Below are 53088 nucleotides of genomic sequence, written 5' to 3' on the forward strand. Positions count from 1 at the left end.
GGGGTGAAGGTGTGTTTGGGCGCAGGTTGGGGGCCTGAGCGCCCAATCGCGCCACGATATTTATCGCAATACTTCTTTTGCGCCCCTTCAGTTGGTGCGATACAGCCAGCGTTCTACCTAAATTGGCAGCTTTCCATCATTGAAAATTTAACTTGTCGCGTTAATTTTTCAATATTCATTGGAACGGCATCGTGGACGGGTGGTCCTCACTTGCAACGGTTCGACTTGAACGTTCTTGCAACATTTGGCTGCCGGTCAGCGTCTGAAAAATTGATTTAGCTCAACTATAAATAGAGTAGCTGATACCGCTTGTTTTATAAGGGCTAGAAGCACTTTCCATCTATAAAATGTCAACACAAGGGCAGGCCCGCATGGTTGCGGGACAACGTAGCGGCATCAAGCACGCGACAAGAACAATGTCATTCAGGGGGTAATTTGACATGGCGACTTTCATTTCTTCCATCAGCGCCAAGCTTGGCGTGCAGCACATCGGCAAGGTGCAGCCATGAACCAAGTCGCCCCTGAATCTGCCAACAGCCTGCACGCCGAACTGCGCACCCTGATTGCCAGCAGCTTGACCAAAGGAAAGAAGGCCCTGTGAGCGTCTTCCAACCAAAGACATTAATGCGCCCGCCGGTCATGACAATGGCAAGCAGCATGAGTCACATGGTGGCGTTTGCCGATGCGATCCCAATTTTGTCGACACTGTCGGCAAAAAGCTTGCGGCACAAGGTGCAGCTTGTACTGCCACTTACCCAGTTTGTCGCGACAGTGTCACGACATTTGAGTTGGAGCCACTTTGTCAACTTATTGCCCCTCAAATGGCTGTACAAGCACGAGCGCCATGCGGGCGAAGAGGCCCCCATCGGCCTCATCCTGAGCGTCCGCACCCTGGCGCAACGCAAGCTGCCGGTAGAGAACCGGCTGGGCTCTGGCGACTTTGACCCCATCAGCAACAAGATCAAGGTGATGACCATGAAGGTCAGCAAGGGCCTGGAGTTCCCCGTGGTGGCGCTACCCGGCGTGGGGCATATGCCTGCGGCAGGGGAGGATGAGAAGGAAGCGGCGCCGGTGTTTTATGTGGCGGCTACGCAGCAGTTGGTTGTTACGGTCGCTAGAGATTCCAAATGCGCAAAAAACTAACCCCATGATGTAACTCCGATGTCATCCACTTAGAACAGGTTTACAAGGACGACCATGAGCATAGATACAACGAAGTTTCTCGCTAACACATCAAAACTACTAGATGCTCTGCACGTCTTCCAATTTAAGCCAGCCCTTGAACCTAAAAAGGAGCACTATGGTTCTCACATCGCACTCACGGACTTTCAGTTTAATAACGCACGCATCATTCAAGGCCTCAGAGATTCGATAATCGACTGGGTCTTTTCAAAACCTGACGCAAAGAGAATATTTGATGAGGCTTACGGACCAACGTGTGACCTATCAGCTGCTTCTGCGACGTTATACAACTCTGCACGGGAAACAATTCGAATTGCACAACCTCAAGGTCAATTCGGTGAACTACTCCTTAGCTTTTTTTTGCAGCATCTCTTTCATGCAGCCCCACTGCTAAGAAAACAACCCGTTCGCACAAGTGACAATCACGAAAGATTTGGGGCTGACGCAATTCATTACAAAGGAACAGGCGGCAATGAGGTTTATGTTGGCGAATCAAAATGCTACAAAAGCTCATATCAATTTCCTAGCGCCTTCGAGGAGTCAATTACCTCGATGGAGAAAACACTCAGCAGCTTTCATATCGAAATTCGCAAGTTTGTCGCTGGTGGGTTCATAGAGCCTGGACTCAAGCAGGTCGCCGAGCAGCTGCTGTCAAACAAACTGCAACAGGTAAAACTGAACCCTGTCTCAATCATCATATATAACGAGACTGCGAAATTTACCAGCACAGGTCCAGAAATAAAAGAACAGATAAAAAATGCCGTCCTTCATCAATGCTCAAAAATTATGCCTGCAGTTTATAACGATCTGGAGCAATTAGCCCTCAGTCGCTTCACGTATATCATTATTCCTGTTTGGAAGCTCGATGCACTCTTAGATGAATTTGTGAATTCAATATGAAAGAAGCTATAGACATTCTTTTGAAAATCGAACTGCGCGCCGCAGTGGAGTCGATCGGACTGAAATCAACATCCCAAAAAGATCTTATTACTGAGGTCAACCTTTACAAGGTCATCAACGCTATCGAATGCGCAATTCTAAAAAATGAAGAAAGTAAAAAAATCGCGGCAATGTGCGCTCTTTTGTGGACGCACTTTCATAAGCATTTTAACTTGCTTGGGGAATACATAAATTCAGCAATGACGAGGATTGGATTTTCTCCAGTTTCTAAAATGCTGCAGGGAGAAGATGGAAAGATTGTCAATTCATCTTTGGCTTCAACTCTTGAAGAGTACCTTCAAAGCCAGAAATACACGATTGAAACCCTAGGCAAGAAGCTCATCGTTACTGAGTTTCAAAAACGTCTTTGGGACGAACTTGAGCGATCTCCACGTGTTGCAGTATCTGCTCCGACTTCGGCTGGAAAGTCTTACCTCCTCTGCTTGCGTGCTGTACATAATGCGGCGCAGCACGGTGGAGTTTCTTTCTACATTGTCCCCACTGTTACGCTAATGAATCAGGTCGCCACGGACCTGTTCGCGATATCACGCGAAAGCGGTGTCAAAATAAGAATACTGACCACGGTTGATGAAAATATCACCGCTCAGAATGGTGCAATATTTTTTGTGCTAACGCAAGAACGCATCACAGAACGGCTAGACTTCTTAAATAACGGTAACTTCAGCCTTACGCAGCTAATTATCGACGAGGTTCAGAATATTGAGCGAGCCTTTGATATTGGCGACAGCAATTCACGCGCGAAAATGTTGATTGATGTCATTATTGATTTGCATGACAGATTCAGTCCACGCCTATCCGTCGTTTCTGGGCCACGCATTTCTGACATTAGATCGATGGCTGCCTCCCTATTTAACCAACCTGTATCTGAGCAATCGACAACATCCTCACCAGTTGTCAACATTGCCTACAGTATTACCCCGACAGGAAAATGTATTGAAGTTAAGCAATTCTCCGAATTGTCTTCAAACCACCTCAGTGAAATATTGGACAACACAATTGGAGCAACAGGTTTCTCTAAGAAAACATATAGCGACAGTTTTCACGAATATCTTTTCAACGTAGTAGTTGCCAACAAGGGTGGACTTATATTCTCCCCGACATCCGGACAATGCAGAAAGACCGCTCTATCAATTGCAAGGCGTCTTCATAAATCAAAAAACCAAAAGATACACAGCCTTGCTGAGTACATTAAAACGACCGTTTCCCCTTCTTATGATTTAGCTGAATGCATTGAGTCAAAAGTTGCTTTTCATCATGGAAAACTTCCTCCCCATATACGAAATGCGCTCGAGTTCGCCATTGGTCAATCCATAATTGATCATGTCGTTTGCACGACGACACTGATGCAAGGTGTAAATATTCCAGCTAAGACCGTGGTACTCCGAAATCCCAACCTTTTTATTAGGGATATGACTGGAGTGAAACCAACGTTAAGCAATTATGAAATTGCAAACCTTCGCGGTCGAGCGGGAAGATTATTGAGAGATTTTGTAGGTCGGACATTTATCCTCGACGGTACATCCTTCGAAGAGGTAGAAGTTCAATCCAGCTTATTTAAACCAGAAGATATAAAGATAGACGGCAGCTATGCGAAGGTTTTCGAGGAAAACAGGGGAGAGATAGTTCATGCGCTCACATCAAGATTTGATAACTTCCCGCTAAATTCAGTTGCCTCTTACATAGCTAGCGCTATTTATACTGAGAAATTCGCTCAACCGTGGCTAGCACGCAAGGGCATTACCCTGAGTATGACAGAGATCAATGAGATCAAGGGGCGCATGAAGAAACTAGTCGTTAGCGAAGCGGTGTGTAAAAGATTTCGTTATTGGAACCCTTTTGAACTCAATCTCATTGCACAGTCTGCCGATGACTTACGCCTCCCGATATCAATATTTTCTACCGGACTTGGCGAGCAACTAGAAGAACTTATCAATAAAATTAATCAAATTATTCCAGAGCGAACAAAAAAATATGTAGGAGGAAAGAACCTAACTGGTCAAGTTATACCAATTTTTAGCTCAAATGCAGCAAGGTGGGCGAAGGAAATACCATTATTTGAAATTCTCTCAAATAGTTACTCTCGAAAAAGCGCGGATAATACCGAAAGCACAATTAATATGTTGCAGAAGGATATTGCATTTGGATTGCCTTCTCTTCTCGGTCCCGCGTACGCAATCAAAGAAGCCGATTCAAGCTTGCTTTCATTTATGGAGCGAGGTGCATATTCAAAAGAGGTTCGCTTGTTAATTAATGCGAACATACCTCGAGAGATAGCCATTTCGACAAATGCCAAAATGAAGCAGGCAAAGAGACCCCTAAATGATATTTCCGACGCGATTCGCTTCATTGAGGCTTCAAAACTTCCATATTGGGAAGCTGTTCACTTCAAGCATTTGGTTGATTTAAATTCAATTATTGCTGGTTAGCGCGTCGTTGATGCGGTGATTTTTGAATCAGGACTCCGCAGAATTTATAACGGTCAAACCCGTGCGGCCCCTGAAGGTGATGCCCTGGGGCCAGGCCGTTGCCTATGTGGCCGACATCAACGGCTATTTTTTTGGTAGAGCTGTGCTCGCTCATGGGCTGAGCACACTGCAGAATTGCGACGTTTTTAATAGCTTATCGCGCAAATTCCACGGGTGCTATCAGCCTATGCAAACAACAGCTACTCAGTACTCCCCCCCTGTTCAGCCCGCAGCAAGCGGGCCCAAAACCAGTCCAACCAACAAGAAAAGGCCTAGTCCCCATGCATGAAATCATCTGCCCCCACTGCAGCAAAGCCTTCAAGATCGACGAAGCGGGGTACGCCGACATCCTCAAGCAGGTGCGCGATGGCGAGTTTGAGCAAGCTTTGCACGAGCGGCTCGAGCTGGCCGAGCGGGAAAAGCGCGACGCGATTGCCTTGGCCGAGGCCAAGGTCACCAATGCGCTGCAAAAAGCTGCGGCTGCCAAAGACACCGAGATTCAGGCGCTGAAGGCCCAGCTGGATGCGGGCGAGGTGGCGCGCAAGCTGGCGGTCACAGAAGCCCTGGGCACCGTAAGCAAAGAGCGCGATGCGCTGGCCAACGAGCTGGCCCAGGCGCGTACCGCTCAGCAAGCCGCAGCCCAGTTGGCTGAGGCCAAGCTGGCGGCCAGCGACGTGGCGCGCCAGTTGGCCGTGACGGAGGCCGTCAACGAAGCCGTGGGCGTGGTCGCCCAAGAGCGCGACGCATTGAAGAGCGAGCTCAACGTCATCACCGTCAAAAACCAGCTGGAAGAGAAAGCCATCAAGGAGCAATTCGCCGTGCAGCTGCGCGACCGCGAAGGCGAGATTGAGCGCCTGCGAGACATGAAGGCGCGGCTATCGACCAAGATGGTGGGCGAGACGCTGGAGCAGCACTGCGAGATTGAGTTCAACCGCATTCGTGCGGCGGCCTTTCAGCGAGCGCATTTTGAAAAAGACAACGACGCCCGCACCGGCAGCAAGGGCGACTACATCTTTCGCGAGGCGGACGAGCACGGCACCGAGATCGTCTCCATCATGTTTGAGATGAAGAACGAGAGCGACGAGACGGCCACCAAAAAGCGGAACGAGGATTTTCTGAAAGAGCTGGACAAAGACCGCACTGAAAAGGCGTGCGAGTACGCGGTGTTGGTGTCCTTGCTTGAGCCGGAGAGCGAGTTGTACAACAGCGGTATCGTTGATGTGTCGCACCGCTATCCGAAGATGTATGTGGTGCGGCCGCAGTTCTTTGTGCCGCTGATCACGCTCTTGCGCAATGCCGCGTTGAATTCGCTGAAATACAAGTCAGAGCTGGCGCTGGTGCGCTCGCAAAACGTGGACATCACCAAGTTTGAAACCCAGCTCGACGAGTTCAAAATGGCGTTTGGCCGCAACTGGCGCCTGGCCTCCGAAGGCTTTGAAGAAGCTATTCGGCGCATCGACGAAGCAATCAAGGACCTGGAAAAAACCAAGGAAGCGCTGCACAAGTCAGCGAACAACTTGCGGCTCGCCAACGACAAAGCCGACGATCTGACGATCAAGAAGCTCACACGCGGCAACCCCACGATGGCGGCCAAGTTTGCTGAGTTGAACAATAGTTAAGACACCCCATACCGGAGCCCCCATGCAACTCGGCTACACCATCCTCTACGTGCCAGACGTGCCCGCCACGCTCAAGTTCTACGAAGCGGCCTTTGGGCTGACAACGCGGTTTTTGCACGAGGGCGGCGACTATGGCGAGCTGGACACCGGCAGCACCACGCTGGCGTTTTCAGCCCACCGCCTGATGCAGCAGCTGGGCAAGAACCCGCAGCCGGCCAATGCACACGCCCCCTGCTTCGAGATTGCTCTGTGCACCCCCGATGTACCCCAGGCGCTGGCGCAGGCCATTGCCGCCGGTGCCCAGCCCATGCGCCCGGTTGAGGTCATGCCCTGGGGCCAGACCATCGCCTATGTGGCCGACATCAATGGTTTTCTGGTGGAGTTGTGCACGCCCATGGGCTGAGCAATGTCGCCAGGGTGGTGATTCAAGTTTGATAGCTGTTGACCCTTATTCAACAAGGGATGGCGGTCATTTTTAACCCTAATGTCAGTCAAACACCATCCCCGGACCACTCAGCCAGCTTCTGCTGCAGCTCTTCTTTACTGGGCAGGTAAAGCTGGTATTCCCGGGCGTGGATGTTGGCGTCTTTGGGTAGGGTGATTTCCACCAACGCCTCGTGTTTCTTTTTGCACAGCACGATGCCAATGGTGGCGGCTTCGGCATCTGTTTTGACGTGGCGGTCAAAGTAATTGACGTACATCTGCATCTGGCCCAAGTCCTGGTGCGTGAGCTTGCCGAGCTTGAGGTCGATCAGCACATAGCAGCGCAGCAAGCGGTTGTAAAACACCAGATCCACAAAGAAATGGTCGTCATCAAAAGTGAAGCGCTTTTGGCGAGCCTCAAACAAAAAGCCCTTGCCCAGTTCCAGCAAAAAGTGCTCGATCTGATTGATGATGGCCGCTTCCAGGTCCGACTCAGAAAACCGGGCTTGTTCTGACAGGCCCAAAAACTCCAGCACCAGGGGTTCTTTGAGCAGGTCTTTGGGTTGGCTGACGATTTGTCCTTGTTGGGCCAGTTGGCGAATGCCGTCTTGGTCGCGGCTCAGGGCCAGGCGCTCATACAGGCCGCTTTGAAACTGGCGGCGCAGTTCACGCAAGGTCCAGTTTTGGCTGGTGGCTTCGATCTCGTAAAAACTGCGCTCATCGGTTTTTTTGATGCCCAGCAGGAAGACATAGTGGGACCAGCTGAGGGTGAAGGGGCGCTTGCCATTGCCTGCCACCAATAGGTCAGACAGTGTCTGACCTATTGGGCGCGATGTCTGTCCACCCGTAAAGTCAGACGCTGTCTGACCAATTCGAGCGACATACAGCACATAGAACTGCCGCATGAGTTTGAGGTTGGTAAGCGAGAAACCGTTTCCAAACTCGGCGCTCAGACGTTCTGCCAATTGCTTGAGCAATTGCTGGCCGTACTCCGCACGTTCATCGCCCTGCTGTTCAAACTCAACAATATGCCTCCCAATTTCGAAGTTGGTGTGCACCTGTACCAGATCAACACCACGAGCAACCGTGCTGCGGGCGGACTCGATCAGCGCGCGAATGTTGGCAAAAAGCGTTGACTCTGAGTCATTGGTTGGGGGAAATGCGAGGCATCTTCTTCATGGCAGCTCCTCAGACAGCGCCTGTGTATGCATAAAAGCTGTATTTTTGCACAGTATTTTACAGCGTGCCAATGTTGCAATTTGCTCTATTTAAAAGAGCATTTAGTCCTTACTTATAAAGGGCTACCGGCCTAGTTGGTACATAACTCATACCCCGTACTCCGCCCCCCACCCTCCAGCCTGCTCAGCACGCCACGCGCCAGCAGGTCGTTGATGTCGCGCAGTGCCGTGTCTGCGGAGCATTTGCCAATGGCTGCCCATTTGGCGTTGGTGAGCTTGCCCTCCATGCCGTCCAGCACACGGTTCAGCACCAGCGTTTGCCGCGCGTTCATGGGGGTGCCTGCCCAGCGTTGCCAGAACTGCGACTTCATCAGCACACCAGCCAGCATGCCATCAGCACCCTGCACGGCGCGCAGCAGGCAGGCCAAAAACCAGCTCAGCCACGGCGTGACGTCCAGCGTGCCGCGCTGGGTGGCTTCTAGCTGGTCGTAGTACTGTTTGCGCTCGCGCTGTACTTGGGCGCTGAGGCTGTAGAACCTTTGGGCCGTGCCCTCTGCTCGAGCCAGCGCCATGTCACCCACGGCGCGGCTGATGCGGCCGTTGCCGTCGTCAAACGGGTGCAGGGTCACCAGCCACAGGTGGGCCAGACCGGCGTGGATGAGGGCGTCGCCCGCAGGGGCGGCGTTAAACCATTGCAGAAAAGCAGCAGTCTCTGCGGGTAGTGCGGTGGCGGGCGGCGCCTCAAAGTGCACTTTTTCTCTGCCCACGGGGCCAGACACTACTTGCATGGGGCCTGCGGCGTCGTTGCGCCAGGTGCCCACCTGTATGCGCACCCGGCCGCTGTAGCCGGTGGGGAACAGGGCCGCGTGCCAGCCAAACAGGCGCTCTGCGGTGAGCGGCTGGGCGTGGTGCTGGGTAGCGTCTAGCACCATGTCGACCACGCCGTCCACGTTCCGGTCGGCTGGGGCCAGCGCGCCAATGTCCACGCCCAGCCTGCGGGCGATGGAGGAGCGCACGGCGTCCAAGTTGAGCGCCTCGCCTTCAATGGCGCTGGTGGTGATGACTTCTTGCGTAAGGGCTTGCAGCGTGGCCTGGTCGCGCTGCGCCAGCCCCAACTCGGCCATGCGGCCCGCCAGATGGCCCTGCGCGCGGTGCACCTGCGCCAGCGGCGCGGCCAGCGCAGCCGCGTCAAACCGCCACTGCGGCCAGTCGGGGCGCTGCCAAAGGTAGGTGCGCCGGGGTTGGGGTTTGTCGGTCAACATGCGGTGATTATGCGGGTTATTCACCGCTTTATGTGCGGCAAATAAATGTGACATTCGCCGCGCTGGGTGCAGTGCATGCACGGTGCAAGCATCAGAGCCCACATAAATACTCTATTTTTAATAGCTGCCTTCGTATATTCAACGAGGGCTAGAGGCCGATTTGGCATAAAACCCTGCGGCAATGACTCGTTCAGCAAACCGGGGTTTCAACCTTACAGCGCAGGTGCGCGCAGCTACCGGGTACATTGCCCAGCGATGCCACAGCGGCACGGCGGAGCCCGCCCTTTCTCCCTCCCCAACACTTACAGGAACACTCTATGACCAGCGCTATGTACACCCACTCGGTTCCCGTCTTCAAGCAGATGCTGACGGCTTTGAAAACCATTCTTGCGCAGGCAAGCGAATATGCTGGCGCCAGGTCAATCGAGCCCGACGCCTTGTTGCAGGCGCGGCTGGCGCCCGACATGTTTCCGCTGGTCAAGCAGGTGCAGATTGCCGCCGATTTCGCGCGTGGTATCTCGGCACGACTGGCGGGGGTGGAGGTGCCAAAGTTGGAGGGGCAAGAGAAGAGCTTTGCCGATCTGGGTGCGCTTTTGACGCAGACCCTGGCCTTTTTGGACAGCGTGAACGCTGCGCAGTTTGAAGGCAAGGAAGGCGCCGAGATCGTCTTGCGCCCCGGCACGCCGAAGGAGAAAAAACTCAATGGGCAGGCCTACCTGGCGAACTATGGTTTGCCGCAGTTTTTCTTCCACGTGACGACCGCCTACGACATCCTGCGCCACAACGGCTTGGCCATCGGCAAGCGCGATTTCATGGGCGTGTATTAAAGGCAGCCGGGGAAGGTTCCGGCGGCAGGCTCACGGTTCTTTTTTGATAGCTGCTTGCGCTTATTCAACGAGGGCTAGAGACCAATTTGGCGTATAAATACGTGCATTGTTCAACCCACCACCAAAAGGCCACGCCATGCAACTCGGCTACACCATCCTCTACGTGCCAGATGTGCCCGCCACGCTCAGGTTCTATGAAGCGGCCTTTGGGCTGACGACGCGGTTTTTGCACGAGAGCGGCGACTACGGCGAGCTGGACACCGGCAGCACCGCGCTGGCGTTCTCAGCCCACCGCCTGATGCAGCAGCTGGGCAAGAACCCGCAGGCGGCCAAGCCCGAAGCGCCCTGCTTTGAGATTGCGCTGTGCACGCCCGATGTGCCCGCCGCGCTGGCGCAGGCCGTTGCCGCCGGTGCCACGCCCATGCGCCCGGTCGAGGTCATGCCCTGGGGCCAGACCATCGCCTATGTGGCCGACATCAATGGTTTTCTGGTGGAGTTGTGCACGCCCGTGGGCTGATCACCTTGCGGCTGCTTTGGACTTGACTCAGCCCGCCAGCCCCGGCATCCTGAGCTTTTCTTCCAAAACCCCTCACCATGTTTTTTCCGACCCTTTTTGATGCCGGCCTCATCGACTGGACGATCTACACCTACCTTTTTTACCTGTTGTTCGTGGTCACCATGGCGGCCAAGGCGGCGTGGGACCAGCTGAGCATCATGCCCCGCGTGTTGCTGGTGCCTGCGGCGCTGGTCGCGGTGTTGATGGATGTGTTTTTCAACCTGGTCCCTGCGACCATCATTTTTCTAGACCTGCCGCGTGAACTGCTCTTCACCAAGCGGCTGGAGCGTTACAAAGCGCAGGAGGCTGGCTGGCGCTACACCGTGGCACGCTGGATTTGCCAGAACCTGCTCGACCCCTTCCAGCAAGGCGGGCACTGCAAATCGTCATAGCAGCAGGCCCTTATAAATAAAGGGCTAGCGGTCAATTTGGCACTACAAACTGGGCGCTGGCGTCTGCCCGGCGGCGGGGCTGCTGCTGGCTGCTTGCGCGGCGGGTGTGGGCGCTTGCCCGCCCTTCCAGCGCCGGACCACGCGTTGGAAGATCAGCGCATTGGGAATCTGCAGCAGGGTGCCCGGGGTGGGGCTGTCGCTGTCTTCGAGCGAGGTGTAGAGCAGGTTGATGTCAACCACGCGGCCTCGGGCGCCAGGTTTTTCGGCCACGTCCAGCAGCTCGATGCAGTCACCCAGCCGGTAGGGCCGCACGGTGAAGATCAGGAACGCGCAAAACAGGTTGGACAGCACGCTCCAGGCCGCAAAAAAGGCCACCGCACCCACGGTGGCAAAGCCGGTGAAGGCGGTCCAGAGCACGGTGGCCGACACGCCCACGCGCTCCAATACCAGCATCAGGGCCGCCAGCATGATGGTCCAGCGCAGCAGGCCTTTGAGCGGCATCGTTAACGCAACCGGCAGCTGGTAATGTCGGCCAACGCGGCTCACCGCCCGGCGCAGCAGGTACTGCAGCAACCACGCCACCAGCAGGATCAGCAGAATCTGCAGGCCCGGAACAATGATTTCAAGCCAATCGCGTGTCCAGTCGGGCAGGTAGGAGGTGAAGGGTCGAAGCATGTGGGTCGGTCAGAGCGATTGGCACAAAGCCCGCATTTTCCACACATCGGCCGCACCACCCGCCAGGCTTTAGGCAAGGCCACACGGACGCGCCACTGTGCTGCAGCGCAACGCCATCGAAACCGGCCGTCTTATGTCGGTACATCAGTCTGTATGTCAGATAGATACCGGAATTTGTTTTAAAACACTGCAACAATCCGCGCTTTGTACAAGCTACGGAGAAAGCCATGTTCAGTCATGTGATGGTTGGTGTGAAAGACCTTGAGGTCTCCAAGACGTTTTACGACGCTGTGCTCGGCACGCTCGGCATCGGCCCAGGGGTGGCCAACAAAAGCCGCTATTTCTACCGCAGCCCCACCGGCCTGTTTGGCATCACCCTGCCGATCAATGGCGAGCCCGCGACCCATGCCAATGGCAGCACCATCGGGTTTGCCATGCAGTCGCCCGAGCAAGCCGATGCTTTCCATGCAGCTGGTCTGGCCAACGGCGGCACCACGTGTGAAGACCCGCCGGGCTGGCGCGAATTTCCCACCGGGCGCATCTACCTGGCCTATCTGCGCGACCCGGACAAGCACAAGATTTGTGCGATGTATCGGCCTGCCAACTAGGCTTCGCGCCAAACCATGTTGTTACGCCCGTTCCGCTTGGGTGACACGCCCTTGTGACGCGCGGTGTTTCACGCGTCGGTGAATGGACTGGCCCGTTTTACACTGAAATTCACCCCCACCGGAGACCACCCAGATGAGCATTCAGATCCAGCGCAAACCCGGCGCCCCCCTGGCCCAGACCATCCACATGGGTGAACACCAGCTGTGCGCCGATGTGTCCGCCGCCGAGGGGGGTGGTGACGAAGGCCCGAGCCCGCACGACCTGTACGACGCCGCGCTGGGTGCCTGCAAGGCGCTCACCGTTTTGTGGTTTGCCAAAAAGAGAAACATCGCGGTGGACGATGTGCACACCGAGGTGTCGCACGACAGCAGCCAGGAGCGCAACGGTGTCTACAAGCTCAGCACCCGGCTGGTGATCAGCGGCAACTTCAGCGATGCCGAGCTGGCACAGCTGAGCGCCGTGGCCGACAAATGCCCGGTGCACAAGCTCATGACCAGTGTCACCACCGAGATCACCACCACCGTGGAGCGGGCCGCATGAGCGCGCCGCAGCTGCTGGGTGCCCATGCCCATGACCTGGGCGGTGGTTTTGTGGTGCGCCGCCTGTTGCCCGCCGCGCAACGCCAGGCGGTGGGGCCGTTTCTGTTTTTTGACCACTTTGGCCCGGTCACCGTCACACCGGCTGACAACCATGATGTGCGGCCACACCCGCACATCGGCCTGGCAACGCTGACCTATTTGTTTGACGGCGTCATCCAACACCGCGACAACCTGGGCTACGTCCAGCGCATCGAGCCCGGTGCCATCAACTGGATGACGGCGGGCAGCGGCATCGTGCACTCCGAGCGCAAGCCCGAGGCCGAGCGCCACAGCACTTACGTCAACCACGGTCTGCAGCTGTGGTTGGCGTTGCCCGAATCCAAGCAGGAGGTGAGCGCCAGTTTTGTCCACACCCCGGCCAGCGCCATCCCCGAGCTGCAGGACGGTTGCGCCCAGGTGCGGGTGTTGGTGGGGCAGGCGCTGGGTGCCCAGTCGCCGGTGGCCACCCTGTCACCCACGCTGTACCTCGACATTCGCCTGCCTGCCCATGGCCAGTGGACCTTGCCGATGCTGGCTGACGAGCAGGCGGTCTATGGGGTGCAGGGTGATCTGCAGCTGGACGGCCAGCCACTGCCGACCCACACGCTGGCTGTGCTGAGTGAAAGCACTGTGCTGAGCGCCGGGCCAGACGGCGCGCGCCTGATGCTGGTGGGCGGCCAGCCGCTGGGGCGGCGGTTCATCTGGTGGAACTTCGTGTCAACCAGCAGGGAGCGCATCGAACAAGCCTCCCGCGCCTGGGCCGCCATGGACCCCAGCCAGGGCATGGGCCAGGTGCCGGGTGAGACCGAGTACATCCCCTTGCCACAGCGCGAGCCGTCACGCACCACCGGCGGCCAACCTTAAGGAAACACATGGCCAGCCTGGTCTTTCTCAGTATCAACAAGCTCAAGGTCACTAAGAAGTTTCGCGACTCGCTCTTCGCTACGTTGTCCGTTCTGGGGTTAACCGCCTTGGGCTGCGGTGCGGCTTGTGGCATGGAACTGGCCACGTTTGGCAACACCCTTATTTTGTCGGGACCGGTCACAGGCTCAGAGCTTGTTTTGGTCAAAGACGCTTTTGCTGCCAACCCCAAAATTGACCTGGTTGTGTTGCGCAACTCGCACGGTGGCGACGCCTGGACGGGCTACCGGGTTGGCGATGTGCTGCGCGAGGCCGGGGTCACCACTGCGGTTTCGGGGTATTGCATTTCGTCGTGTTCGCGCATGTTTCTGGGCGGCAAATACCGGGTTTTTACAGATGACTATCCGGCGGAGCGCACTTATGTTGGCTTCCATGGGCACTATGACACCCAAGGCAACCTGGACCGCAATTCGGTCAACAAGAGCGGGCTGTTCAGCTGGATCGTCCAGCACTCGGACGGCAAGGCCGATCCTGATCTGGTCATGCGCTGGATTGCCATCGAAAAGAACAAAGGCGCGGCAAACTTCTTTCACCCCGATGTGGCGGCCACCCTGGGACACAGCGTGTTTTTCTGCGATGGCCTGAAGGCACAAAAACCCACAAGTTGCGAACCTGTTCCCACCAACGCGTTCGAGCGCGGTGTGGTGACAGACTTGCGCCGGGTTTCCAGCCCCGATCAGGAAACCTTGCCCGGACGGCTGCGCGCGCGCCAGTTTCCGGCCAGTGGCTTGGCTGCGCTGGAGGACATGCAGAAGCTGCCGCTCGACGCAGCTGCCGGTCAGGAGCAATACCAGCGCTACCTTCAGGCCAGCTTGCCCAGGGCCTTTGCGGTAGCACCAACGAGGCAGCATTGGGCCTGGGTCTCCAGCGCCACAGACGATGTCAACACACTGGCCCTCAAGCGCTGTGAAGAAAGGGCCAAACAGCCTTGCCTGCTGTACAGCGTGGACGACAACGTGGTTTACAAGCCCTGAGCGCTTGGTACAGGTCGCGCCACCGCTACCGAAGGCATGGCACTACCAGAGCGAATGAAGATCCGGTAACGAGGCCGTGGCTGCTACGCCAAATGTAGCAACATGCCCTTTATTTTCAAGGGCTATAGGTCGATTTGACTACTTGATGGGTGACCACCTGCGCATGAGCCACAAACCCTCTGCGCTGTAAATCACCAAGGCAGCCCAGATCATGTAGAAGCCGATGGCACGCGCTGGCTCAAAAGGTTCGCCATACAGCCACACACCCAGCAGCATCTGCAGACTGGGCGAGATGTACTGCAGCAGCCCCAAGGTGGCCAGCGGGATGCGCCGGGCACCGGCCGCAAACAGCAGCAAGGGGATGGCGGTTAGTGGCCCGGCCAGCAGCAGCCAGCCCAGGGTCACCGGGTTGGCCTGCACCAGTGCGCCTTGCCCATGCCAGGTCCACCAGCCCAGCAGCGTCACGGCCACGGGCAGCAGCAGCAAGGTCTCCAGCGTCAGGCCTTCCAGCGCACCCAGCTTGGCCACCTTGCGCAACAGGCCATAGGTGCCAAAGGTCACCGCCAGCACCAGGGCCACCCAGGGCAGTCGGCCTGACTGCACGGTGAGCCACAGCACACCACTGGCGGCCACCGCCACCGCCAGCCACTGTGCCGGGCGCGGGCGTTCGTGCAAAAAGACAAAACCCATCGCCACATTGACCAAGGGCAGGATGAAATAGCCCAAACTGGCATCGAGCATGTGGGCGTTTTGCACCGCCCACACGTACACCGACCAGTTCGCGGACAACAGCAGGGCCGACAGCCCAAACGCCAGCAGCACACGCGGTTGCCGCGACACATCGCGCAGCCAGGCCCAGCGTTTGAGCACCATCAGCACCACCATCAGGAACACAAACGACCACACCATGCGGTGCATCACCACCTCAAACGCATTGACCCCGACCAGTTGTTTGAAATAGACCGGGAACAAGCCCCAAGCCGTGTAGGCCAGTGCGGCATAGAGCAAACCAGGGTTCATAGAAAGCAGATGCCCAGGTGAGGGGCTTTCAGAAGGGGCGGGAGTCAGAGTCTAGTGCTTGCTGCAACATGTGTAGCGCACAATGCCTTTCCAAAGGACCGCTTCTATGCACCGTCGATATCTGATCTCTCTTGCTTTTTTCCTGCCCTTGGGCGGCCTGACCTCGGCCGCTGTGGCCGATACCCTGGTGCAGCCAGACGACGCGACGCAGGCGCTGCCGCAGTTCAAAGTGTCTGCTGCGCGCTTGCAGCAAGCTGTGGCGCAACGTTTCCCGCTGCGTTACCCGGTGTCGGGGCTGTTGAACCTGGATTTACAGGCGCCTCAACTGAGCCTGCTGCCAGCACACAACCGCCTGGGCGCCGAGATGGCCATCGACGCGGCAGGCCCCGCGCTGCAGGGCAGCCACCACGGCACGCTGGCGCTGGACTTTGCGCTGCGTTACGAGGCCAGCGACCTCACGGTGCGCGCCCACCAACTGCGTTTTAAACAGCTGACCATGCCCAGCCTGCAGCCTCGCGTGGCCATGCTGCTCAACACCTACGGCCCCACTTTGAGCGAGCGCGCCCTGATGGAAGTGGTGTTGCACCGCCTGCAGCCTAGTGATCTGGCGCTGCCCAACAGCATGGGCTTGCAGCCCGGCAGCATCAGCGTGACCGACACCGGGCTGGTGATTGGTTTTGTGCCCAAGCCTTTGAGCCCGCCCTGAGGGCGCCTGCACCCCAACAGTTTGGGGTTTGCCTTAAGGCTTGGGCGTCGCAGCAGCCTGCTGGGCTGCGGCTTGTAACACCGCGTCCCAATGGTGCTTGGGGATATGACCCACAAACCGCTCCACCACCAGGTCCATCACCTCGGTCGTGATCTCATGGCCCAGGTAGGGAATGACATCGGCGGTGAGGTCACCACCCAGGGCCACCAGCCGTTGTGCGGCGGTCACGCAGTGCCCGTAGTGGACCACCGGGTCTGACTTGCCGTGGAAAAAATGCAGCGTGGTTTTGTCTGGCGCGTGGTTTGGCAGCTGGGCATAACGCCCGGACAGCGCCACGATGCGCCCGGCCAGCCCGGTTTGCACCTGCGCGGCTTCCAGCGCCAGGGTGGCGCCTTGGCCAAACCCCAACACCGCCGTGGCGCTGGCCTCAACACCGCTGCTTTGCTGCCAGAAACGCAGGTTCTGAATGAAGGCCGGCACCACCGCAGCCACCCGCTCGGCATGGTTGTCGTCGGTGAGCCCCTGCTCTGAAAACCACTGGGCACCGCCGGGCTGGGTGTCGCTGGGGGATGGGGCCTGCACGCTGACGATGAACGCGTTGGGGAACTGCAGCGCCAGCCGCTGCCCCAGGGGCAGCATGTGCTGCGCGCTGGCACCCACACCATGGTGCAAGATCAGGAGCTGTTGTGCGGTCTGAGCGGGTTGCTGGAGGATGATGGCGTCGGACACGGTCAGGCCTTGTGAGGGGTGGTGTTGCAGGAGGGAGCTTGGGGCACAGTTTAAGGGGGTGCCACCGCAGGGGCTGCGATCTGCGCTACCTGCGCCAGCAACTGGCCAACATAAGCGTCCTCAATGCCCAGATGGGTCAACTGCTCGGCCAGCTGTTCGAGGTATTGCCGATTGCTGCCGATGAAGCCAGACGCTGTAGCGATGGCTCTGGCGGTCTTGTCCAGCGGTTGTCGACCCACATACTGGTTGCTGGCGGTGTTGGACACAAAAGCCAGGGCACACAGCGGGCCCTGGGGTGTGCTGAGTGGCAGCATGGCTGGCACATAACTGCCCTGGATCATCTCGCGCCGCCAGAGCATTGCCAGCTCGTCCTGCAGCTGATGGGCCGCGATGCGAAAGGTCAGGCCGGCGCAGCAGCCCGCTTGGTTTTCGAGCGACAACATCAGCGCCGGACAGTCCACCGTGCCACGACCCATGTCGACCTTGAATGAAAAACAGCGTTGGTAACCTGTCAGGTTGGCCAGGCGAACTTCCGCAAACTCAAAGCCCGGGTTCCACATCAGGGAGCCATAGGCAAACACCCACAGGTCCTGCCTTGTGTCGATGTCGGCCAGAAAGGCCTGCATCGACGTCTGCAACACCTGGTCAGACAGACGCCAGTTGTCCGGGCGGCCCTGGCTGCGTGCCAGCGCGTCCCAGGCAGCCATCACCTCGTTGGTGGCGCGCAGTGCCGATTGGCACGGTGCGGTTACCTTGCCCCAAAGATGGGGCAGGTGGGCAAAGGCGTCGGGTGTTTTTGGCATGGTCTCGTGTCAGAGGGTGTTCAGACCTTGCGTGCGTCCAGGCTGAAAGCACCTGCACCGTTGGCCGCCAGGGCCAGCAAGCCGCCCACCACCGCGATGTTCTTCCAGAACAGCAGCTGGGTGACAAAGGCCTGGTCGGCGGGCACCGCCCAATAAGCGTGGAAGAAGAACGACGCCGCCAGGGTGAAGACCCCCAGCACCAGCGCAGCGATGCGGGTGCCAAAACCGGCCAGCAGCGCCAGGCTGCCGACGATTTCGACCACCAGCGCCAGTACGGCACCCACCACCGGCAGAGGCAGCCCCACCGACGCGATGTAGCCCACGGTGCCGGAGAACCCGGCGAGCTTGCCAATACCGGCGGGCAGGAAGAAGGCGGTAAACAACAAACGCGCGGCCAGGGCCAGGCTACTTTGGATGGACTTGGTCATGATGGAGTTCTCTGGATGGTAAAAAAGTTGCATGGGCTGGGCTGCGCTTAACCGCCGTTGTGCTGGTGGAGGGTGAACTCACCCGAGCGTTGGGCCTGGGCCAGTTCAGCCAGCACTTGGTCGCGGGTTTTGCCTGCCTCAACGGCTTTGACCGGGTATTGGCTGGGGTAGAGCTCGTTGAGCTTTTTGCCGGAGTCGCCAAAAGCCTGGATGTCGCCGGTGCGTTGGGCTTCCACCAACTCGGCACGCACTTGGGCACGTGTCTTGCCGACGGTTGTGGCGGCGGAGGTGTTGTCGGCGGGGTAAGCAGCCTCGGCATTGGCATAACCAGCGGTCAGGGCAGACAGGGTGATGGCGAGAACGGCAGCGTAAGTGGTTTTCATGGTTCAAATCCTTTAACAGTTGATAAGGTGAATCCGGTGGGGCCTGTGGCCTTTTCCGGCGTCATCGCGTGGCCTTGAGGGTTGCGTCGCGTTGATGGGATGAACTGTAAAGTTTCTGATTCAATAGATAAACAGCCAAATCATCACAGGTACATTGCTGTTTTAACAACAATAAACCCTGTTTGTCACCCGCGGCGGGGTTCTTGGGGCCTGGGTCGGGCTTGGTCTGTGGGCTGGGCACAACGCCATAATCGCCGCTCCCCATGCCCAAGCCTCCTCTGCCTCATACCCTCCCCCACGCCGTCTCCCGCCTGCGCACCGAACGCTTGGCGCGTGCGGTCAAACCGTTTCGCATGCGCGGTGGCCCGGCAGAGCGTTGCCCCGGCTGCCGGGTCATGTTCAGCCACTGTTTTTGCAACTTGCGCCCGAACGTGGCCACCCAGGCGGGTGTCTGCCTGCTGATGGCCGACATCGAGCCGCTCAAACCCAGCAACACCGGCTGGCTGATTGCCGATGTGGTGCGTGACACCTTTGCATTCAGCTGGGCGCGCACCTGGGTGGACCCGCGCTTGCTGACCCTGCTGGCCGACCCGCAGTGGCAGCCTTATGTGGTGTTTCCGGGGGAGTTTGTGGCACCTGAGCGCGTGGTGCATGCGCTGGTCCCTGAGACGGCCGCGCCGGGGCAGCTGCCCAAGCGCCCGCTGTTTGTGCTGCTGGATGCGACCTGGGCCGAGGCCGGCAAGATGTTTCGCAAAAGCCCGTACCTGAACAATTTTCCGGTGCTGAGCCTGCACCCTGAGCAGGTGTCCAACTACCGGCTGCGCCGATCCAGCCGCAGCGACCACTTCTGCACCTCAGAAGTGGGTGCCCTGTGCCTGGAACTGGCCGGTGAAAACCACGCGGCCGAGGTGCTGGCCACCTACCTCGATGTGTTCACCCACCACTACCTGCAGGCCAAGAACCAGAAGCCGCTGGACCTGGAAGATGCCGCACACCTGCGCTTGCGCGATTTGAGCGGGCAGCGACAATCAGGTGTTTTAAGAGTCACCTCATGACCCCAGACCAGATTCCACCCACTGATGCCACCCACGCGGGAATGTGTGAACCCTGCACCGCTGTCCAGCAAAACTGGCGCCGTGCCCCTGGCCATGCCGAACTGGTGCAGGGTGCCAACCGCAAAGAGCTGCGTGGCGAGACAACGGTCACAGTCACCCGCTACCGTTGCGACCACTGTGGCACGGTGTGGGACTACGAAAACAACAAAGCCAACCAGCGCGCAGGCTGGTCGGTCGTGCCCCTCCGGGCCTAAAACAGCACCAGTGGCCTAATTGGCCACGGTAAAGCGCTGCTGGATGTGGCGCGGCTTTTCCAGCTCGTCGACGATGGCCACGGCCATGTCTTCCACTGAAATGGCGGCAGGTGCCTCACCCTCGCCGGGCAGCGGGTTGTCCAGACCAGTGCGGTACTGGCCGGTGCGTTCACCCGGAGCCAGGATGATCGGGGGCGACAAAAAGGTCCAGTCCAGGCTGGTTTCAAGCTTGAGCCGGTTCAGCGCCTCACGCGCGGCCAGGGCGCCTTGTTTGTACTCGGCCGGGAAACCAGCGGTGTCCACCAGTTGCACACCGGGCGCCACAAACAGGCTGCCCGCGCCACCCACCATCAGGAAACGTTTGATACCCGCGCGTTGGGTGCCGGCCACGATGGCGGCGGTGCCTTCCAGGAACAGGTCGTGGATGCGCGGCTCGGTCCAGCCCGGGTTGTAGGCGCTGACGACGGCGTCATGCCCGGCCACGGCCTGTGCCACTTGGGCCGCGTTCAGCGCGTCGGCCTGCACCACGGTCAAACCCGGCTGGGCGCTGAGTTTGGCCGGGTTACGCGCCAGCACGGTGACCTGGTGGCCGCGGCTCAACAACTCGGTCAACAAGGGGGCGCCGACAAAACCTGTGGCGCCAACGAGTGCAATTTTCATGGTGATCTCCGGTGTGTTTAAGATGCTGATAGTGTCTTTGCTTCACAAACCATTGACTAGATGGTCTATTTGACTAACACTGTGAAGTAAAACTAATGAATAGGGCGCAACACATGGCGCAGATGGACCAACTCAAACGCATGGCGGTGTTTGCCGAGGTGGTGGCGACGGGGTCGCTGTCGGCGGCGGCTCGCCAGTTGCAGATGACGCCCTCGGCGGTGAGCCAGCATCTGCGCCAGCTGGAGTCGGCCCTGGGGCTGGCGCTGTTGCACCGCTCCACCCGCAAACTCACGCTGACCGAGGCTGGTGAACGCTACATCGAGGGCTGTCGCGCCATGGTGGCCGCCGCCCGCAGCGCCGACCAGGCGCTGCTGCGCCACCGCGACGAACCCGAGGGTGAGCTGCGTGTTGCCGCGCCGATTGGCATGGGCGGCTTGCTGGCGCAGGCGCTCGCGCCCTTGCGCCAGCACCCCCGGCTGACGCTGCGCCTGCTGCTCGACGATGCGCTGATTGATCTGATTGAAGAGCGGGTCGACATCGCCCTGCGTGCGGGCAAGCTACCCGACTCCAGCCTCGTGGCGCGCAAGCTGGGCAGCATGGCCGCGCAGATGTGCGCCGCACCGGCCTACCTGGCCGAGCGCGGCTGGCCGCAGCAGCCGCAGGATCTGGCCACGCACGACTGGCTCGGCGGCAGGCCCTCAACCGGTGGTGACGAGACCTTGCTGCTGCACAACGCAGCTGGTGACGAGGTGGCGGTGCAGGTGCACAGCCGCGTCCACGCCAGCCAGGTCTCCGCCTTGCACGCCCTGTGTGTGGCGGGCTGGGGCATCAGTGTGGTGGTCAGCGACGATGACCGCCGCGCGCTGGTGGACGGACGGCTGCTGCCGGTGCTGCCGGGCTGGCAGCTGCCCGTCATGCCGATTTACGCCATCACCCCGCGCCGGGGTGAACAGCCTGCCAAGGTGCGCCATGCGCTGGCGTTGTTGGCCGCCCACTTTGACCAAGCTGCTTGAGTGCTTTTGTTTTCATAGCTGCAAGCCCTTGATGAAAGAGGGATAGAAGCCAATTTGGCACTCAAATCTTTCTGACCTGGCGAAACGTCAGGTTGATGCGCCGCCTGCCCAGCAGCGCGTGTTCCCCCTCGGCCAAGGGCGCCACACCATGAAACGCCAGCCGCGATGGACCACCCCACACCACCACGTCGCCATGCACCAGCCGGTAACGTTGCGGCCGGTCTTGGCGGCTGGGTGTGCCAAACAAAAACACCGCAGGCAGGCCCAGTGACAGCGACACAATGGGTGCGCTCAGGTCCTGCTCATCGCGGTCCTGGTGCAAGGAGAGTTTGGCGCCGGGTTGGTACTGGTTGATCAGGCAGGCGTCGGGCGCAAACTGCGGGTAACCGGCCCGCGCCGCCGCCTGTTGCGCCAACGCCAGACCAACCGCGGGCATGGCTGGCCAAGCCTGGCCTGAGAGCGGGTCGTGTGCCGCATAGCGGTAACCACGCGGGTCGGACACCCAGCCCAGTGGGCCGCAACTGCTGGTCGACACCGACATGGTGTAACCGCCGGGCGTTTGCATGTGGCGCAGCGGCGCATGCTGCAACACGGCCTCAACCGCTTGCAGCAACTCAGGCGCCTCGTTCAAGACGAAACCACGCAGCAGCAGTGCACCCGGCCCGAGGCTTGTGGGTGTCGCATCCGGCTCCGGTGGCAGGTCGTCAAAAAGGTCCATGGCACGCCCGTCGCATTCCTTTATTGATAGCTATTGGCCCTTGTTATAAAAGGGCTAGAGGCCAATTGGTTGCATAAAAATGGTCCATCAACCCGGCGCCAATTCAAACGCGCCGAGCGGCTGCGCCTGGCCGTTGAGAAGAACTTCCACCGGATGGCGACCAGGGTAGTGTTTGCGGGTCGTCATCTCGGTCAAGGAGAGTTTTTTGGACAGTTGCACGGTCTGGCCCGGCGCCAGCTCCAGTGTGGTCAGCTTGAATACCTTGGCGCGGGTCAAACCATTGGCCTTGACATAGTGCACTGCCAAATCCACCAGCACCCGTTGTGACTGGTTTTGGGTATTGGTCAGCGCAAAGCCAATCTGCACCGCACCACCCATCACCGCCTGGCCGGGGCTGATCTGAACCTGGCCCACAGCCAACTGTGCAGCCTGGCCATAACCCAGTACCTTGAGCGCACCGGCTTCGCCGCGTTTCACCGCCGAGCGCAGCGCATGGTTCACGATCCAGGCCCGCTCGGGGCTGGCATCTTGTAACCAGGCCTGGGTGGTGCGTGTCAACAGCTCGGGGTGGTCCTTGCCAATGTCGTTGAGGTTGTTGGCCACCGAGCGGCGCACATACAGCGCCGGATCGTCCTTGAGCAAGTCCAAGAGCGACAACACCGGCGTCGGGTCGGCCTGGAACTGGCGCAGACGTGGCGCCCAGGGCAGGCGCGTGCGCGAGCCCTCAGACACCAGGCGGCGCACATGCTCGCTGGGGTCGGTGGCCCAGACCCTGAACTGCGCCAGTGTGGCCTGCGTGTGCTGCTCCAGAAAAGGGCGGATGCTGAACTCGGCGCTGAAACGCTGGGTCAGTGTGTGTTGGGCGGCCATCGACGCCTCGAAGTGGTCCAGCCCGTAATTGGCCACAAACCGTGTGTGCGGCAGGTACAGAAACGAGCCCAGTGTCAGTCGGGGGTCGCGGCCATGGGGCTGCTCGATGGACGCCATCAAGATGGCCAGTGCCTCGGGGTAGTTCTCTGGCAAGAAGCGGCGCAAAGCCTGGGCGATGTGTTGGCCACGCGCCATCAGCGCCAGGGTGTCAAAACCGTCCAGCACCTCGGCCACAAAACCGGCAGAGTCAAAGGCCGGGTAGACCGCTGCAATCATGCTGGCGATGGCTTGCGGCACGTCGGCGCCGTATTGCTTGATCAGGGGTTCAGCCATGGTGGATGGGGGTGGTCATGAAAGTCCTCTGTGTCCGTTGGGGCAAGCCCCGTTTGCTGGATATACTGTATTTTTACACAGTTATTCAAAGGCTGGGCACCATGGCCATCACCCTCCACCAACTGCGTCGCTTTGCGCTGGCACGCAGCCTGTTTGCACCCACCACACTGCCTGCGGCCATCGCCAAGCTGGGTTTTGTGCAGGCCGACCCGATTCGCGCTCCGGCGCGCGCGCAAGATCTCACCTTGCGCCACCGCGTCAAAGGTTACCGCGCCGGTGATCTGGAGCGGCGTTACCCCAAGCTTGATGTTGAAGAGGACTTTTTCGTCAACTACGGCTTTGTGCCGCGCAGCACCCAGGCGCTGATGCACCCACGTGTACTGCAATCGGTGTGGACGCCGGAGCGTGCTGCGCAGGCCAAGGCGGTGCTGGACTTTGCGCGGGCCCATGGTGTGGTGCACCCGCGTGAGGTGGACACCCACTTTGCCCACGGCTCGGCGCGCAACTGGTTTGGTGGTTCGTCCAACGCCAGCACCCAGCTGCTCGACGACATGCATTACCGCGGCCTGCTGCATATTGCCGGGCGTGTGAGTGGTGTGCGCACCTATGCCGTGCGCGACGGCCTGTCAGAAACCGCGCCGGACCCGGCCCAGGCCATGGACGCGCTGGTGGATGTGATCGTGAACAAATACGCCCCCCTGCCCGAGCGCTCGCTCGGTGAGTTGATCAGCCACTTGCGTGGTGGTACACCGCAGTGGGCAGCCCAGCGCGCCGCTGCGTTCCAGCGGGCCAAACAGCGCCTGGCCAGCGCGCGGGTTGACGGTGTCACCTGGTACTGGCCTGCTGATGAAACCCCTACCAGCCGCCGCTTGACCAACGGCGACATGCTGCGGCTGCTGGCGCCTTTTGACCCGGTGGTGTGGGACCGGCGCCGGTTTGAGCTGTTCTGGGGCTGGGCCTACCGTTTTGAGGCCTACACCCCGGCGCCCAAACGGGTGCGCGGTTATTACGCGCTGCCGCTGTTGTGGCGTGAGCAGGTCATTGGCTGGGGCAATCTGGCAGTGCGTGACAACCAGCTGGACGTTGACCTGGGTTACGTGGCAGGCAGTCCACCGACGGATGCGGCGTTTGCGCAGGCGCTGGAGGAGGAACTGGCGCGGCTGCGCACATTTCTGGCGCTGCCCGAAACACCCCCAGTAGGGCTTCAGCCAGACGCACGGGGCTGATTTGTGCGCTGGGGCTGACAATCCAGCTCCCCCAGCCCCGACCCAACGCCCCATGAAACCACCTGCCCGACTGATGTCCCTGATTGAAGAGGGCCTGATCGACAGCGTGGTGCGCCAGCTCATGAGTGGCAAGGAGGCGATGGTGTTTGTGGTGCGCTGTGGTGCGGAGACCCGCTGCGCCAAGATCTACAAAGAGGCCACCCAGCGCAGCTTTCGCCAGGCGGTGGACTACACCGAAAACCGCAAGGTGAAGAACTCGCGCTCGGCGCGCGCCATGGCCAAGGGCAGCAAGTTTGGCCGGCAGGAACAAGAAGCCGCCTGGCAAAGCGCCGAGGTTGATGCCCTCTACCGCCTGGCCGCCGCCGGTGTGCGGGTGCCCCAGCCCTACAACTTTTGCGACGGCGTGTTGCTGATGGAGCTGGTGACCGACGCCCATGGCGACGCCGCCCCGCGCCTGAACGATGTGGCCTTTAGCCCTGAGCAGGCGCGCCAGCACCACGCCACCCTGATCAAAGAGGTGGTGCGTATGCTGGGCGCTGGCGTGGTACACGGCGATTTGTCCGAGTTCAACATCCTGCTGGCGCACACAACGGGTGTGGATGGGGCCGACGGGCTGGACGAGCCGGTGATCATTGACCTGCCGCAAGCTGTGGACGCAGCGGGCAACAACCACGCCCAGCGCATGCTGCTGCGCGATGTGGCGAATCTGCGCGACTTCTTTGGCCAGTTCGCCCCCGAACTGCTGGCCACTCAGTACGGCCCGGAAATCTGGAGCCTGTACCAGGCAGGGCTGCTGAGTGTGGACACACCACTCACAGGTCAGTTTGAGCGCACTCAAGCCAGTGTGGACATGCAGGCGGTGCTGCGCGAGATTGACGACGCGCGGGCCGAAGACGCGGCGCGTCGGTTGCGGATGGCCACGGCGGGGTGAGTTGATTAGGTAGCTGTGCCTTGTCACGCTTCATTCTGTCGGCGCTATTTTTTCAGCGCATAACAGTGGTAAGCCGTTGGCATGCCTCTAACTCTGACTTGCGGCTGTATTCGAGGGCAACTCATGAGATGGGACGAAGGTTGTGTCTACGTTCATGGCTCACTTCGCAAAAGCCATGGTTGCGATAAAAGCCAGATAGACCACTGCTGTCCCCCAAAAGTAAATCGTGCGCTTTATGGGACTACCTTCATTGCCGCCTTTGAGTTCAACAAATTGCGATGGCCACATCCGCTTATCGAACGCATAAGCAAAATAATTCCAAGAACAAAAGGTCCAGATAAACCATATGCCATTTGCATAGCCTGGCTTAAATTCTCTGAATAATGTGACCAAAGCAGTCAGAACAAAAGTCACACAGGTCACCCGGAGCGCTTTATTTTTTGCTGTCATCTGGCTTGACTCCAAACAGATCAATCTTGACACCATTCACAAAGACAGCGACCAGGGCCTAACGCACCGCCTCATCCGGCACCACAGCGGGTGCGGGCACAGACACCGGTGCCACCGGTCCCAGCGTAGGCACGGCGGTGGAGGCTGAAATGGGCGATACCGGCGCACTGGCAGGCAGCGTCACCGTGGACGCCACCACCTCGACCGGCTCGCTGGCGGGCACAGCGGGTTCCTCCACCACCTCCTCGTCCGGGATGGGGGCGGGCGCATGCACCGGCTGTGGCACAGGTACGGGCTTGGGTGCCATCAGGCCCTGCACCCAGTCACGCAAGCCCTTGGCCAGCTGGCTGAAAAAGCCCTCGGGCGGTGCCTCAAAGCGTTCGCGTGGGTCGATCAGTTTTGTTCGCAGCGCCTGCTTGGTGACCTCACCCACAATCGGCAAGGCGCTGTGCGCGCCCTGGCCCCAGTAGTCGCTGCGCAGGGTGATGCGGCCATCATTGAAGCCGACCCAGGCACCGGCCACCAACTGCGGGTGCATCAGGATGAACCAGCCGTCGGTGTTGTCCTGGGTGGTGCCGGTTTTGCCGGCCACATCAGCACGGATGCCATAGCGGCTGCGGATGGCCACGCCCGTGCCTTTGTCCACCACACCCCGCATGGCGTCGAGCAGCTGGTAGTTGGCTTGGGCTGACAGGGCCCGCTGGGGTTTGGCCGGTGCAAACTCGGCCAGCACCTCACCCTGGCGATTTTCGATACGGGTCACCAGCATTGGCGCCAGGTACTGACCGTCATGCGCGATGCTGCTGTAGGCGCTGACCATTTCCTTCAAGCTCACCGGGCTGGTGCCCAGGGCCAGCGCGGGCACCGCCTCCAGCGGGCTCTCGTTGACACCCATGGCACGTGCCAGCCGGGCCACCCGCTCGGGGCCCACGGACTGCATCAGTTGGGCGGTGATGGTGTTTTTGGAATAGGCCAGCGCGTCGCGCAGTCGCATGGGTTTGTCGCCGGGCGGGCCGCCGTCGCTGGGGCGCCAGACTTCACCACCGGGCAGCGGGATCTCCACCGCCTGGTCGATCAGCGTGTCGTCGGGGCTGGCGCCCTTGTCGAAGGCGGCGCCGTAGACAAAGGGTTTGAAGGTGGAGCCGGGCTGGCGGCGCGCTTGTGACACATGGTCAAACGGCTCTTGCGCAAAGTCGCGGCTGCCCACCCAGGCGCGCACCTGGCCGTTGCGCGGGTCCAGTGCCAGGAAACCGGCCTGCAGACGGGTTTTCTGGGTGCGCAGCTGGCCCATGAAGCTGCTGTCTTTCAGCAGCGCCTTCAGCACGTCGTCAGCGTTTTGGCCCGCCTCGACCGCACGGCGGAATTCCGGTGTTTCGCGCACCAGGGTCTTGACCAGGGCGCTGTCTGGCCCCCAGACACGGCGCGGTTGCCAGGCGGCATCGGCGAGGCTTTGCAGGTGGCGGCTTTGGCGTGCCAGCGCCTGGTTGGCCAGGGTCTGCAGACGTGCGTCGATGGTGGTGTGCACCACCAGGCCGTCGGCATAGAGGTTGTAGTCGTGGTCGTCGGCCCAGTCGATCAGCCATTTGCGCAGCTGCACCGCAAAGTGGGGCACCGGGCCGGTGTCTTCCACCTGTCGCTCAAAGTCAATGCGCAGCGGGCGTTTGTTCAGGCTGGTGTACTGCGCCGCCTCAAGCTGCCCACGTTTGACCATCTGCGCCAACACGGTGTTGCGCCGCTGCAAGGCGCGCTCGGGGTTGAGCACCGGGTTGTAGTAGCTGTTGCCCTTGAGCATGCCCACCAGCGTGGCGCTCTCCAGCAGGCTGAGTTGGTCGGCTGACTTGTCAAAGTAGGTGCGCGCCGCCATCTCGATGCCGTAGGCGTTGTAGAGAAAGGGCACGGTGTTGAGGTAGGTCTCCAGAATCTCGGGCTTGGTGTAGAGCGCCTCGATCTTGAATGCGGTGATGGCTTCCTTGAGCTTGCGCGTGAGCGTCGGCGCCCGGCCAATCTCTTGGGGAAACAGGTTGCGCGCGAGTTGTTGGGTCAGGGTCGAGCCGCCTTGCCGGTCACCTGAGAAGGTTTGTAGCGCGGCCGACGCAGTGCGCCGCCAGTCCAGCCCGAAGTGTTCGTAAAAACGGTGGTCTTCGGTGGCGATCAGCGCGTTCACCACCGAGGGCGACACGTCTTTGAGCGGCACCCAGACCCGGTTGGCCCATTTGAATTCGGTCAATAACTTGCCGTCGCTCGACATCACCTGGGCGGGCAAATCCAGCTTGGCCTTGCGGATGTCGCTGATGGCAGGGGTGAAGGGAATCAGCAGCAGCGTGTAGACCAGCAACAGCGTCGGCAGCGCAGCCAGTGTCCAGACCAGCTCGCGCCGGGTCGGGCGGCGCCATCGCTGCAGAAACTCAGTCAAAAAAGGGGGGAATCGAGAGGGTAAGGACACGCCGGAACCAGTGGGCATAGACTGCCGTAGAGGCGGATTATCCGCCGCATTCAACCGCCCCCGAAGGACGCATCCATGACCGACCTCTCTGCTTTTGCCATCACCCGCAAGTGGCCTGCCCAACACCCGGAGCGCCTGCAGCTGTATTCGCTGCCCACGCCCAACGGCGTCAAGGTCTCCATCATGCTGGAAGAAACCGGCTTGCCGTATGAGGCACATTTGGTCAGTTTTGAGACCAACGACCAGCTCTCACCCGAGTTTGTCGCGACCTTTCCCAACAACAAAATCCCGGCCATCATCGACCCCAAGGGCCCTGGTGGCCAGCCGCTGGCGTTGTTTGAGTCGGGTGCCATCCTGTTGTACCTGGCCGAGAAAACCGGCCAGTTCCTGCCAGCCGCCCCGGCGGCACGTTATGAGACCATTCAGTGGCTGATGTTTCAGATGGGTGGCATCGGCCCGATGTTTGGCCAGCTCGGCTTCTTCAACGTATTTGCTGGCAAAGACTTTGAGGACAAACGCCCACGTGACCGTTATGTGGCGGAGTCCCGGCGCCTGCTCGGTGTGCTCAACCAGCGCCTGGCCACACGCGCCTGGGTCTTGGGTGATGACTACACCATTGCCGACATCGCCATCCTGCCATGGGTGCGTAACCTGATTGAGCGTTACCAAGCAGCGGATCTGGTCGGCATGGCCGACTTCCCGCACGTCACGCGTGTGCTGGCGGCCTTTGTCGCGCGGCCTGCGGTGGCGCGTGGGCTGCTGGTGCCACAACGCAGTCCGGTGTAAGCAGCCTGGTTGCTACACTTTATTCTCTGTTTTTGATAGCGACAAGCCCTTTTTGAATAAGGGCTATCGGCCAATATGAAGCAGGTTCTGTTCAACAACCGGCGTGAATCAGACGGCTAGGGGGGCCGTTTCTGCGTTCGGGCTGCTGCCTTCTGCCGCTGGCGTGGGCAGCTCGCAGACGACGCGGTTGCGGCCTTGTGTCTTGGCCACGTACATCGCCAGGTCGGCCCGGTGCATCAGGCTCGACAGGCTGGTGTCTTCCTTTTGCAACAAGGCAATGCCGATGCTGACGGTCTGGCAGATGGCCTGACCCTGCAGCGTGAGCGGCACCGCAGCGGCGGCCTGGCGCAGGCGCTCGGCCGTTTCGGTGGCTTCGGCCTGGGTGGTCTCTGGCATGAGCAGCGCGAACTCTTCGCCACCAAGCCGCCCCAGGCAGTCACCGGTGCGCAGGTTGCGCTTCAGGGCATCCACCACCGCACCCAGCACCTCGTCGCCAGCCAGGTGGCCGTACTGGTCATTGATCTGTTTGAAGTGGTCCAGGTCAATGATCAGCAAGGCCAGCACATGGCAGGAGCGATGGGCGGCCTGGAGTTGCTGGTTGGCCTCGGCCAGGAAATAGCGGCGGTTGACCAGGCCGGTCAGTGCATCGCGTGAGGCCTGCAATTCCAGCTCCCTGATCAAGATCTCGTTGCGCTGGCGCAGTTGCAGGGCCTCGGTCGAGTAGGTGTTGATCTGCCTTGCCACCAGCAGCATTAAGACGCTGAAACCGAGCCCCAGCAGGCTCAGGCCGACATTGAACCAGCTGAGTTCGAGCAAGGGCAGGCCAAGCAGGGCCAGGACGGGAAAGACCATGTCGCGCTCCAGTGTGCGCAGATGGGCATTGCTCATCGAGGTGGTCAGTGCGATCAGCGCGATGTGCACCAGCATGATGAACACCAGGCTGGCAAAGTTGTCATGCTGCCAGGCCCAGAAAACCAGCGACGACCAGGCCAGCATGTGGGCGCCATGGGCCAAGGCGATGCGCCTGGCCCAGTGTGGCTCGTCGGACGCTCCGGCCTGGCTGCGCTTGAAGGCCTGGTAGACGCGGATGTAGTTGGCGATGATCAGCAGCTCAAAACCAGCCCAGATGGCCGCCCAGCTGACCGGCACCCAGTTGGTGAGCATCGCGGCGACCACCAAGGTCAGCAACGGCGCCAGGTAGCGGTCATGCAGATGGATATCCACATACAGGTGTAACTGGGCCAGGCGGATGTCTGCCCTTGGGTCGGTCATCATGGGAAGGTTTTTTTGGGAGTGCGTATAGGGCAAGACTATGCCTGATTGATGTTGCCTTGTCATGGCCGCCCTGGTACGGGAAACTGTATCGCTCAAGTGTTGCGCCCAGCACCACGCGTTTCTGGGTGCGCTGACGCACAGTCCCATCAGCCGCTGACGCAGACAATCGCGCGAGACCCAGGGTGCCCTTGCACCCGTCCCTGTGAAAGTCACACGTTTATGGTTTTTCCTTCCTTGTTGGTGTTGCGGCGTTATGTGTTGTGGGCGCTGGCGGCCCTGTTGACTGCTGTGTTGCTGCTGGTGCTGGTCATCGCCTTGTTCGGCTGGAACTGGTTGCGCGCGCCCATGGAGCGTCTGGCCTTGCAACACACTGGGCGTGAGCTGGTGTTGAGCGGTGATCTGACGGTGGACTTTGGCTGGCCGGTGGCGCGTTTACATGCGACCGGTGTGCGTTTTGCCAACCCGGCCTGGGCCAAGGAAAAACAGATGGTTACGGCAGACGGTGTGGCGGTCGGTCTCGATCTGAGCAGCTTGCTCAAGCGCAACATCGCTTTCACTGAAGTGCGCCTGGAACAGGCCAGCATTTTTCTGGAACAGTCCAACAAGCGCAAAAGCTGGTTGCTGGACATCAACCAGCAGGACGAAAACGACCGCATCCACATCGGGCGGGTGGCGCTGGATCATGGCACGTTGGGGTATGACGATCTGGACCAGAAAACCAGCATCCGCGCTCAGCTGGCCACCGCCTCGGGTGAAACCAGCCGGGCCACGGCGCTGGACCTGAGTTTCTCGGCCACCGGCCAGTTCAAGGGGTTGCCGCTGAAGGCGCAGGGCAGCGGTGGCCCGGTGCTGGCGCTGCGCGACACCAGCCAGCCCTACCCGCTCAAGCTGACAGCCAGCCTCGGACCGACCCAGGTGCAGGTGGACGGCACCGTGACCGGCTTGCTGGCTTTCTCGGCCGTGGACATGCAGATGGCGTTGTCGGGGGGTAGCCTGGAGCAGCTTTACCCCTTGCTGGGCATCACGTTTCCGGACACCCGCCCGTATGCGGTGGCAGGCCATCTGTTGCATGTGGATCAGCGCTGGCGCTTTGAGAAGTTCAGCGGTCGTTTTGGCACCAGCGACATCGCCGGGTTTGTTGAGGTCACGACTGGCGGCCAACGGCCGGTCTTGAACGCCGTGCTCAACTCGCGCCTGCTGGCGCTGGCGGATCTTGGCCCGGTGATTGGCGCGCGGAGCGGCAGTCTGGCCCAGGCCGTGAAAGACCCGCAGGCACAAAAGCGGGTGTTGCCCGAGCTGCCCTTTAAAACCGAGCGTTGGGACTCGGTGGATGCCGATGTGCAGCTCAGCGCCAAAACCTTGCGCCGCGCCGAGGCGCTGCCGCTGGAAGACCTGTCGGTTCACTTGAAACTGCAGGACTCGGTGCTGACGCTGGACCCGCTCAACTTTGGACTGGCCGGTGGGCAGTTGCAGACCCGCATCACGCTGGACGGGCGCAGCACACCGATCCAGGCCAGCGCCCAGGTTCGGGCACGCAAGCTGTTGTTGTCCAAGCTGTTCCCCACGGTGGACCTGAACCAGGCCAGCATTGGCCAGATCAATGGCGAGTTCAAGCTGACTGGCACGGGTAACTCGGTGGGCGACATGTTGGCCAGTGCCAACGGCCAAGTGGGCCTGGTGGTGGCTGGCGGCCAGGTCAGCCGTTTGATGATGGAAAAAGTGGGGCTGCACCTGTGGGAGATCCTGGCGCTGAACCTGACCGGCGACAAGCTGATCAAGCTGCGCTGCGCGGTGGCAGACTTCCAGGTGAAGTCCGGGGTCATGCAGACCGAGGCACTGGTGGTGGACACCCAGGTCACCACCCTATTGGGCAGCGGCAGCATCGACCTGGCCCGTGAGCAGCTGGACCTGACGCTCACCCCCAAGACCAAAACCACCAGCCCGGTGGCCTTGCGCAGCCCGATCTACATTCGCGGCAGTTTTGTCCAACCCCAGGTCAGTGTCGACAAAGGCCAGGTGGCCGCGCGCGCTGCCGGTGCGGTGGCATTGGGCCTGGTCAACCCGTTGCTGGCCTTGTTGCCGCTGATCGACGCGGGCCCCGGCCAGGACAGTGACTGTGGCCAGTTGGTGCGCGATGCGCGGGCCTTGCCGCGCCCAGTGCGCAGCCCTGGCCAGGTGAGCAAGTAGCGCCCAAACCCACCGGCCACCCACACTGCGTGACTCTTGTCACCGTGTGAATGCGAGTGCTGCCCGTATCATGGTTTCCAGCTGTATGAACTGGAGATCTGTTGTTATGAGTACCCCTGTTGCCACACCCGCTGTGGCCTCCTATGGCCGTCTTGAACACCTGCCGGTGTCGATGTTTTCCATCGTCATGGGCCTGGCGGGCACCACCGTCGCGCTGGAGAAAGCCGAACACCTGTGGCACTGGCCGGTGGCGCCCAGTCTGGGGCTGCTGGTGTTGACGGCGCTGGTGTTTGTGCTCATCAGCTTGGCCTATCTGGGCAAATGGGTGTTGCATCGCCCGCAGGTGCTGGTCGAGTTCAACCACCCCATCCGGCTGAGCTTCTTTCCGGCGATGTCGATTGGTATGTTGTTGCTGGCGATTGCGGCCTTGGGCCACGCACCGGCTGTTTCGCTGGTCTTGTGGGCCGTGGGGGCCACGGTGCAACTGCTGTTCACCCTGGTCATCCTGTCGGCCTGGATGCACCACGAGAAGTTCCAGGTGCAGCACAGCAACCCAGCCTGGTTCATCCCGATTGTGGGCAACATCCTGGTGCCCATCGCGGGTGTGCCGCTGGGGTATCAGGAAATCTCGTGGTTTTATTTTAGTGTCGGGCTGATGATGTGGACCCCGCTGCTGGCGGTGTTGTTCAACCGTTTTTTCTTTCACCCGATGCTGCCTGCCAAGCTGCTGCCCACGCTGTTCATCCTGATTGCGCCGCCCGCCGTGGGTTTCATCTCCTGGGTCAAGTTGCACCACGGTGTGGTCGATGATGTGGCGCGCATCCTGTATTACTTTGCCCTGTTCATCACCTTGCTGCTGCTGTCGCAGGTCAAACACTTCTGGCGCCTGTCGTTTGCCCTGCCGTGGTGGGCCTATTCGTTCCCGATGGCGGCGATGACGATTGCCACCTCGGTGATGCTGGACACCGTGGGTGGCGGTTTTTTTGCCTTGCTGTTCCCGCTCTTGCTGACGGTGTTGCTGCTGCTGGTGGCCCTGATCAGCTGGCGCACGCTGCTGGCCTTGAAGCGTGGCCAAATCTGCGTGCCGGAGTAAAACCCTGGGTCCATGACCCGGTGGGTGCCCAGAGGAATGTTATTTTTATAGCGTCCTCCCCTTTTTAAACAAGGGCTGGAGGCCATTTTTGTATAAATAGGCCGCTGCCAGCGCATGCTGAAATCCTGTGCCGATGTGCACCATTCGTGCTTCTAAATCAATAGAATGAGCAACTGCAAGCGGTGTTGACCAGCAGCAAGGCTTAGCACAACGAATGAAGGCGCCAACATGAGTGACTTTGATGCATCCAGCATAGACAGACGCAGCGGGCGCGATCCCCGACTCGTCAGCCAACTCACCCGCAACACCTTTGCCATGGTGCTCGCGGGTGGCCGCGGTAGCCGATTGCGTGAGCTGACCGACTGGCGCTCCAAGCCGGCCGTGCCCTTTGGTGGCAAGTTCCGTATCATTGACTTCACCCTGTCCAACTGCGTCAACTCGGGCGTGCGTCGTGTGGGTGTGGCCACCCAGTACAAGTCACAGAGCCTGATCCGGCATCTGCAGCTGGGCTGGAGTTTTCTGGATGGCCGTCTGGGCGAGTTCATCGAGATCATGCCCGCGCAGCAGCAGGTGGACGAATCACACTGGTACCAGGGCACGGCGGATGCGGTGTTCCAGAACCTGCGCGAAATCCGCCACGCCAACCCCAAATACGTGCTGATCCTCTCGGGCGACCACATTTACCGCATGGACTACGGCCGACTGCTGCTGGGCCATGTGGAGCGCCAAGCCGACATGACGGTGGCGTGTATCGAGGTGCCGATCCAGGAGGCCAGTGGTTTTGGGGTGATGTCGGTCAACGACGAAGGCCGGGTGGTCGAGTTCCAGGAAAAGCCGGCCCAGCCCCAGCACATGCCGGGCAAGCCCGATGTGGCGCTGGCCAGCATGGGGGTCTACGTGTTCAATGCCCGCTTCCTGTTCGAGCAGCTCAGCCGCGACGCTGACGACCCCAAATCGAGCCACGATTTTGGCAAGGACATCATTCCGCATTGCGTCAAACGCTACCGCACCTTTGCCCAGAGTTTTGCCGACAGCTGTGTCCAGGAACCCGGCAAACCGGCCTACTGGCGTGATGTGGGCACGCTGGACGCTTATTGGTCCGCCAACATGGACCTGGTGCAGGTGACACCCGAGCTGAACCTGTACGACGACAGTTGGCCGATCTGGACTTGGCAGGAGCAGCGTCCACCGGCCAAGTTTGTGTTTGACGACGAAACCCGCCGTGGCAGCGCCATCGACTCGACAGTGTCAGGCGGCTGCATCATCAGCGGGGCCACGGTGCGGCGCTCGATGTTGTTCTCAGGTGTGCATGTGCACAGTTACACCCTGGTGGAAGACTCGGTGGTCTTGCCCAATGTGCAGATTGGCCGCAACTGCGTCATCAAGAAATGTATTCTGGACCGTGAATGCCATTTGCCCGATGGCACCCAGATTGGGGTGGACCCGGAGGCCGATCGCAAACGCTTCCACGTCACCGACTCGGGCATCACGCTGGTCACGCCCAGCATGCTGGGGCAGAACAAGGACTTCATCCGCTGAAACGGCGTTGCTCTTGGTGCGGCCGGTCAGACCGGAACAGATGTAAAAAAAGGCCCGGCTGCTGCGCAGCACGGGCCTTTTTGTTGGGTTAGGCCAGAATTACTTGGCGACCACGCGCACCATTTCCAGGCACTTGTTGGAATAACCCCATTCGTTGTCGTACCAGGCAACCAGTTTCACGAAGGTGCCGTCCAGAGCGATGGAGGCGTCTGCGTCAAACACGCTGGTGCGGGTTTCACCACGGAAGTCGGTGGCCACCACTTTTTCTTCTGTGTAGCCCAGCACGCCCTTCATGGCGCCTTCGCTTTGTGCCTTGATTTCGGCACAAATTTCGGCCATGGTGGCGCTGGTGTTGAGTTCACACGTCAGGTCAACCACCGACACGTCGCTGGTCGGCACGCGGAACGACATGCCGGTGAGCTTCTTGTTGAGGGCCGGAATCACCACGCCCACAGCCTTGGCAGCGCCGGTGCTGGAGGGGATGATGTTTTCCAGAATGCCACGGCCACCGCGCCAGTCTTTGTTGGACGGGCCGTCCACGGTTTTTTGCGTGGCGGTAGCAGCGTGCACGGTGGTCATCAGGCCACGTTTGATGCCGAACTTGTCGTTGATCACCTTGGCCAGAGGGGCCAGGCAGTTGGTGGTGCAAGAGGCGTTGGAGATGATGGTTTGACCAGCATAGGTCTTGTCATTCACACCAAACACAAACATCGGGGTGTCATCTTTGGAAGGTGCCGAGAAGATGACCTTCTTGGCGCCAGCTGCCAGATGCTTTTCGCCGCCGGCCTTGTCCAGGAAAATGCCGGTGGATTCGATCACGATGTCGGCGCCGACTTCGTTCCACTTCAGGTTGACCGGGTCACGTTCTTGCGTCAGGCGGATCTTCTTGCCATTGACGGTGAGGGTGTTGCCGTCGACAGACACGTCGCCCTTGAAGCGGCCGTGCACCGAGTCGTACTTCAGCATGTAGGCCAGGTAGCTGGGCTCCAGCAGGTCGTTGATGGCCACGACTTCGATATCGTCGAAGCTCTGCAGGGCTGAGCGCAACACATTGCGTCCGATGCGGCCAAAGCCGTTGATACCAATCTTGATCGTCATAGATTTTCTCCGGGAGTTAATAAAACCAACCTGTGGCTTAGGCGGCACGCAGGGCCGTCGCTGTCATGTTCCAAGCGGGTCAGGCATCATTTTACGGGCGCTTGACCCGGCTCAGGTACAAACCGGTAACACGTGCCGCTGATGTTTGGCTGACAGGCGTCTGGGCTATGCTTGTTTACACACTACCACCCTGTCAGCACTATGAGCCTGCTTTTTTCTCCCCTGCACCTGCCCTCGCCGCTTGGCGGCATCACCCTGCCCAACCGTCTGGTGGTGGCACCGATGTGCCAGTACCAGGCCATGGACGGCTGCGCCACCGACTGGCACCTGATGCACTGGGGTAACTTGCTCAACAGTGGTGCGGCGATGTTCACCATCGAAGCCACTGCGGTGCTGCCAGAAGGCCGCATCACCCCCCAATGCCTGGGCCTGTGGGACGACAGCACCGAGGCCGCGCTGGGTGAGCATCTGCAGCGCGCTCGCGCCCTGGCGCCGGCCACCGCCGTCTGTATCCAGCTTGCCCACGCCGGGCGCAAGGCCTCCAGCGCAGTGCCCTGGCAGGGCGGGCAGTTGTTGTCACCCGATCAAGGTGGCTGGCAGACGGTGGCGCCCTCGCCGGTGCCACATTTGCCCACCGAAACACCGCCTGCCGCGCTCAGCCTGGCAGGGTTGGCACAGGTCCGAGAGGCCTTTGTGGCCGCTGCGCTACGGGCGCGGCGCATCGGGGTGGATGCCATCGAGTTACATGCGGCGCACGGTTATTTGTTGCACCAGTTTCTGTCACCCTTGGCCAACCAGCGCAGCGATGCTTATGGTGGCTCGTTCGAGAACCGCGTTCGCTTTCCGCTGGAAGTGTTTGCCGCCGTGCGCGCGGCTTATGACGGTGTGCTGGGCCTGCGCCTGTCGGCCACCGACTGGGTCGAGGGTGGCTGGGACCTATCGCAAAGTGAAGCCTTTTGCCAGCTGCTCAAGGCAGCGGGTTGTGACTTCATCCACGTGTCTTCGGGTGGTGTGTCACCGCAGCAAAAAATCGCCCTGGGCGCGGGTTACCAGCTGCCCTTTGCCCGCGCCATCCATGCCAGCAGTGGTCTGGCAACGGTGGCTGTGGGGCTGATCACCGAGCCCGACCAGGCCGAGGCGGTGTTGCAGGCCGGTGACGCGGATCTGGTGGCGTTGGCACGCGCTTTTTTGTACGAGCCACGCTGGGGCTGGCATGCCGCCGCCCGCTTGGGGAGCACGGTGGCCGCCAACCCCAGTTACTGGCGCTGCCTGCCGCGCGAGGCCCAGGCCGCCTTTGGCCAGGTGGCCATTGGCGGGCGCTGAGCCGGTTTAACCCAGCTTGACGCTGGTGGCGTCACCCGTCAGGTAACCCACGGCGGCGCCAAAACGGTTTTTGTAGTTGGCACGCACCAGCGGATCGAGTGTGGCCTGCACCTTGCCGTGCAACTTGGGTTGCCAGTCACCCGGATGCTGGAAGTTGCTGGTGATGTACATCCAGCCATTGAGGTCGTCCACCACCCCCAGGCCGGTGGCTTCGGCGCCTGCGGGCATCGACATCAGGCGGTTGAGTTGTTGGGTGTCGACGTTGTAGGCCCAGACAAAGTTGTTCACATGGGTGCCGCTGTCTTCACCGATGAACAGGGTGCGCAGTTTTTCCGAGAACTTCAGGTTATCGGGGTTGGACACCTTGTCGGGGTTGGCCAGGTTGCCCAGGGCGTCAGGGCTGATGTCTTCACCCATCAGCAGCGCACGGGTAGCCGCTGGCACCCAGTCGCTCTTGATGGCGGCACCGCTCTGGTCGGTCTGGCCACCTGTCAAGGTATGGGCAAAGATGCCGCCAGCCACCAGCGCCTTGTCCAGCGCGATGCCACCGTCTGCGTACCAGCCCTTGCCATTCTTGACCATCGAGTCCTGGATGTTCTGCAGCGCCGAGTAGGCCACCTTGTCTTTGATGTTGACGGTGGTGCCTTCCATCTTGGTGAATGACAGGCTGGCACCGACCAGGGCGGCGTAGCGATGGGTTTCCAGGAAGGCGGCAGCTTTCTCCATGCCGGGTTTGACCTTGACCCAGTTGGCCGCGCCGTTGTGGAAGATTTTGGTGAAGCTGGCGTCTTTCGGGTCGGCCTTGAGCACGGTCATGATGTCAGACGGCTTGAGGGTGTTGGCCAGCTTCTCGATCTCGGCACTGGTAGCGTGGCCGAGCTTGATCCAGGACAGCTTGACCGGCGCATCGGCCGGGTTGATCGAGAAGCCAGAACCCAGCTTGGCCACATACAGCGTGCCCGCCGACAGTTGTTTTTCCTTGTCGGCCACAAACAGGAACAGGCCGCCGTTGGTGGCATCGTCACCCATCAGCACGGTGCGGTTGTCCGGCATGACCTGCACCAGCTCATGTGAAATGCGGCCCAGGCAGAAATGTTTGACCAGGGTGCCGGTGCCGTCCGGGTTGACCGTGACTTCAGGCAGGTGGCCGTAGTGGTAGGGGTTGGCCACATTTTCATCCCCAAACACGTTTTTGCTGAACGCCTTGAACTGCTTGTTGTCGGCAATGAACGGTGCGTCGGGTTCGTACTCTTCACTCGACAGATGGGTGTTCCAGGGCGACAGGCTGGCGCCGCAGGTGATCCACATACCTTGTGCCTCGGAGGTGTCGACGTTGTGGTACTTCACCAGGCTCAGGGCGCCGGTGCTCTGGTCCTGGTCGAGTGTCAGCACCGCAATCGGTGAGGGGAGTGTGCCGTAAGCGTCCACACCACTTTGGTCGGCGTTGGTGTATTCAAACTGCACCACCGCAAACACCGCCTTGCCCTTGATGCCAGGCACCTTGGGTGCATCGAGCTTCAGCAGCGAGGTGCCGTCCGGGCAGTCCGAGAAAAATTGGCGCTCCTTGCCCGGCACCGAACGGTCGATGATCGGGCGGTTCAGGATGTCGACATAACCACCGGCCAGCACCGTGCCGCCTTTGCCGTCGGGCACTTGGTCACCGGTGATGAAAAACGGCTTGTACGCCAGCTTGTAGTTACGGCTGCTGCCGTCTTGCAGCTTCACCTGCAGGCTCGACCCCACCAGGGTGGTGGCCATGGCGGCCGGGTTGGCCAGGCCGGGTGCGGGCATCGAGGTGAAGCTGGCCGAAGCAAACGGACTGGTGCTCAATGCGGCGCCAGCGCTGCCTGCTGAGGTGGCACAGCCCGACAGCAGTGAGCCAGCTGACAAGACGCCAAGCGGCAACATCGGGACGGTGGCGAGAAATTTGAGAGCCTGACGGCGTGAGGTTTCGGGTAAATGGGACATGGTTTTCTTTCCGGTGTTGGGTAGAGTCCGTCTGACGGTTCAAGAGGCGCAGGTAACTGCGTGGTCGTTGACGCAGATCAATCTTAGGAAGCCTATGTGACATTTTTATGAACATGCCGCGACACCTGTCTGCGACACAACACCATCAAAACGTCATCAAACCGACATGGGTTTGACGCAAACTTCCCTGTTTACCGCTGATGAACGCCATGAAAACTGCTCTTGCCGCCTTGAAGTTAACCCGCCTGGGCCTGCACATCGCACGGGGTCTGTGGACGGTGGCTTGGGCTTTTCCGCGGCACACAGCCACTCAGAAAGAAGAAGGAATCAAGGCTTGGGCCCTTGTATTGCTTGGGCTGTTGGCTATTGAATTGGAAGTAAAAGGTCAAGCCCCCGTGCATGGCCCGGTGCTGCTGGCGGCCAACCACATCTCCTGGCTCGACATGGTGGTGCTGATGGCGAGCTGCCCGAACCGTTTTGTCGCCAAGGCCGAGGTGCGCCACTGGCCGCTGGTGGGCCGACTGGCTGACGCCGCGGGTACCTTGTTTGTGACACGCGAATCGCCGCGCGACGCGGTGCGGGTGGTGCACCAGATGGCCGAAGGCCTGAAAAACAACGAAGTACTGACCATCTTCCCTGAAGGCACCACCAGCAACGGGGTGCAGCTGCTGCCGTTTCACGCCAACTTGTTCCAGGCCGCGATCTCGGCCGACGCACCGGTGCAGCCAGTGGCTTTGCAGTTCTCGGACGTCGCCAGTGGCCAGACCAGTCTGGCGCCGTGTTACATCGGGGACGACTCGCTGCTGCAGTCGATCTGGCGCACCCTCAGCGCGCCGCCTTTGGCTGCGGTGATTTGTTTTGGGGAGCCGCAACGGCCACTTGGTCGGGACCGCCGGACCTTGGCACGTGACACCCAGGCGGCGGTGGCCGCTTTACGCACCACCGCTTGAGCGCTGCCGTCTCGGTGGGCAGCGTCCCAGGTGATGACGCGGCTCAGTTGCCCAGAAAGTGTTTGCGGTAACGCGTTGGCAGGTCGTGGATGCGCATCAACATCGGCAGGTCAGCGGTGTTGAAGTCCGGGTCCCAGGCCGGCGCACCGAGCACTTTGGCGCCCAGGCGCAAGTAACCTTTGATCAGCGCCGGGGGTTCCACCTGCAGGCTGGCATCGAGCTGCTCCACCGGCAGGGGAAGGCGCGGGCGCACATGGAATTCGATCGGCGCCATGTGGGTGGACTGCAACTGGCGCCAGATGCTGGCCGCCACATCACCGCTGACCACACCGTTGTGCAGCATCGGGATGCTGGCGCAACCGACCATGGTGTCGAGCTGGTTGCGCACCATGAATTCGGCCAGCGCACCCCACAGCGCCATGATCACACCACCGTGGCGGTGCTCCGGGTGCACACAGCTGCGGCCCAGCTCGACCATGCGTTCGCGCAAGGAGCGCAGGCGCACCAAGTCAAATTCGGTATCGCTATAGGTGCTGCCAATGCGCTTGGCCTGCGCCGGTGTCAACACGCGGTAGGTGCCCACCACCTGCTGGGTGGCCTCGTCACGCACCAGCAGGTGCTCACAGTAGGCGTCAAAAATGTCCACGTCATGGCCGGGCACCGTGGTGCTCAGGCGCGCCCCCATTTCATCGGCAAATACCTGGTACCTCAGACGCTGGGCTTGGCGCACCTCGTCGGCATGGCGCGCCCACGATACCTGCAAACCACCGCGCTCAGTTTTAACCAGATGGGGCGACGGTTCAGGCTGGCGTAGGTCAGGTCGATGAAGTGACCCCCTGGGCAACGAGACCGGGGAAAAAGCAAATGTGGGGTTAGGTAGTTCTCTCATGGTCATGCTCCTTGGTTTGCCATGGATGTTGCGAGACCGTGATGACGCTTTGATGGAGGATCGATGACATTTGCGTGACGTATGCACAGGCGGCATCCGTTGTGCAAAGGCAGCGTCGACACAGGCAGGAACACCTTGTCTCGCTGCCCGAGCGGGTCATCCTGCTGGTGGGTTGGGTGTTCAACGCGCTGCTGCCGCAGCCACTCATAGCCAAATCAGGCTTGAGCCCTTATAGGAAAAGGGCTTAATGCTATTTTTATCGGAGAAGCCATGGGCGCCAAGGCTGATGGCGTGATGCGCACGCGGGTGTGCTGGTCACGCCCGCGTGTGCATGCTGGCGCGGGTGACCTGCCTGCTGTTTAGGCCAAGGCGGGGCGCGACGAGCCGCTGAGTGCGTAGTGGCCAGCCTCCCCCAACTTGAAGGTGCCAACCACCTGCACCAGGTTCTTGGCTTGCGACTTGAGGCTGCTGGCCGCCGCTGCCATTTGCTCCACCAAGGCCGCGTTCTGCTGGGTGGCCTGGTCCATGTGGGTGACCGCCTCGCCGACCTGGGCCACACCCAAAGATTGTTCGGTGCTGGCGGCACTGATCTCACCCATGATGTCGGTTACACGCCGGATGCTGTTGACCACCTCGGTCATGGTTTCACCAGCTTGGTCCACCAGGATGCTGCCTTGCCCGACCCGTTCCACACTGGCGTTGATCAGTTGCTTGATTTCTTTGGCAGCGTCGGCGCTGCGCCCGGCCAGGGAGCGCACCTCGGAGGCCACCACGGCAAAGCCGCGGCCTTGTTCACCGGCACGGGCCGCCTCTACCGCGGCGTTGAGCGCCAGGATGTTGGTTTGGAAGGCGATACCGTCAATGACGCTGATGATGTCGGCAATCTTGAGCGACGACTCGTTGATGCCTTTCATGGTCTGCACCACCTGGCCGACCACCACACCACCTTGTTGCGCTACCGAGGAGGCATTCATGGCCAACTGGTTGGCGGTGCGCGCCGATTCGGCATTCTGTTTGACGGTGGCGCCCAGCTCTTCCATGCTGGCCGAGGTTTCTTCCAGCGCGCTGGCCTGTTGCTCGGTGCGGGCTGACAGGTCGTGGTTGGCGTCGGCAATTTCGGAGCTGGCCGTGGCCACCCCTTCGGAGCCGCTGCGCACATCGCTCACTACTTGGACCAGGCTGCTCTGCATGACCGTCAGGGCTTGCAACAGGTCACCCACCTCGTCGCGACTGGCGTGCAAGATGCGTGCGGTGAGGTCACCGCTGGCGGTTGTCTGAGCAAACACCACCGCTTCACCAATGGGGCGGGTGACCGAACGGGTGATCACCACCGCCAAAATCGCGGCCAGCAGCAGGGCCGCCAAAGTGGCAGCGGCAATGATGATGGTGGTGGTGGTATTGGCCTGGGTAGCGACTTGGATGTCTTCCTTGGACATGGCCACCTGGAGTTCCATCAATTTGTCCAGCGGACCAAAAAACTTGGGTGCCAGTGGGCTGATTTTTGTCTTGTAAATGGCCAGTGCTTCCTCGGTCTTGCCATCCTGCAGCGCCTGTTTGGCCGGCGTCAGCCCCTCATTGCGGAAAGCCGCCAGAGCAGGCTCCACCTCGGCCACCAGGGCCTTTTCTTCGGGGGCCAGGTGGGTGGCCAGAAAGTCTTTCCAATCCTTGTCGATGGTGGCGCCATTTTTTGCCATCTCTGCCACGCGTTTGGTGATGTTGGCGGGGTCCGGGTTGAGCAACATGTCCATCACCAGGGTGCGATCCCGAATGGCAAGGTATTGCACCGTGCTCATTTTGTTCATGGGCACCACGCTGTCGGCGTACATATCGACCGTGCCAGCGAACATCTTTTCGATGCCAGCCCAGCCGGTGTAGGCAATGCCCAGGAGCAGTAGCACCAGGGTCAGGAAGGCGCCCGACAGGCGAGCACCGATTTTGAAATTGTTGAGCATGATGGTTTCTCTCTGAAAAAGATGGCCACTGGGAGTCAGCGGCAGCGGGTGTCTTTGTTGCGGGAAGAGTCGGCTGCACGGGCGCTGACCACGACGGTTAACAAATCAATCTGCGAGCAATTTTATCACTTATTAACAATTTTAATCATATTTGTATATTTTCAGTATGGCACACACGGCCGCGCACGTGTTGATTGATTTGCCGCATCTGCCAACAACCGTGGCCAACAGGTCTTGCCCAGCGCTGTGGGCAAGTGCTGCTCGGCAAGTCTCACAGTCCGTGTACCTCGAGTCACACCTGCCTGACACGGCTTTGACATATAGCTGTCACGCCACAAACGTAAACTCCTGGTATGAACAACGGCACATTCCTGGCAGCCATCGACCTCGGCTCCAACAGTTTTCGGCTCGAAGTCGGGCGTTTTGACCATGGCCAGATCCAGCGCGTGGATTACCTCAAGGAAACCGTGCGCCTGGGCAACGGGTTTGACGAGGACCGCAACCTGTCGCTCGAAGCCATGACACGCGGCTGGGACTGCTTGGCACGTTTTGCCGAACGGCTGGCGGGTTTTGAGCCGGGCCAGGTGCGTGCGGTGGCCACCCAGACCCTGCGCGAGGCCAGAAACCGCGATGTTTTCTTAAAACGCGGCCAGCAGGTGCTGGGTTTCCCAATTGAAGTGATTGCCGGCACCGAAGAGGCGCGGCTGATTTACCAGGGTGTGGCCCACCTGCTGCCGCAAAGCGCCGAGCGGCGGCTGGTGATCGACATTGGCGGGCGTTCCACCGAACTGGTGCTGGGCTGCGGCACCGAGGCCCAGCACACTGCCTCTTACCGGGTGGGCAGCGTGACCTGGTCGATGAAGTATTTCCCCAATGGGGAGTTCACCGAGCAGGCGCTTTACCGCGCCGAGATCGCGGCCCAGGCGGTGCTCGATGAAGCGCTGAGCAACTACCCGCGCCAGCAGTGGGACGCCGCTTATGGCGCCTCGGGCACGGTCGGCGCGGTGGCCGACATCCTGGCACTGGCGGGTTGGCCCGAAGGCCAGATCACCACCGAAGGTCTGCACTGGCTGGTCAAATGCCTGCTGCGTGCCGGCAGTGCCAACCTGGTGCAACTGGCTGGTCTCAAAGATGACCGCCGTGCGGTGCTGGGCGGTGGCGTGAGTGTGCTGCGTGGTTTGATGGACCTGCTCAAGATCGACACCTTGCAGGTGGCCCAGGGGGCTTTGCGCCACGGTGTGTTGCTCGAGATGATTGAGCGCCAGGGCCAGACCAGCGATGCCCGTGATGTCTCGGTACAGCGCTTGGCGCACAAGTTTGCGGTGGATGCCAAACAGGCCGCCCGGGTGGCTGCAGTGGCCGAGCGCCTGCTGGCGCAACTGGTGACGCCAGATGCACCCGAGGCCACCAGCCTGCAGCGCAAGCTGCGCTGGGCCAGTACCTTGCATGAGGTGGGCATGGCCATCTCCAACAGCGATTACCACAAACACGGCGCCTACATCCTGGAAAACGCCGACACCGTGGGTTTCAGCCTGCCCGAGTTGCACCGACTGGGCCTCTTGGTGCTGGGCCACCGGGGCAAACTCAAGAAGCTCGATGCCGAGTTGGAGGAGCCCGGTTTTGTGATGCAGCTGCTGGCGCTGCGCTTGGCGGTGATCCTGTGCCACGCCCGCCAAGACCCGCAGGACCAGGGCCTGACACTGGCCTACAACGCCAAACGCCAGCGTTTCACCCTGACAGTCGACGAAGCCTGGACCATCGACTTTCCGCAGTCAGCCCACCTGCTGCGCCAGGAAAACCTGGCCTGGCAGAAAATGTTGTGGAGTTTTGAGCTGGTGGTGCAATAAGCACCTACAGCGATCAGATCAGGTCGGGGCTGATCACGGTGAGCAAGGACACCTGCACCACCTCGTTGTGGTGGCGGCTGCGCAGCCACCAGACCGCCCCTTTGCGCATGTCACAGGCCGACTCGGCCACACCCAGCAGGCGCGCGGCGATTTGCCCGAACATCGGCTGGTGACCCACCAGCAGCACCGCGCCCTTGTGCGACGGGCCGTTCTCGGTGGTCCATTTGATAAAAGCCAGGGCGTCATCGGCGCTGGCTTCGGGCGCCAACTCGTCACGGAACTTGAACTTGCGTCCCAGCGCGCGGGCGGTCTGCTCGGCACGCCGGGCCGGGCTCACCAGCACCCGGGTGCTGTCAGGCAACTGGCGGTCCAGCCATTTGGCCACACGTGCCGCCTGGCCTTCCCCCTTGCTGGTGAGTGGGCGCGACAAGTCGTCGCAGCCAGGCTCGGCATCGTGGGCCTGGGCATGCCGCCAGAGTACCAAATCCATAGCAATACTCCCTTATTCCATCAGGGCTTGGACGAATAAATGGCCATCAACCTGCCTTGTGCACCGAGGGCCGCCTTGGGCTTGCCCGCCACACGGCCCCGTCCGGTCTGGAGCTGGGTGTACTGGCCGTCAGCGCCCATCGTCCAGGCGTCCACCGCGTCGGCCAGGTACAGCGTCAGGCATTCGTGGATGATGCGCTGGCGCAGGGCCGCGTCTTCCACCGGCCAGGCCAGTTCCACCCGGCGCAGCATGTTGCGGTTCATCCAGTCGGCACTCGACAGGTAGAGCGACTCGTTGTTGCCGCTCTGGAAATAAAACACCCGTGAGTGCTCCAGAAAGCGGCCAATGATCGAGCGCACCCGGATGTTGTGGGAGAAACCGGCGCGCTGCGCGGGCAGCATACAGGCGCCACGCACAATCAGATCCACCTCGACCCCGGCCTGACCGGCACGCACCAGCGCCTCCATCAGTTTTTCATCGGTCAGGCTGTTCATCTTGAGGATGATGCGACCGGCCACACCGCTGGCGGCGGCCTTGGCGACCTTGTCAACGCGTTCGATCAGGCTGCGTTGTAAATGGAAGGGCGCCAGGATCAGTTTGTTGAGCTTGGGGATGCGGCTCTGGTTGGCCAGCAGACCAAACACGGTTTCCATGTCGGCGGTCAGGCTGGCGTTGGCCGTCAGATAACTCAGGTCGGTATAGAGCCGGGCGGTTTTGGGGTTGTAGTTGCCGGTGGACAGGTGGGCATACCGGCGGATGTCACGACCCTCGCGGCGCGACACCAGCAGCATCTTGGCATGGGTTTTCAGGCCCACGATGCCGTACACCACCTGAGCGCCAATGTATTCGAGCTTCTCGGCCCAGTTGATGTTGGCCTCTTCGTCAAAACGCGCTTTGAGTTCCACCACCACCGTGACTTCCTTGCCACGCTGCACCGCCTGGCGCAGCAGCTCCATCAGCACCGAGTCCGAGCCGGTGCGGTAAATGGTCTGTTTGATCGCCAACACGTCGGGGTCCATCACCGCCTCGCGCAGAAAGGCCAGCACACCGTCAAAACTCTCATAGGGCTGGTGAATCAGCACGTCACCCTTTTGCAACTGCTCGAAAATCGGGGTGTTGGGTGCCAGCTGGTGCGGGAAACTGGCCTCATAACGTGGCCACAACCACTTGGGCTGGTCCACCAGGTCAATCAGCTGGTTCAGACGCACCAGATTGACCGGCCCATGCACCCGGTACAAGGCCGAGGCTGGCAGTTCAAATTGGCGCAGCAACAGGTCCGACAAAGACTCGGCACAGCCGGCTGCCACCTCCAAACGCACCGCCTGGCCGTAGTTGCGGTGCACCAGGCCCTGGCGCAGCGCAGTGCGCAGGTTTTTCACATCTTCTTCGTCGACCGACAGGTCGGAATGGCGGGTCACGCGGAACTGCGAAAAGTCGCCCACGGTGCGCCCCGGAAACAGGTCTTCCAGGTGGCTGCGTATGACGCTGGAAATCGACACAAACAGGGTGCGTTTGCCCGAGAGTTTCTCGGGCATGCGGATAAAACGCGGCAGACTGCGCGGCACCTTGACGATGGCGATCTCGTTTTCGCGCCCGAACGCGTCACGGCCCGACAGGCGCACGATGAAATTGAGCGATTTGTTGGCCACCTGCGGAAACGGGTGCGACGGGTCCAGCCCGACCGGCAGCAGCAGCGGGCGCACCTCACGCTCGAACAGTGACTTGACCCAGCGCCGTTGCGCCAGTGTGCGTTCGCTGTGGGAGACGATGCGCACCCCCTCTTTGGCAAAGGCCGGGATCAGCACATCGTTGTAGAGCGCGTATTGCTGCTCCACCAGCATGTGGGCCACACCACTCAAGGACTCCTGGGCCTTGGCGTCAATCGCACTGAGGTCGGCCTTGGGCTTGGCCAGGCTGGTGTAGAGCGCGGCGCGGACCTCAAAAAATTCATCGAGGTTGGAGGACACGATGGTCAGGTAACGCAGCCGCTCCAGCAGCGGCACGTCAGTCTTTTTGGCCCACTGCAACACCCGCGCGTTGAAGGCCAGCAGGCTCAGATCGCGGTCCAGCCAGCTGGTGTCCACCGGCACCGGCGTTGGGATGGTTTTGGTTTTGACCCGGGTCTTAGCAGGGACAGGCAAAACGGCGGGGACAGGCGTGGCGTCTGGTGTGGGTGCGGTGTCGATCATGCGGGCCTAAATCGGTTATTTGGCAAGTGTGACGGTTTGACATGTCATTTTGATGACATCTGTGTGTCGCTGGCAAGCGACTTGGATCAAGCGCGGGCGGCAAATCCTTCGTGAAAAACCACCGTGCCCTGGGGGACGGGTTCGACAAAAGGCAACACCAGGAAATATGCCTGGGGGATGCCTTCATACACCAGCTGGGGCTGGTTCCTGAAACCAAAACGCTGGTAGTAGTTGGGGTCACCCACCAGGGCGCAGCCGCGGGCGCCGAGGGCTTTTAACGTACACAAACCTTCGTGGACCAGTGATTTGCCAATACCCTGGCGCTGGTACTCGGGCCAGACCGAGATCGGCCCCAGGCTGTACCAGTGGGGGCTGCCGTCTGACAGCGTGATCGGTGAAAACGCCACATGACCCAGCACCCGCCCCCCAAATTCGGCAACCAGCGACACCGCCAGCACCCGTGCTTGGCGCAGGGCCTGGATCACAAACTGTTCGGTGTGCTGGCTGATGGCCAGCGTCTGAAAGGCCGCGATGGTGACTTCTTCGATGGCAGCGATGTCCGCCGCTGTCTCCTTGCGTATGATCATTGTGGGCTCCCTTTTTTGGGAAGTCAGCTTAGCCCAAGCCCTGTCTGGACGCAATGTTCCTACAGGGTGATTTGCCCTGCTGAGGGTTTTGGACAACGGACCGGCCCGGTTCTGGGTTGTTGGCAAACCACGGACACGTGTTTGCCGTGTTGCGGCCTTTCCTGCACACCTCAGCCGTGGGTACTTTCCTTTTGGTAGTTTGCCGTGCCTTGCTTCCAGTACGCCGAGACGCGGGTGGACGCCAGCGGTAGCTGTTGGTGCGTCAGCAGCACATCGCGCACCTGCGCCATGACACTGGCCTCGCCCGCACCCCAGGCAAAGCCATCGCCGCCGGGCAAGATCAGCTCGCGCACCGCCCGAAGCAGGTCGTCGTGGCTGTGCACCCATTGCACATCCAGACTGGCTGCAGACGCAAACTGCCGCTGGTCTGCGCTGTTGTTGACATGGGCGATGACCCGTGCGTGTGACCCCGCTGGCAGCTCCTCCAGGCGGCGATGCATGGCGGGCAGGGCCGAGGCGTCACCCACCAGCAGATGCCAGTCGTAGTCCAGCGGGATGATCATTGAGCCGCGCGGGCCGCCGATGACGGCGGTGTCGCCCAGCTTGGCGTCACGTGCCCACTGGCTGGCCGGACCGTGGTCGTGCAGCGCGAACTCCAGGGTCAGCTCACGGCGCTGCAGGTCAAAGTGGCGCGGTGTGAAATCGCGCCGCTGCAAGCTGCCGCTGCTGTCAGTCACCATGAACTTCACGTGGTCGTCAAAGGACAACGAGACAAAGTTGGCCAGCGACTCACCACCGAAGGTGATGGCCACAAAGCCCGGGCTCAGGCGCTCGATGCGGGTGACGGTGACGTCACGCAGATGCAGCTCGTGGCGGACGCGTTCGATACGGCGGGTGGGGGAGATGGTTTGCATGGTTAGATCGATTTGGTTGATAATGTCATCTATTATGAGTAAACAAGTTGATACTGTCAACCAATCGGCTTCGCCAGCCGAAGACGATGTGCTGGAGGTCTTGCACGGACTGATGCACCAGTTGCGCGCGCGCCATCTGGGCAGCAGCGGCGAGGCCGACCCAGGCATCGGGCCGATGGAACGCAAGGCGCTGAGGTTTTTTGCCCACCATCCGGGTGCCACACAGAGTGAACTGGTGCAGCATTCCGGGCGTGACAAGGGGCAATTGGCGCGTTTGATTGCTGGCTTAAAAACACGCGGCTTGCTGGAAGCTCTGCCCGACGAGAAAGATCGTCGCGTGATCCGCCTCTACCCCACCGAGCAGGCGCATGCCCTGTACAAACAGGTTCAGCAGCAACGCAAGGCACTCTCAGCCAAAGCGCTGGCTGGCCTGAGCCAGGAACAGCAGCAGCAGTTGGTGGCCTTGCTCAAGCTCATGGGGCGCAACTTGCAGGCGCTGGACGATTAAGACCTGGCCATACAGGGGGGTGGCGCCGAGGTACATGGCGCCGCAGTCAATATCTATTTTGTAGCTGTAAGCCCTTGTTATATAAGGGCTATAGGCCAATTTGGCATTGATCTGCTGCAGCGGATCGTGGCCAGGCGAGACCTCACGGCGCCGGGTAACTCACCTTGAGCACTTCCACCTCACTGACCCGCCCGGGCATGACCAGCTTGAGCACATCACCCTCATACGCTTTGAGCAGGGTGCGCGCAATGGGTGACACCCAGCTCACCTCACCAGCGGCGCTGTTGGCCTCGTCGATGCCGACAATCTTCACGCTGCGCTCGACGCCTTCGTCATCCACATAGATGACAGTCGCGCCAAAAAAGATCTGGGTGTGGCCGTGGTGCACGGCCGGGTCGGCCACCACCGCGATCTCCAGGCGTTTGATCAGGAAACGGATGCGCCGGTCGATCTCGCGCAGGCGTTTTTTGCCGTACAGGTAGTCGCCGTTTTCGGAGCGGTCACCATTTTTGGCCGCCCAGTGCACGGCTTCCACAATCTTCGGGCGCTCCACCTCGACCAGTTCCCTGAGTTCGGCGCGCAGGGTGGCAAAACCCTGTGGCGTGATGTAGTTCTTGCCGCCCGGTGGCAACGGCGGCAACTGCAGTTCGTCGTCGTTGTTGCTGTCATCGGACTCTTTGGTGAAAGCCTTGCTCATGGGTGTTGTGGTGTGGGTCGTCATGCGCTCACAATGGCGCATCATGGTCAATGTTCTGAGGTTCGATACTGTAGCGGCCTGCGCCCCCTGGCAGCCGATCGATGACCGGGTGATGGGTGGCTTGTCCAGCAGCCGCCTGCGTTTTGATGAGGCCGGCTGGGCGGTGTTCGAGGGGGTGGTGTCGCTGCAGAATCAGGGTGGTTTCGCCTCGGTGCGGGCCAGCACGCGGGCCTTGGCGCGGCAGGGTGTGGCGGGTTATGGCCTGACGGTGCGGGGTGACGGCCGGTCCTACAAGTTCAGCGTGCGCACCGAGACCAGCTTTGACGGCATGAGTTACCAGGCCAGCTTTCAACCAGCGGTTGACAGCTGGAGCGAGATCACGGTGCTGGTGGCGAGCATGCGGCCCACCTTGCGTGGGCAGCTGGTGCCGCGTGCGCCCCGGCTGCAGCCCGAGCGGGTGTGTCAGCTTGGCTGGATGGTGGCCGACGGTAAAGCCGGGCCGTTTGCACTGGCCATCCGGCAGGTGACGGTGTTTTAGGCGCCTGGGCAACAGCTCACACCAGTTTTTTCAACAACTCAGCCTTCTTCGCCGCAAACTCGTCAGCCGTCAGAACGCCCCGGGCGCACAGGTCGGCGAGTTTGTCCAAGGTGGCCATCAGCGCGTCTGCGTTCACGTCAGCGCCCGGCTTGGGTTGGCTGGCCGCGAGGTTTTGCGCCAGCACCTGGCCCAGCGCCATACCCGCGCCCAGACCCATGCCTTCGGCGGCCAGACTGGTGCCAACAGCCCCACTGTTGGCCAACTGCGTCATGGCCTGTGCCGTCTGATACTGCAAAAACTGCCCCATGTCATGGCCCACCATGCCCATGCCGATTTTCTGGTCCAGCACCTTTTGCAGGTCCTCAGGCAAGGACAGGTTTTGCAGCGTGAGGCTCTCCAGCTGCAGGCCCAGCTTGGCAAACTCTGGCGCCAGTTGCTGGGTCAGCGCTTGCGAAAACAGGCCCTGGTTGGCTGCCAGATCCAGAAAAGCAATGCCGCTGCTGGCCACCGCCGTGCTGATGTTCTGTAACACCAGGCCACGCAACTGCCCCTCGATGTCTTGCGTGCTGTAGTGTTCCCGGGTGCCGGACACTTGGGTGTGAAACAGTTTGGCGTCGGCCACGCGGTAGCTGTAGTTGCCAAAGGCGCGCAGGCGCACCGCACCAAAGTCGGCGTCACGGATGGTGATGGCCTGGGGAGTACCCCACTTCTGGTCGAGCTGCTGGCGGCTGCTGAAAAAGTAGACATCACTCTTGAACGGCGAGGCCAACAGCTTGTCCCAGTGCTGCAGATTGGTCAGCAGCGGCAGCGTCTGGGTGCTGAGTGTGTGGCTGCCAGGGCCAAACACATCGGCCACCTGGCCTTCGTTGACAAACAGCGCCAACTGGGAGTCACGCACCACCAGCACCGCACCGTTCTGGATCTCCTGGTCTGCCATCGGGTAACGCCAGGCCAGGGTGCCGTCTTCCGCTTCCGTCCAGGCGATGACGTCCAGAAACTGTTTCTTGATGAAGTCCATCAGTGCCATGGGCTGCTCCTTGGGTTCGAGGTTGTTCATGATACCCAGTGCTGGTTTGCACGCTGGCCGCACCTGGCAAACCACGGCGTGCCCCCAGAACGCCAAAAGGTAAGCAAATCCGTCTGAGGTAAGCAGGCGCTAGGCGGGGTAACAGCAGGCAAAAAGCCTTGTTGCTGAAGCTGGTGGGCGCTCCAATGGGGTGTCTATCCACTTGAATCGGAGCTCTTGTATGACAGCCAAATCCCATCCCCTGCGTTCTGCCACGGTAGCGCTGGCCCTCCTTAGCACCACCGCTGCGTTGTGGGCGCAACCCATGGACGTTGCCACACCGGCCACAGCCAGCCCGTCAGCGGCTGCCAAGGGTTTACTGGCAGCGTTTGACAAGGCCGACACCAACCAGGACGGCCAGTTGACCCCGGCCGAGGCCAAGGTCATTCCGGGTCTGCTGGCCAATTTTGAGGCGGTGGACAGCAATCAGGACGGGCGAGTGTCCAGGCAGGAACTGGCCCAGGTCACCCAGCCCGAGTGAGTTGGCGCCATTGTGTTGACCCTGGGCGCGTGGGGGCCGGCCCTTGGGCTATGCTTGAGGACCAAAGC

At 60.5% G+C, this 53088-nt stretch carries 53 protein-coding genes; 29 read left to right on the top strand and 24 right to left on the bottom strand.

What is annotated here, in order from left to right:
• From KKO72_RS17200 to KKO72_RS17225, 6 genes are all read left to right on the top strand, one after another.
• Positions 1 to 279 (top strand): hypothetical protein (locus KKO72_RS17200; protein WP_214941748.1); only part of this gene is annotated, 279 nt, incomplete at its 5' end.
• Between the two features lie 318 nt (positions 280 to 597).
• Positions 598 to 1143, top strand: coding sequence for a 3'-5' exonuclease (locus tag KKO72_RS21195; RefSeq protein WP_371736902.1), 546 nt, complete (start codon positions 598 to 600; stop codon positions 1141 to 1143).
• Positions 1144 to 1197: 54 nt separating this feature from the next.
• Positions 1198 to 2082, top strand: coding sequence for a DUF1837 domain-containing protein (locus KKO72_RS17210; protein WP_214941751.1), 885 nt, complete (start codon positions 1198 to 1200; stop codon positions 2080 to 2082).
• Positions 2079 to 4568 (top strand): DEAD/DEAH box helicase, encoded by a 2490-nt coding sequence (locus tag KKO72_RS17215; RefSeq protein ID WP_214941753.1) that lies wholly within the window; start codon positions 2079 to 2081, stop codon positions 4566 to 4568. Before KKO72_RS17210 ends, KKO72_RS17215 begins: the two co-directional genes overlap by 4 nt.
• A 320-nt stretch (positions 4569 to 4888) precedes the next feature.
• Positions 4889 to 6226 carry a DUF2130 domain-containing protein gene (locus tag KKO72_RS17220; protein WP_214941756.1) on the top strand — a complete coding sequence of 446 codons (1338 nt, stop codon included), beginning with the start codon at positions 4889 to 4891 and terminating at the stop codon, positions 6224 to 6226.
• Positions 6227 to 6248: 22 nt separating this feature from the next.
• A complete protein-coding gene (locus KKO72_RS17225) occupies positions 6249 to 6629 on the top strand; it encodes a VOC family protein (protein ID WP_214941758.1) in 381 nt (126 codons plus the stop codon).
• A gap of 88 nt (positions 6630 to 6717) precedes the next feature.
• Here the strand turns inward: KKO72_RS17225 and KKO72_RS17230 are convergent, their stop codons facing one another.
• Both KKO72_RS17230 and KKO72_RS17235 read right to left on the bottom strand, forming a co-directional pair.
• Positions 6718 to 7767 carry a PDDEXK nuclease domain-containing protein gene (locus KKO72_RS17230; RefSeq protein ID WP_214941893.1) on the bottom strand — a complete coding sequence of 350 codons (1050 nt, stop codon included), beginning with the start codon at positions 7765 to 7767 and terminating at the stop codon, positions 6718 to 6720.
• Between the two features lie 191 nt (positions 7768 to 7958).
• Positions 7959 to 9089 (bottom strand): Fic family protein, encoded by a 1131-nt coding sequence (locus tag KKO72_RS17235; RefSeq protein ID WP_214941761.1) that lies wholly within the window; start codon positions 9087 to 9089, stop codon positions 7959 to 7961.
• 317 nt (positions 9090 to 9406) lie between these two features.
• Between KKO72_RS17235 and KKO72_RS17240 the strand changes: the two genes are divergently transcribed.
• From KKO72_RS17240 to KKO72_RS17250, 3 genes are all read left to right on the top strand, one after another.
• The gene (locus KKO72_RS17240; RefSeq protein ID WP_214941764.1) at positions 9407 to 9916 is read left to right on the top strand and encodes a DUF1993 family protein; all 510 of its coding nucleotides are present in this window, start codon (positions 9407 to 9409) and stop codon (positions 9914 to 9916) included.
• 136 nt (positions 9917 to 10052) lie between these two features.
• Positions 10053 to 10433: a VOC family protein gene (locus KKO72_RS17245; RefSeq protein WP_214941766.1), complete on the top strand. Its 381-nt coding sequence runs from the start codon at positions 10053 to 10055 to the stop codon at positions 10431 to 10433.
• Between the two features lie 77 nt (positions 10434 to 10510).
• Positions 10511 to 10864, top strand: a complete 354-nt coding sequence (locus tag KKO72_RS17250) for a hypothetical protein (RefSeq protein ID WP_214941769.1) — start codon at positions 10511 to 10513, stop codon at positions 10862 to 10864.
• 42 nt (positions 10865 to 10906) lie between these two features.
• Here KKO72_RS17250 and KKO72_RS17255 read toward each other — a convergent pair whose 3' ends face one another.
• Positions 10907 to 11539 carry a mechanosensitive ion channel family protein gene (locus KKO72_RS17255; RefSeq protein ID WP_214941772.1) on the bottom strand — a complete coding sequence of 211 codons (633 nt, stop codon included), beginning with the start codon at positions 11537 to 11539 and terminating at the stop codon, positions 10907 to 10909.
• 227 nt (positions 11540 to 11766) lie between these two features.
• Here KKO72_RS17255 and KKO72_RS17260 point away from each other — a divergent pair, with 227 nt between their 5' ends.
• The 4 genes from KKO72_RS17260 to KKO72_RS17275 all read left to right on the top strand — a co-directional run bounded on the left by KKO72_RS17260 (position 11767) and on the right by KKO72_RS17275 (position 14621).
• Positions 11767 to 12147: a VOC family protein gene (locus KKO72_RS17260; protein WP_214941775.1), complete on the top strand. Its 381-nt coding sequence runs from the start codon at positions 11767 to 11769 to the stop codon at positions 12145 to 12147.
• Between the two features lie 133 nt (positions 12148 to 12280).
• Positions 12281 to 12688, top strand: coding sequence for an OsmC family protein (locus tag KKO72_RS17265; protein ID WP_214941778.1), 408 nt, complete (start codon positions 12281 to 12283; stop codon positions 12686 to 12688).
• A complete protein-coding gene (locus KKO72_RS17270) occupies positions 12685 to 13590 on the top strand; it encodes a pirin family protein (protein ID WP_214941781.1) in 906 nt (301 codons plus the stop codon). The genes KKO72_RS17265 and KKO72_RS17270 overlap by 4 nt, the downstream gene beginning before the upstream one ends.
• 8 nt (positions 13591 to 13598) lie before the next feature.
• Entirely contained in the window at positions 13599 to 14621 is a 1023-nt protein-coding gene (locus tag KKO72_RS17275; RefSeq protein WP_214941784.1) for a hypothetical protein, read from the top strand.
• Between the two features lie 138 nt (positions 14622 to 14759).
• Here KKO72_RS17275 and rarD read toward each other — a convergent pair whose 3' ends face one another.
• Positions 14760 to 15641 (bottom strand): EamA family transporter RarD, encoded by an 882-nt coding sequence (gene rarD / locus KKO72_RS17280; protein WP_214941787.1) that lies wholly within the window; start codon positions 15639 to 15641, stop codon positions 14760 to 14762.
• A 106-nt stretch (positions 15642 to 15747) separates the two neighbouring features.
• Between rarD and KKO72_RS17285 the strand changes: the two genes are divergently transcribed.
• Positions 15748 to 16347, top strand: a complete 600-nt coding sequence (locus KKO72_RS17285; RefSeq protein WP_214941790.1) for a DUF1439 domain-containing protein — start codon at positions 15748 to 15750, stop codon at positions 16345 to 16347.
• A gap of 33 nt (positions 16348 to 16380) precedes the next feature.
• Here the strand turns inward: KKO72_RS17285 and ypfH are convergent, their stop codons facing one another.
• The 4 genes from ypfH to KKO72_RS17305 are packed head-to-tail and all read right to left on the bottom strand — an operon-like array spanning position 16381 to position 18690.
• Entirely contained in the window at positions 16381 to 17076 is a 696-nt protein-coding gene (ypfH, locus tag KKO72_RS17290; RefSeq protein WP_214941793.1) for an esterase, read from the bottom strand.
• 50 nt (positions 17077 to 17126) lie between these two features.
• The gene (locus KKO72_RS17295) at positions 17127 to 17879 is read right to left on the bottom strand and encodes a gamma-glutamylcyclotransferase (RefSeq protein ID WP_214941796.1); all 753 of its coding nucleotides are present in this window, start codon (positions 17877 to 17879) and stop codon (positions 17127 to 17129) included.
• A gap of 20 nt (positions 17880 to 17899) precedes the next feature.
• Positions 17900 to 18307, bottom strand: coding sequence for a DoxX family protein (locus tag KKO72_RS17300; RefSeq protein ID WP_214941799.1), 408 nt, complete (start codon positions 18305 to 18307; stop codon positions 17900 to 17902).
• 47 nt (positions 18308 to 18354) lie between these two features.
• Entirely contained in the window at positions 18355 to 18690 is a 336-nt protein-coding gene (locus KKO72_RS17305) for a DUF4148 domain-containing protein (protein ID WP_214941802.1), read from the bottom strand.
• Positions 18691 to 18953: 263 nt separating this feature from the next.
• Here KKO72_RS17305 and KKO72_RS17310 point away from each other — a divergent pair, with 263 nt between their 5' ends.
• Together KKO72_RS17310 and KKO72_RS17315 are read left to right on the top strand one after the other, a co-directional pair.
• Positions 18954 to 19745 (top strand): tRNA-uridine aminocarboxypropyltransferase, encoded by a 792-nt coding sequence (locus KKO72_RS17310; RefSeq protein WP_214941805.1) that lies wholly within the window; start codon positions 18954 to 18956, stop codon positions 19743 to 19745.
• Entirely contained in the window at positions 19742 to 19999 is a 258-nt protein-coding gene (locus KKO72_RS17315) for a hypothetical protein (protein ID WP_214941809.1), read from the top strand. Before KKO72_RS17310 ends, KKO72_RS17315 begins: the two co-directional genes overlap by 4 nt.
• 15 nt (positions 20000 to 20014) lie before the next feature.
• Here the strand turns inward: KKO72_RS17315 and KKO72_RS17320 are convergent, their stop codons facing one another.
• Entirely contained in the window at positions 20015 to 20659 is a 645-nt protein-coding gene (locus KKO72_RS17320) for an NAD(P)-dependent oxidoreductase (protein ID WP_214941812.1), read from the bottom strand.
• 95 nt (positions 20660 to 20754) lie between these two features.
• Here KKO72_RS17320 and KKO72_RS17325 point away from each other — a divergent pair, with 95 nt between their 5' ends.
• Positions 20755 to 21672 (top strand): LysR substrate-binding domain-containing protein, encoded by a 918-nt coding sequence (locus tag KKO72_RS17325; protein ID WP_251140740.1) that lies wholly within the window; start codon positions 20755 to 20757, stop codon positions 21670 to 21672.
• Between the two features lie 61 nt (positions 21673 to 21733).
• Here KKO72_RS17325 and alkB read toward each other — a convergent pair whose 3' ends face one another.
• Together alkB and KKO72_RS17335 are read right to left on the bottom strand one after the other, a co-directional pair.
• Positions 21734 to 22390: a DNA oxidative demethylase AlkB gene (alkB, locus tag KKO72_RS17330; protein WP_214941815.1), complete on the bottom strand. Its 657-nt coding sequence runs from the start codon at positions 22388 to 22390 to the stop codon at positions 21734 to 21736.
• A gap of 87 nt (positions 22391 to 22477) precedes the next feature.
• Positions 22478 to 23593, bottom strand: a complete 1116-nt coding sequence (locus KKO72_RS17335) for a DNA alkylation repair protein (protein ID WP_214941818.1) — start codon at positions 23591 to 23593, stop codon at positions 22478 to 22480.
• A gap of 101 nt (positions 23594 to 23694) precedes the next feature.
• Between KKO72_RS17335 and KKO72_RS17340 the strand changes: the two genes are divergently transcribed.
• Together KKO72_RS17340 and KKO72_RS17345 are read left to right on the top strand one after the other, a co-directional pair.
• Positions 23695 to 24819: a DNA glycosylase AlkZ-like family protein gene (locus KKO72_RS17340; protein ID WP_214941821.1), complete on the top strand. Its 1125-nt coding sequence runs from the start codon at positions 23695 to 23697 to the stop codon at positions 24817 to 24819.
• A 52-nt stretch (positions 24820 to 24871) separates the two neighbouring features.
• Entirely contained in the window at positions 24872 to 25750 is an 879-nt protein-coding gene (locus tag KKO72_RS17345; protein ID WP_214941823.1) for a PA4780 family RIO1-like protein kinase, read from the top strand.
• Positions 25751 to 25909: 159 nt separating this feature from the next.
• Here KKO72_RS17345 and KKO72_RS17350 read toward each other — a convergent pair whose 3' ends face one another.
• Both KKO72_RS17350 and KKO72_RS17355 read right to left on the bottom strand, forming a co-directional pair.
• A complete protein-coding gene (locus KKO72_RS17350) occupies positions 25910 to 26200 on the bottom strand; it encodes a hypothetical protein (RefSeq protein ID WP_214941826.1) in 291 nt (96 codons plus the stop codon).
• Positions 26201 to 26258: 58 nt separating this feature from the next.
• Positions 26259 to 28661 carry a transglycosylase domain-containing protein gene (locus tag KKO72_RS17355; RefSeq protein WP_214941829.1) on the bottom strand — a complete coding sequence of 801 codons (2403 nt, stop codon included), beginning with the start codon at positions 28659 to 28661 and terminating at the stop codon, positions 26259 to 26261.
• A 57-nt stretch (positions 28662 to 28718) separates the two neighbouring features.
• On the opposite strand from KKO72_RS17355, the gene KKO72_RS17360 reads away from it, so the two are divergent.
• Positions 28719 to 29429 (top strand): glutathione S-transferase N-terminal domain-containing protein, encoded by a 711-nt coding sequence (locus tag KKO72_RS17360; protein WP_214941832.1) that lies wholly within the window; start codon positions 28719 to 28721, stop codon positions 29427 to 29429.
• A 108-nt stretch (positions 29430 to 29537) separates the two neighbouring features.
• On the opposite strand, the gene KKO72_RS17365 is transcribed toward KKO72_RS17360, so the two are convergent.
• Complete coding sequence (locus tag KKO72_RS17365; RefSeq protein ID WP_214941835.1) at positions 29538 to 30704, bottom strand: GGDEF domain-containing protein; 1167 nt, start codon at positions 30702 to 30704, stop codon at positions 29538 to 29540.
• Positions 30705 to 30923: 219 nt separating this feature from the next.
• Between KKO72_RS17365 and KKO72_RS17370 the strand changes: the two genes are divergently transcribed.
• The 3 genes from KKO72_RS17370 to glgC all read left to right on the top strand — a co-directional run bounded on the left by KKO72_RS17370 (position 30924) and on the right by glgC (position 35523).
• On the top strand, positions 30924 to 32891 hold the full coding sequence (locus tag KKO72_RS17370) for an AsmA family protein (RefSeq protein ID WP_214941838.1): 1968 nt from the start codon (positions 30924 to 30926) through the stop codon (positions 32889 to 32891).
• A 106-nt stretch (positions 32892 to 32997) separates the two neighbouring features.
• Positions 32998 to 33984, top strand: a complete 987-nt coding sequence (locus KKO72_RS17375) for an SLAC1 anion channel family protein (protein WP_214941843.1) — start codon at positions 32998 to 33000, stop codon at positions 33982 to 33984.
• A gap of 228 nt (positions 33985 to 34212) precedes the next feature.
• On the top strand, positions 34213 to 35523 hold the full coding sequence (gene glgC, locus KKO72_RS17380) for a glucose-1-phosphate adenylyltransferase (RefSeq protein WP_214941846.1): 1311 nt from the start codon (positions 34213 to 34215) through the stop codon (positions 35521 to 35523).
• A 99-nt stretch (positions 35524 to 35622) separates the two neighbouring features.
• Here glgC and gap read toward each other — a convergent pair whose 3' ends face one another.
• On the bottom strand, positions 35623 to 36621 hold the full coding sequence (gene gap / locus KKO72_RS17385) for a type I glyceraldehyde-3-phosphate dehydrogenase (RefSeq protein ID WP_214941849.1): 999 nt from the start codon (positions 36619 to 36621) through the stop codon (positions 35623 to 35625).
• A 201-nt stretch (positions 36622 to 36822) separates the two neighbouring features.
• Here gap and KKO72_RS17390 point away from each other — a divergent pair, with 201 nt between their 5' ends.
• Positions 36823 to 37944: an NADH:flavin oxidoreductase/NADH oxidase gene (locus KKO72_RS17390; protein WP_214941852.1), complete on the top strand. Its 1122-nt coding sequence runs from the start codon at positions 36823 to 36825 to the stop codon at positions 37942 to 37944.
• 6 nt (positions 37945 to 37950) lie between these two features.
• Here the strand turns inward: KKO72_RS17390 and KKO72_RS17395 are convergent, their stop codons facing one another.
• Positions 37951 to 39912, bottom strand: a complete 1962-nt coding sequence (locus KKO72_RS17395) for a PhoX family phosphatase (protein ID WP_214941854.1) — start codon at positions 39910 to 39912, stop codon at positions 37951 to 37953.
• Positions 39913 to 40121: 209 nt separating this feature from the next.
• Here KKO72_RS17395 and KKO72_RS17400 point away from each other — a divergent pair, with 209 nt between their 5' ends.
• Positions 40122 to 40862 (top strand): 1-acyl-sn-glycerol-3-phosphate acyltransferase, encoded by a 741-nt coding sequence (locus tag KKO72_RS17400; RefSeq protein ID WP_214941857.1) that lies wholly within the window; start codon positions 40122 to 40124, stop codon positions 40860 to 40862.
• Between the two features lie 43 nt (positions 40863 to 40905).
• On the opposite strand, the gene KKO72_RS17405 is transcribed toward KKO72_RS17400, so the two are convergent.
• Together KKO72_RS17405 and KKO72_RS21310 are read right to left on the bottom strand one after the other, a co-directional pair.
• Positions 40906 to 41751, bottom strand: coding sequence for a GNAT family N-acetyltransferase (locus KKO72_RS17405; RefSeq protein ID WP_214941860.1), 846 nt, complete (start codon positions 41749 to 41751; stop codon positions 40906 to 40908).
• A gap of 359 nt (positions 41752 to 42110) precedes the next feature.
• Positions 42111 to 43703 (bottom strand): methyl-accepting chemotaxis protein, encoded by a 1593-nt coding sequence (locus KKO72_RS21310; RefSeq protein ID WP_214941863.1) that lies wholly within the window; start codon positions 43701 to 43703, stop codon positions 42111 to 42113.
• 353 nt (positions 43704 to 44056) lie between these two features.
• Here KKO72_RS21310 and ppx point away from each other — a divergent pair, with 353 nt between their 5' ends.
• Entirely contained in the window at positions 44057 to 45550 is a 1494-nt protein-coding gene (gene ppx / locus KKO72_RS17415) for an exopolyphosphatase (RefSeq protein ID WP_214941866.1), read from the top strand.
• 13 nt (positions 45551 to 45563) lie between these two features.
• On the opposite strand, the gene KKO72_RS17420 is transcribed toward ppx, so the two are convergent.
• The 4 genes from KKO72_RS17420 to KKO72_RS17435 all read right to left on the bottom strand — a co-directional run bounded on the left by KKO72_RS17420 (position 45564) and on the right by KKO72_RS17435 (position 49730).
• The gene (locus KKO72_RS17420) at positions 45564 to 46040 is read right to left on the bottom strand and encodes a histidine phosphatase family protein (protein ID WP_214941869.1); all 477 of its coding nucleotides are present in this window, start codon (positions 46038 to 46040) and stop codon (positions 45564 to 45566) included.
• 20 nt (positions 46041 to 46060) lie between these two features.
• Complete coding sequence (ppk1, locus tag KKO72_RS17425) at positions 46061 to 48229, bottom strand: polyphosphate kinase 1 (RefSeq protein ID WP_214941872.1); 2169 nt, start codon at positions 48227 to 48229, stop codon at positions 46061 to 46063.
• A gap of 86 nt (positions 48230 to 48315) precedes the next feature.
• Positions 48316 to 48816: a GNAT family N-acetyltransferase gene (locus KKO72_RS17430; RefSeq protein WP_214941875.1), complete on the bottom strand. Its 501-nt coding sequence runs from the start codon at positions 48814 to 48816 to the stop codon at positions 48316 to 48318.
• 170 nt (positions 48817 to 48986) lie between these two features.
• Positions 48987 to 49730, bottom strand: a complete 744-nt coding sequence (locus tag KKO72_RS17435) for a siderophore-interacting protein (RefSeq protein ID WP_214941878.1) — start codon at positions 49728 to 49730, stop codon at positions 48987 to 48989.
• Positions 49731 to 49764: 34 nt separating this feature from the next.
• On the opposite strand from KKO72_RS17435, the gene KKO72_RS17440 reads away from it, so the two are divergent.
• Entirely contained in the window at positions 49765 to 50238 is a 474-nt protein-coding gene (locus KKO72_RS17440) for a MarR family winged helix-turn-helix transcriptional regulator (RefSeq protein ID WP_214941881.1), read from the top strand.
• Positions 50239 to 50380: 142 nt separating this feature from the next.
• Here KKO72_RS17440 and greB read toward each other — a convergent pair whose 3' ends face one another.
• Positions 50381 to 50935 carry a transcription elongation factor GreB gene (gene greB, locus KKO72_RS17445; RefSeq protein WP_214941884.1) on the bottom strand — a complete coding sequence of 185 codons (555 nt, stop codon included), beginning with the start codon at positions 50933 to 50935 and terminating at the stop codon, positions 50381 to 50383.
• On the opposite strand from greB, the gene KKO72_RS17450 reads away from it, so the two are divergent.
• Complete coding sequence (locus tag KKO72_RS17450; RefSeq protein ID WP_214941887.1) at positions 50919 to 51473, top strand: CIA30 family protein; 555 nt, start codon at positions 50919 to 50921, stop codon at positions 51471 to 51473. The genes greB and KKO72_RS17450 overlap by 17 nt on opposite strands.
• A 16-nt stretch (positions 51474 to 51489) precedes the next feature.
• Here KKO72_RS17450 and KKO72_RS17455 read toward each other — a convergent pair whose 3' ends face one another.
• Entirely contained in the window at positions 51490 to 52500 is a 1011-nt protein-coding gene (locus KKO72_RS17455; RefSeq protein WP_214941899.1) for an SPFH domain-containing protein, read from the bottom strand.
• A gap of 220 nt (positions 52501 to 52720) precedes the next feature.
• Here KKO72_RS17455 and KKO72_RS17460 point away from each other — a divergent pair, with 220 nt between their 5' ends.
• On the top strand, positions 52721 to 53020 hold the full coding sequence (locus KKO72_RS17460; protein ID WP_214941901.1) for an EF-hand domain-containing protein: 300 nt from the start codon (positions 52721 to 52723) through the stop codon (positions 53018 to 53020).
• The last annotated feature ends 68 nt before the right edge of the window (positions 53021 to 53088 follow it).

The sequence above is a fragment of the Rhodoferax sp. U11-2br genome (genome assembly GCF_018619435.1).
In the GTDB taxonomy this organism is placed as follows: Bacteria; Pseudomonadota; Gammaproteobacteria; order Burkholderiales; family Burkholderiaceae_C; genus Rhodoferax.

Bases quoted from the DNA above. Each gene is read 5' to 3' on its own strand.
- KKO72_RS17210 (WP_214941751.1), top strand. From the start codon at position 1,198: ATGAGCATAGATACAACGAAGTTTCTCGCTAACACATCAAAACTACTA.
- KKO72_RS17215 (WP_214941753.1), top strand. From the start codon at position 2,079: ATGAAAGAAGCTATAGACATTCTTTTGAAAATCGAACTGCGCGCCGCA.
- KKO72_RS17220 (WP_214941756.1), top strand. From the start codon at position 4,889: ATGCATGAAATCATCTGCCCCCACTGCAGCAAAGCCTTCAAGATCGAC.
- KKO72_RS17225 (WP_214941758.1), top strand. From the start codon at position 6,249: ATGCAACTCGGCTACACCATCCTCTACGTGCCAGACGTGCCCGCCACG.
- KKO72_RS17235 (WP_214941761.1), bottom strand. From the start codon at position 9,089: ATGTTGACCGACAAACCCCAACCCCGGCGCACCTACCTTTGGCAGCGC.
- KKO72_RS17240 (WP_214941764.1), top strand. From the start codon at position 9,407: ATGACCAGCGCTATGTACACCCACTCGGTTCCCGTCTTCAAGCAGATG.
- KKO72_RS17245 (WP_214941766.1), top strand. From the start codon at position 10,053: ATGCAACTCGGCTACACCATCCTCTACGTGCCAGATGTGCCCGCCACG.
- KKO72_RS17250 (WP_214941769.1), top strand. From the start codon at position 10,511: ATGTTTTTTCCGACCCTTTTTGATGCCGGCCTCATCGACTGGACGATC.
- KKO72_RS17255 (WP_214941772.1), bottom strand. From the start codon at position 11,539: ATGCTTCGACCCTTCACCTCCTACCTGCCCGACTGGACACGCGATTGG.
- KKO72_RS17260 (WP_214941775.1), top strand. From the start codon at position 11,767: ATGTTCAGTCATGTGATGGTTGGTGTGAAAGACCTTGAGGTCTCCAAG.
- KKO72_RS17265 (WP_214941778.1), top strand. From the start codon at position 12,281: ATGAGCATTCAGATCCAGCGCAAACCCGGCGCCCCCCTGGCCCAGACC.
- KKO72_RS17270 (WP_214941781.1), top strand. From the start codon at position 12,685: ATGAGCGCGCCGCAGCTGCTGGGTGCCCATGCCCATGACCTGGGCGGT.
- KKO72_RS17275 (WP_214941784.1), top strand. From the start codon at position 13,599: ATGGCCAGCCTGGTCTTTCTCAGTATCAACAAGCTCAAGGTCACTAAG.
- rarD (WP_214941787.1), bottom strand. From the start codon at position 15,641: ATGAACCCTGGTTTGCTCTATGCCGCACTGGCCTACACGGCTTGGGGC.
- KKO72_RS17285 (WP_214941790.1), top strand. From the start codon at position 15,748: ATGCACCGTCGATATCTGATCTCTCTTGCTTTTTTCCTGCCCTTGGGC.
- KKO72_RS17295 (WP_214941796.1), bottom strand. From the start codon at position 17,879: ATGCCAAAAACACCCGACGCCTTTGCCCACCTGCCCCATCTTTGGGGC.
- KKO72_RS17300 (WP_214941799.1), bottom strand. From the start codon at position 18,307: ATGACCAAGTCCATCCAAAGTAGCCTGGCCCTGGCCGCGCGTTTGTTG.
- KKO72_RS17305 (WP_214941802.1), bottom strand. From the start codon at position 18,690: ATGAAAACCACTTACGCTGCCGTTCTCGCCATCACCCTGTCTGCCCTG.
- KKO72_RS17310 (WP_214941805.1), top strand. From the start codon at position 18,954: ATGCCCAAGCCTCCTCTGCCTCATACCCTCCCCCACGCCGTCTCCCGC.
- KKO72_RS17315 (WP_214941809.1), top strand. From the start codon at position 19,742: ATGACCCCAGACCAGATTCCACCCACTGATGCCACCCACGCGGGAATG.
- KKO72_RS17320 (WP_214941812.1), bottom strand. From the start codon at position 20,659: ATGAAAATTGCACTCGTTGGCGCCACAGGTTTTGTCGGCGCCCCCTTG.
- KKO72_RS17325 (WP_251140740.1), top strand. From the start codon at position 20,755: ATGAATAGGGCGCAACACATGGCGCAGATGGACCAACTCAAACGCATG.
- alkB (WP_214941815.1), bottom strand. From the start codon at position 22,390: ATGGACCTTTTTGACGACCTGCCACCGGAGCCGGATGCGACACCCACA.
- KKO72_RS17335 (WP_214941818.1), bottom strand. From the start codon at position 23,593: ATGGCTGAACCCCTGATCAAGCAATACGGCGCCGACGTGCCGCAAGCC.
- KKO72_RS17340 (WP_214941821.1), top strand. From the start codon at position 23,695: ATGGCCATCACCCTCCACCAACTGCGTCGCTTTGCGCTGGCACGCAGC.
- KKO72_RS17345 (WP_214941823.1), top strand. From the start codon at position 24,872: ATGAAACCACCTGCCCGACTGATGTCCCTGATTGAAGAGGGCCTGATC.
- KKO72_RS17350 (WP_214941826.1), bottom strand. From the start codon at position 26,200: ATGACAGCAAAAAATAAAGCGCTCCGGGTGACCTGTGTGACTTTTGTT.
- KKO72_RS17355 (WP_214941829.1), bottom strand. From the start codon at position 28,661: ATGCCCACTGGTTCCGGCGTGTCCTTACCCTCTCGATTCCCCCCTTTT.
- KKO72_RS17360 (WP_214941832.1), top strand. From the start codon at position 28,719: ATGACCGACCTCTCTGCTTTTGCCATCACCCGCAAGTGGCCTGCCCAA.
- KKO72_RS17365 (WP_214941835.1), bottom strand. From the start codon at position 30,704: ATGATGACCGACCCAAGGGCAGACATCCGCCTGGCCCAGTTACACCTG.
- KKO72_RS17370 (WP_214941838.1), top strand. From the start codon at position 30,924: ATGGTTTTTCCTTCCTTGTTGGTGTTGCGGCGTTATGTGTTGTGGGCG.
- KKO72_RS17375 (WP_214941843.1), top strand. From the start codon at position 32,998: ATGAGTACCCCTGTTGCCACACCCGCTGTGGCCTCCTATGGCCGTCTT.
- glgC (WP_214941846.1), top strand. From the start codon at position 34,213: ATGAGTGACTTTGATGCATCCAGCATAGACAGACGCAGCGGGCGCGAT.
- gap (WP_214941849.1), bottom strand. From the start codon at position 36,621: ATGACGATCAAGATTGGTATCAACGGCTTTGGCCGCATCGGACGCAAT.
- KKO72_RS17390 (WP_214941852.1), top strand. From the start codon at position 36,823: ATGAGCCTGCTTTTTTCTCCCCTGCACCTGCCCTCGCCGCTTGGCGGC.
- KKO72_RS17395 (WP_214941854.1), bottom strand. From the start codon at position 39,912: ATGTCCCATTTACCCGAAACCTCACGCCGTCAGGCTCTCAAATTTCTC.
- KKO72_RS17400 (WP_214941857.1), top strand. From the start codon at position 40,122: ATGAAAACTGCTCTTGCCGCCTTGAAGTTAACCCGCCTGGGCCTGCAC.
- KKO72_RS17405 (WP_214941860.1), bottom strand. From the start codon at position 41,751: ATGAGAGAACTACCTAACCCCACATTTGCTTTTTCCCCGGTCTCGTTG.
- KKO72_RS21310 (WP_214941863.1), bottom strand. From the start codon at position 43,703: ATGCTCAACAATTTCAAAATCGGTGCTCGCCTGTCGGGCGCCTTCCTG.
- ppx (WP_214941866.1), top strand. From the start codon at position 44,057: ATGAACAACGGCACATTCCTGGCAGCCATCGACCTCGGCTCCAACAGT.
- KKO72_RS17420 (WP_214941869.1), bottom strand. From the start codon at position 46,040: ATGGATTTGGTACTCTGGCGGCATGCCCAGGCCCACGATGCCGAGCCT.
- ppk1 (WP_214941872.1), bottom strand. From the start codon at position 48,229: ATGATCGACACCGCACCCACACCAGACGCCACGCCTGTCCCCGCCGTT.
- KKO72_RS17430 (WP_214941875.1), bottom strand. From the start codon at position 48,816: ATGATCATACGCAAGGAGACAGCGGCGGACATCGCTGCCATCGAAGAA.
- KKO72_RS17435 (WP_214941878.1), bottom strand. From the start codon at position 49,730: ATGCAAACCATCTCCCCCACCCGCCGTATCGAACGCGTCCGCCACGAG.
- KKO72_RS17440 (WP_214941881.1), top strand. From the start codon at position 49,765: ATGAGTAAACAAGTTGATACTGTCAACCAATCGGCTTCGCCAGCCGAA.
- greB (WP_214941884.1), bottom strand. From the start codon at position 50,935: ATGAGCAAGGCTTTCACCAAAGAGTCCGATGACAGCAACAACGACGAC.
- KKO72_RS17455 (WP_214941899.1), bottom strand. From the start codon at position 52,500: ATGGCACTGATGGACTTCATCAAGAAACAGTTTCTGGACGTCATCGCC.
- KKO72_RS17460 (WP_214941901.1), top strand. From the start codon at position 52,721: ATGACAGCCAAATCCCATCCCCTGCGTTCTGCCACGGTAGCGCTGGCC.